Annotated in this window: 57 protein-coding genes and 1 pseudogene (2 of these 58 only partly in view); 24 read left to right on the top strand and 34 right to left on the bottom strand. The window is 67.0% G+C overall.

The features are described from left to right. Positions 1-318, bottom strand: the 5' portion of a protein-coding gene (locus JWS14_RS02240) for a GntR family transcriptional regulator (protein ID WP_095864325.1). 306 nt of this gene lie to the left of the window's left edge; only the first 318 of its 624 coding nucleotides appear in the window; it begins with the start codon at positions 316-318; the stop codon falls past the left edge of the window. A 222-nt stretch (positions 319-540) separates the two neighbouring features. On the opposite strand from JWS14_RS02240, the gene JWS14_RS02235 reads away from it, so the two are divergent. Genes JWS14_RS02235 through JWS14_RS02215 form a run of 5 tightly spaced genes read left to right on the top strand, consistent with a single transcriptional unit; the run spans position 541 to position 5,133 of the window. Next, positions 541-1,401: an ABC transporter permease subunit gene (locus tag JWS14_RS02235; RefSeq protein ID WP_095864056.1), complete on the top strand. Its 861-nt coding sequence runs from the start codon at positions 541-543 to the stop codon at positions 1,399-1,401. After that, the gene (locus JWS14_RS02230) at positions 1,401-2,132 is read left to right on the top strand and encodes an ABC transporter ATP-binding protein (protein WP_206012388.1); all 732 of its coding nucleotides are present in this window, start codon (positions 1,401-1,403) and stop codon (positions 2,130-2,132) included. Before JWS14_RS02235 ends, JWS14_RS02230 begins: the two co-directional genes overlap by 1 nt. Before the next feature lie 32 nt (positions 2,133-2,164). Further along, positions 2,165-3,250, top strand: coding sequence for an NrtA/SsuA/CpmA family ABC transporter substrate-binding protein (locus JWS14_RS02225; RefSeq protein ID WP_072943334.1), 1,086 nt, complete (start codon positions 2,165-2,167; stop codon positions 3,248-3,250). A 12-nt stretch (positions 3,251-3,262) separates the two neighbouring features. Next, positions 3,263-4,627 (top strand): LLM class flavin-dependent oxidoreductase, encoded by a 1,365-nt coding sequence (locus JWS14_RS02220; RefSeq protein WP_072943336.1) that lies wholly within the window; start codon positions 3,263-3,265, stop codon positions 4,625-4,627. Next, complete coding sequence (locus JWS14_RS02215) at positions 4,624-5,133, top strand: OsmC family protein (protein ID WP_241031225.1); 510 nt, start codon at positions 4,624-4,626, stop codon at positions 5,131-5,133. Before JWS14_RS02220 ends, JWS14_RS02215 begins: the two co-directional genes overlap by 4 nt. Here the strand turns inward: JWS14_RS02215 and JWS14_RS02210 are convergent. The 4 genes from JWS14_RS02210 to JWS14_RS02195 all read right to left on the bottom strand — a co-directional run bounded on the left by JWS14_RS02210 (position 5,125) and on the right by JWS14_RS02195 (position 6,991). After that, on the bottom strand, positions 5,125-5,379 hold the full coding sequence (locus JWS14_RS02210; protein WP_072943337.1) for a hypothetical protein: 255 nt from the start codon (positions 5,377-5,379) through the stop codon (positions 5,125-5,127). The two genes, JWS14_RS02215 and JWS14_RS02210, sit on opposite strands and share 9 nt — an antisense overlap. Before the next feature lie 5 nt (positions 5,380-5,384). Beyond that, the gene (locus JWS14_RS02205; protein ID WP_043824059.1) at positions 5,385-5,579 is read right to left on the bottom strand and encodes a hypothetical protein; all 195 of its coding nucleotides are present in this window, start codon (positions 5,577-5,579) and stop codon (positions 5,385-5,387) included. Between the two features lie 97 nt (positions 5,580-5,676). Beyond that, a complete protein-coding gene (locus tag JWS14_RS02200) occupies positions 5,677-6,006 on the bottom strand; it encodes a hypothetical protein (RefSeq protein WP_072943339.1) in 330 nt (109 codons plus the stop codon). A 229-nt stretch (positions 6,007-6,235) separates the two neighbouring features. Then, a complete protein-coding gene (locus JWS14_RS02195) occupies positions 6,236-6,991 on the bottom strand; it encodes a GntR family transcriptional regulator (protein WP_206012387.1) in 756 nt (251 codons plus the stop codon). A 205-nt stretch (positions 6,992-7,196) separates the two neighbouring features. Here JWS14_RS02195 and JWS14_RS02190 point away from each other — a divergent pair, with 205 nt between their 5' ends. Then, positions 7,197-7,907 (top strand): tyrosine-protein phosphatase, encoded by a 711-nt coding sequence (locus JWS14_RS02190; RefSeq protein WP_095864057.1) that lies wholly within the window; start codon positions 7,197-7,199, stop codon positions 7,905-7,907. Between the two features lie 37 nt (positions 7,908-7,944). Here JWS14_RS02190 and JWS14_RS02185 read toward each other — a convergent pair whose 3' ends face one another. Beyond that, complete coding sequence (locus JWS14_RS02185; RefSeq protein ID WP_074933972.1) at positions 7,945-8,427, bottom strand: DUF1707 SHOCT-like domain-containing protein; 483 nt, start codon at positions 8,425-8,427, stop codon at positions 7,945-7,947. Between the two features lie 103 nt (positions 8,428-8,530). Here JWS14_RS02185 and JWS14_RS02180 point away from each other — a divergent pair, with 103 nt between their 5' ends. Further along, entirely contained in the window at positions 8,531-9,049 is a 519-nt protein-coding gene (locus tag JWS14_RS02180) for a PadR family transcriptional regulator (RefSeq protein ID WP_095864326.1), read from the top strand. 39 nt (positions 9,050-9,088) lie between these two features. Here JWS14_RS02180 and JWS14_RS02175 read toward each other — a convergent pair whose 3' ends face one another. The 3 genes from JWS14_RS02175 to JWS14_RS02165 all read right to left on the bottom strand — a co-directional run bounded on the left by JWS14_RS02175 (position 9,089) and on the right by JWS14_RS02165 (position 11,440). After that, positions 9,089-9,619 carry a hypothetical protein gene (locus tag JWS14_RS02175; protein ID WP_072943368.1) on the bottom strand — a complete coding sequence of 177 codons (531 nt, stop codon included), beginning with the start codon at positions 9,617-9,619 and terminating at the stop codon, positions 9,089-9,091. A 78-nt stretch (positions 9,620-9,697) separates the two neighbouring features. Next, positions 9,698-10,795 carry a calcium:cation antiporter gene (locus JWS14_RS02170; protein ID WP_095864058.1) on the bottom strand — a complete coding sequence of 366 codons (1,098 nt, stop codon included), beginning with the start codon at positions 10,793-10,795 and terminating at the stop codon, positions 9,698-9,700. Positions 10,796-10,840: 45 nt separating this feature from the next. After that, the gene (locus JWS14_RS02165) at positions 10,841-11,440 is read right to left on the bottom strand and encodes a TetR/AcrR family transcriptional regulator (RefSeq protein WP_206012386.1); all 600 of its coding nucleotides are present in this window, start codon (positions 11,438-11,440) and stop codon (positions 10,841-10,843) included. A gap of 107 nt (positions 11,441-11,547) precedes the next feature. On the opposite strand from JWS14_RS02165, the gene JWS14_RS02160 reads away from it, so the two are divergent. Further along, entirely contained in the window at positions 11,548-11,928 is a 381-nt protein-coding gene (locus JWS14_RS02160) for a putative antibiotic biosynthesis monooxygenase (protein WP_095864060.1), read from the top strand. Between the two features lie 148 nt (positions 11,929-12,076). Here JWS14_RS02160 and JWS14_RS02155 read toward each other — a convergent pair whose 3' ends face one another. After that, positions 12,077-13,462, bottom strand: coding sequence for a DUF2252 domain-containing protein (locus tag JWS14_RS02155; RefSeq protein ID WP_095864327.1), 1,386 nt, complete (start codon positions 13,460-13,462; stop codon positions 12,077-12,079). 175 nt (positions 13,463-13,637) lie between these two features. Between JWS14_RS02155 and JWS14_RS02150 the strand changes: the two genes are divergently transcribed. The 3 genes from JWS14_RS02150 to upp are packed head-to-tail and all read left to right on the top strand — an operon-like array spanning position 13,638 to position 16,821. Then, positions 13,638-14,909 (top strand): GTP cyclohydrolase II, encoded by a 1,272-nt coding sequence (locus tag JWS14_RS02150; RefSeq protein ID WP_072943375.1) that lies wholly within the window; start codon positions 13,638-13,640, stop codon positions 14,907-14,909. Continuing rightward, the gene (locus JWS14_RS02145; RefSeq protein WP_072943377.1) at positions 14,906-16,171 is read left to right on the top strand and encodes a URC4/urg3 family protein; all 1,266 of its coding nucleotides are present in this window, start codon (positions 14,906-14,908) and stop codon (positions 16,169-16,171) included. The genes JWS14_RS02150 and JWS14_RS02145 overlap by 4 nt, the downstream gene beginning before the upstream one ends. A gap of 20 nt (positions 16,172-16,191) precedes the next feature. Further along, complete coding sequence (gene upp / locus JWS14_RS02140) at positions 16,192-16,821, top strand: uracil phosphoribosyltransferase (protein ID WP_072943378.1); 630 nt, start codon at positions 16,192-16,194, stop codon at positions 16,819-16,821. A 22-nt stretch (positions 16,822-16,843) separates the two neighbouring features. Here the strand turns inward: upp and JWS14_RS02135 are convergent, their stop codons facing one another. From JWS14_RS02135 to JWS14_RS02115, 5 genes are all read right to left on the bottom strand, one after another. Then, positions 16,844-17,143: an HNH endonuclease gene (locus JWS14_RS02135; protein WP_083395875.1), complete on the bottom strand. Its 300-nt coding sequence runs from the start codon at positions 17,141-17,143 to the stop codon at positions 16,844-16,846. A gap of 31 nt (positions 17,144-17,174) precedes the next feature. Further along, a complete protein-coding gene (locus JWS14_RS02130; protein ID WP_206012385.1) occupies positions 17,175-18,569 on the bottom strand; it encodes an FAD-binding oxidoreductase in 1,395 nt (464 codons plus the stop codon). A gap of 7 nt (positions 18,570-18,576) precedes the next feature. Next, positions 18,577-20,046, bottom strand: coding sequence for an APC family permease (locus JWS14_RS02125; RefSeq protein ID WP_072943490.1), 1,470 nt, complete (start codon positions 20,044-20,046; stop codon positions 18,577-18,579). Between the two features lie 277 nt (positions 20,047-20,323). Then, positions 20,324-20,722, bottom strand: a complete 399-nt coding sequence (locus tag JWS14_RS02120) for a hypothetical protein (RefSeq protein WP_072943381.1) — start codon at positions 20,720-20,722, stop codon at positions 20,324-20,326. Positions 20,723-20,910: 188 nt separating this feature from the next. Next, positions 20,911-21,393 (bottom strand): DUF1931 family protein, encoded by a 483-nt coding sequence (locus JWS14_RS02115; RefSeq protein ID WP_072943382.1) that lies wholly within the window; start codon positions 21,391-21,393, stop codon positions 20,911-20,913. A gap of 172 nt (positions 21,394-21,565) precedes the next feature. Between JWS14_RS02115 and JWS14_RS02110 the strand changes: the two genes are divergently transcribed. The 3 genes from JWS14_RS02110 to JWS14_RS02100 all read left to right on the top strand — a co-directional run bounded on the left by JWS14_RS02110 (position 21,566) and on the right by JWS14_RS02100 (position 27,357). Next, positions 21,566-23,101, top strand: a complete 1,536-nt coding sequence (locus JWS14_RS02110) for a hypothetical protein (protein WP_206012384.1) — start codon at positions 21,566-21,568, stop codon at positions 23,099-23,101. A gap of 278 nt (positions 23,102-23,379) precedes the next feature. Further along, positions 23,380-24,510 (top strand): hypothetical protein, encoded by a 1,131-nt coding sequence (locus tag JWS14_RS02105; RefSeq protein WP_241031224.1) that lies wholly within the window; start codon positions 23,380-23,382, stop codon positions 24,508-24,510. Between the two features lie 15 nt (positions 24,511-24,525). Beyond that, positions 24,526-27,357 carry an FtsW/RodA/SpoVE family cell cycle protein gene (locus tag JWS14_RS02100; RefSeq protein ID WP_206012383.1) on the top strand — a complete coding sequence of 944 codons (2,832 nt, stop codon included), beginning with the start codon at positions 24,526-24,528 and terminating at the stop codon, positions 27,355-27,357. Here the strand turns inward: JWS14_RS02100 and mreB are convergent, their stop codons facing one another. From mreB to JWS14_RS02085, 3 genes are all read right to left on the bottom strand, one after another. After that, entirely contained in the window at positions 27,358-28,347 is a 990-nt protein-coding gene (gene mreB / locus JWS14_RS02095) for a rod shape-determining protein (protein ID WP_072943386.1), read from the bottom strand. A gap of 111 nt (positions 28,348-28,458) precedes the next feature. Next, positions 28,459-29,805, bottom strand: coding sequence for a permease prefix domain 1-containing protein (locus JWS14_RS02090; RefSeq protein WP_206012382.1), 1,347 nt, complete (start codon positions 29,803-29,805; stop codon positions 28,459-28,461). Beyond that, positions 29,805-30,167, bottom strand: coding sequence for a PadR family transcriptional regulator (locus tag JWS14_RS02085; protein WP_072943389.1), 363 nt, complete (start codon positions 30,165-30,167; stop codon positions 29,805-29,807). The genes JWS14_RS02090 and JWS14_RS02085 overlap by 1 nt, the downstream gene beginning before the upstream one ends. 141 nt (positions 30,168-30,308) lie before the next feature. Between JWS14_RS02085 and JWS14_RS02080 the strand changes: the two genes are divergently transcribed. Beyond that, positions 30,309-31,052, top strand: a complete 744-nt coding sequence (locus tag JWS14_RS02080) for a Clp protease N-terminal domain-containing protein (protein WP_206012381.1) — start codon at positions 30,309-30,311, stop codon at positions 31,050-31,052. 84 nt (positions 31,053-31,136) lie between these two features. On the opposite strand, the gene JWS14_RS02075 is transcribed toward JWS14_RS02080, so the two are convergent. Beyond that, positions 31,137-32,060: an AraC family transcriptional regulator gene (locus JWS14_RS02075; protein ID WP_095864068.1), complete on the bottom strand. Its 924-nt coding sequence runs from the start codon at positions 32,058-32,060 to the stop codon at positions 31,137-31,139. Between the two features lie 155 nt (positions 32,061-32,215). On the opposite strand from JWS14_RS02075, the gene JWS14_RS02070 reads away from it, so the two are divergent. After that, a complete protein-coding gene (locus JWS14_RS02070; protein ID WP_206012380.1) occupies positions 32,216-33,298 on the top strand; it encodes an aldo/keto reductase in 1,083 nt (360 codons plus the stop codon). 3 nt (positions 33,299-33,301) lie between these two features. Here JWS14_RS02070 and JWS14_RS02065 read toward each other — a convergent pair whose 3' ends face one another. Next, on the bottom strand, positions 33,302-34,174 hold the full coding sequence (locus tag JWS14_RS02065) for a hypothetical protein (RefSeq protein WP_072943393.1): 873 nt from the start codon (positions 34,172-34,174) through the stop codon (positions 33,302-33,304). A gap of 197 nt (positions 34,175-34,371) precedes the next feature. Between JWS14_RS02065 and JWS14_RS02060 the strand changes: the two genes are divergently transcribed. Next, positions 34,372-34,797: a hypothetical protein gene (locus JWS14_RS02060; protein ID WP_072943395.1), complete on the top strand. Its 426-nt coding sequence runs from the start codon at positions 34,372-34,374 to the stop codon at positions 34,795-34,797. A gap of 82 nt (positions 34,798-34,879) precedes the next feature. Here the strand turns inward: JWS14_RS02060 and JWS14_RS02055 are convergent. Next, a pseudogene (locus JWS14_RS02055) lies at positions 34,880-35,242 on the bottom strand (type 1 periplasmic-binding domain-containing protein); the annotation flags it as partial. 328 nt (positions 35,243-35,570) lie between these two features. Here JWS14_RS02055 and JWS14_RS02050 point away from each other — a divergent pair. From JWS14_RS02050 to JWS14_RS02035, 4 genes are all read left to right on the top strand, one after another. Beyond that, the gene (locus JWS14_RS02050) at positions 35,571-36,911 is read left to right on the top strand and encodes a hypothetical protein (RefSeq protein ID WP_206012379.1); all 1,341 of its coding nucleotides are present in this window, start codon (positions 35,571-35,573) and stop codon (positions 36,909-36,911) included. Continuing rightward, positions 36,911-37,933, top strand: coding sequence for a glutamate ABC transporter substrate-binding protein (locus tag JWS14_RS02045; RefSeq protein ID WP_206012378.1), 1,023 nt, complete (start codon positions 36,911-36,913; stop codon positions 37,931-37,933). The genes JWS14_RS02050 and JWS14_RS02045 overlap by 1 nt, the downstream gene beginning before the upstream one ends. Positions 37,934-38,071: 138 nt before the next feature. After that, the gene (locus JWS14_RS02040) at positions 38,072-39,193 is read left to right on the top strand and encodes an agmatine deiminase family protein (RefSeq protein ID WP_206012377.1); all 1,122 of its coding nucleotides are present in this window, start codon (positions 38,072-38,074) and stop codon (positions 39,191-39,193) included. Positions 39,194-39,260: 67 nt separating this feature from the next. After that, positions 39,261-39,836 (top strand): TetR/AcrR family transcriptional regulator, encoded by a 576-nt coding sequence (locus JWS14_RS02035; protein ID WP_095864072.1) that lies wholly within the window; start codon positions 39,261-39,263, stop codon positions 39,834-39,836. 16 nt (positions 39,837-39,852) lie between these two features. Here the strand turns inward: JWS14_RS02035 and JWS14_RS02030 are convergent, their stop codons facing one another. From JWS14_RS02030 to JWS14_RS02000, 7 genes are all read right to left on the bottom strand, one after another. Further along, positions 39,853-40,680 carry an ABC transporter ATP-binding protein gene (locus tag JWS14_RS02030; protein WP_206012376.1) on the bottom strand — a complete coding sequence of 276 codons (828 nt, stop codon included), beginning with the start codon at positions 40,678-40,680 and terminating at the stop codon, positions 39,853-39,855. Further along, entirely contained in the window at positions 40,673-41,725 is a 1,053-nt protein-coding gene (locus tag JWS14_RS02025) for an ABC transporter ATP-binding protein (protein ID WP_206012375.1), read from the bottom strand. The genes JWS14_RS02030 and JWS14_RS02025 overlap by 8 nt, the downstream gene beginning before the upstream one ends. Next, positions 41,722-42,600 (bottom strand): ABC transporter permease, encoded by an 879-nt coding sequence (locus JWS14_RS02020; protein ID WP_206012374.1) that lies wholly within the window; start codon positions 42,598-42,600, stop codon positions 41,722-41,724. Before JWS14_RS02020 ends, JWS14_RS02025 begins: the two co-directional genes overlap by 4 nt. After that, positions 42,600-43,547: an ABC transporter permease gene (locus tag JWS14_RS02015; protein ID WP_095864076.1), complete on the bottom strand. Its 948-nt coding sequence runs from the start codon at positions 43,545-43,547 to the stop codon at positions 42,600-42,602. Before JWS14_RS02015 ends, JWS14_RS02020 begins: the two co-directional genes overlap by 1 nt. 1 nt (position 43,548) lies before the next feature. After that, the gene (locus tag JWS14_RS02010) at positions 43,549-45,189 is read right to left on the bottom strand and encodes an ABC transporter substrate-binding protein (RefSeq protein WP_206012373.1); all 1,641 of its coding nucleotides are present in this window, start codon (positions 45,187-45,189) and stop codon (positions 43,549-43,551) included. A 71-nt stretch (positions 45,190-45,260) separates the two neighbouring features. Then, positions 45,261-46,256, bottom strand: coding sequence for a nitrilase-related carbon-nitrogen hydrolase (locus JWS14_RS02005; RefSeq protein WP_206012372.1), 996 nt, complete (start codon positions 46,254-46,256; stop codon positions 45,261-45,263). Further along, positions 46,253-47,326 (bottom strand): agmatine deiminase family protein, encoded by a 1,074-nt coding sequence (locus tag JWS14_RS02000; protein ID WP_206012371.1) that lies wholly within the window; start codon positions 47,324-47,326, stop codon positions 46,253-46,255. Before JWS14_RS02000 ends, JWS14_RS02005 begins: the two co-directional genes overlap by 4 nt. A 428-nt stretch (positions 47,327-47,754) precedes the next feature. Between JWS14_RS02000 and JWS14_RS01995 the strand changes: the two genes are divergently transcribed. Further along, complete coding sequence (locus JWS14_RS01995; RefSeq protein ID WP_206012370.1) at positions 47,755-49,785, top strand: TerD family protein; 2,031 nt, start codon at positions 47,755-47,757, stop codon at positions 49,783-49,785. Positions 49,786-49,817: 32 nt separating this feature from the next. Here JWS14_RS01995 and JWS14_RS01990 read toward each other — a convergent pair whose 3' ends face one another. The 3 genes from JWS14_RS01990 to JWS14_RS01980 all read right to left on the bottom strand — a co-directional run bounded on the left by JWS14_RS01990 (position 49,818) and on the right by JWS14_RS01980 (position 51,803). Next, positions 49,818-50,522: a hypothetical protein gene (locus JWS14_RS01990; protein ID WP_206012369.1), complete on the bottom strand. Its 705-nt coding sequence runs from the start codon at positions 50,520-50,522 to the stop codon at positions 49,818-49,820. A gap of 135 nt (positions 50,523-50,657) precedes the next feature. After that, positions 50,658-51,089, bottom strand: coding sequence for a hypothetical protein (locus tag JWS14_RS01985; protein WP_206012368.1), 432 nt, complete (start codon positions 51,087-51,089; stop codon positions 50,658-50,660). A 117-nt stretch (positions 51,090-51,206) separates the two neighbouring features. Beyond that, on the bottom strand, positions 51,207-51,803 hold the full coding sequence (locus tag JWS14_RS01980; RefSeq protein ID WP_206012367.1) for an FHA domain-containing protein: 597 nt from the start codon (positions 51,801-51,803) through the stop codon (positions 51,207-51,209). 328 nt (positions 51,804-52,131) lie between these two features. On the opposite strand from JWS14_RS01980, the gene JWS14_RS01975 reads away from it, so the two are divergent. After that, entirely contained in the window at positions 52,132-53,364 is a 1,233-nt protein-coding gene (locus JWS14_RS01975) for a DUF6745 domain-containing protein (RefSeq protein WP_206012366.1), read from the top strand. Positions 53,365-53,397: 33 nt separating this feature from the next. Next, on the top strand, positions 53,398-53,853 hold the full coding sequence (locus JWS14_RS01970) for a hypothetical protein (RefSeq protein ID WP_206012365.1): 456 nt from the start codon (positions 53,398-53,400) through the stop codon (positions 53,851-53,853). A 56-nt stretch (positions 53,854-53,909) separates the two neighbouring features. On the opposite strand, the gene JWS14_RS01965 is transcribed toward JWS14_RS01970, so the two are convergent. The 3 genes in view from JWS14_RS01965 to JWS14_RS01955 are tightly spaced (at most 41 nt apart) and all read right to left on the bottom strand, a layout consistent with a single transcriptional unit that may run on beyond the window. Next, on the bottom strand, positions 53,910-54,068 hold the full coding sequence (locus tag JWS14_RS01965) for a hypothetical protein (protein ID WP_206012364.1): 159 nt from the start codon (positions 54,066-54,068) through the stop codon (positions 53,910-53,912). Beyond that, positions 54,065-54,370 (bottom strand): NADPH-dependent FMN reductase, encoded by a 306-nt coding sequence (locus JWS14_RS01960; RefSeq protein ID WP_206012363.1) that lies wholly within the window; start codon positions 54,368-54,370, stop codon positions 54,065-54,067. The genes JWS14_RS01965 and JWS14_RS01960 overlap by 4 nt, the downstream gene beginning before the upstream one ends. 41 nt (positions 54,371-54,411) lie before the next feature. Further along, positions 54,412-54,892 carry the final stretch of an acyl-CoA dehydrogenase family protein gene (locus JWS14_RS01955; protein WP_072943409.1) on the bottom strand. It continues 728 nt past the right edge of the window, so only the last 481 of its 1,209 coding nucleotides appear in the window; the start codon falls outside the window, past its right edge; the stop codon is at positions 54,412-54,414.

Here is a 54,892-nt window from a genome sequence, read left to right as displayed (position 1 = left end):
GAACAGTCGGGTCAACCGTGCAAGGTCCAATTCGGTGTGACGGGTCGCGGCGGAGTAGGCGATCGCGGACTCGAGTGCGATCCGTGCCTCGCAGATCTCGAGAACCTCTTCGGCGGTGCGTTCACGTACGCGGTATCCGCGCGGTGCCTGAACAACCAGCCCCTCGTATTCGAGCCGTTGCAGCGCTTCCCGCACCGGTGTGCGGGACAGTCCCAGCTCCGCGCCGATCGTCGCCGGTATCAGCATCGTCCCGGGCCGATCGGCGCCACCCGTTATCCGCTCACGTAGCTGCTTGTACACCGATGATTCTCTCTCCACCGAGTTCCCCTGTCCGGGCACGAACGCCGTGCCGTGAAGCAAGCCTTACCAGAGGCGGACAACCGAAGTAAAGAGTTTGAATCCATGTGTATACAGATGCAGACAACGTTGTGCAGATGTTCGTAGGCTCCTCGGCGTCAGCACAAGGAGAAGCCATGAATATCCACTCAGCGCGAGTTCGTATCCGAAAATCAGCACAACCCGGATCAGGTGTCGCCGGGAATGTCTGAGACACAACTTGCTGCACCGCGAGCCGCCCGGGCCGAGCCGACGGAGGATCCCCGCCGGCCGCGACGTTCCGTTCCTCGCTACCGACTTCAACCGTTGTCGTTGCTGCCGTGGGTGGTGCCCGTCCTCGTGATTCTCGGCTGGCAATGGGCGTCCTCGACCGGGGCGATCTCACCCTCGATCCTGCCTCCACCCAGCAAGGTCCTGGCCACTGCAGACCAATTGTGGGCCGCGGGAGAGCTGCAGCGGCACCTGACGGTCAGCCTGCGGCGGATCCTGATCGGGTTCGCCCTCGGAGCATCGATCGGACTCGCGCTCGGCTTCGTCGTCGGACTGTCGAAGATCGCCGAGGGGTTGGTGGACCGCACCCTGCAGATGCTGCGTGCCCTTCCGCACCTCGCCCTGGTCCCGCTGCTGATCGCGGCGTTCGGCATCGGTGAACTCCCGAAGGTCGTGCTCGTGACCTTGGGTGTGATCTTTCCCGTGTACCTCAACACCGTCGCGGGAATTCGCACCGTCGATCCGAAACTCGTTCAGCTGGGCGAGTCCTACGGACTGGGCCGGGGCGCTCGCATACGGGACATCATCATTCCCGGGGCCATGCCGATGATTCTCACGGGCATCCGGTATGCGCTGGGAGTCGCCTGGCTGACGCTGGTGATCGCCGAGACGATCGCCACCAGCGAGGGCATCGGGTTCCTGGCCCAGAACGGCCGGGACATGCTGCGCAACGACCGGATCGTTCTCGCGATCCTGCTGTACGCAGTCGCAGGACTACTCGCCGACCAGATCACCAGGCTGATCGAAGCCCGGGTTCTGCGGTGGAATCCCCACTACCAGGGAGGGAATCGCTGATGCCGCCCACCGACCTCGTCGGCCTCGAATTGTCCGGAATCGGCCACCGCTACCGGGACAAGACCGTTCTCCACGATATCGACCTGAGTGTCGCGCCCGGCGAGTTCGTCTCGTTCCTCGGACCCAGCGGGGTCGGCAAGTCCACGCTTCTGCGCATCATCGCCGGCCTCGAACAACCGACGCGCGGCGCGGTCGAATCCACCGGCGACAGGTCGGGCGGCCCGATGTCGCGGATGATGTTCCAGGAGGATCGACTGCTGCCGTGGCGGAATGTCCTGGACAACGTGCAGCTCGGAACCCGGCACCAACGCGAACGCGCAGTGGAGCTGCTGAACGAAGTAGGTTTGTCCGGGCGTGAGACCGACTGGCCGTCAGAACTTTCGGGCGGACAACGTCAACGGGTGGCGCTCGCCCGAGCGTTGCTGCACCGGCCTCACGTCCTCCTCCTCGACGAGCCCTTCGGCGCTCTGGACGCGATCACTCGCGTGGCCGTGCAGCAACTCCTCGAACGCGTCCTGGCCGAGCAACCGAGAACGGTCCTGCTCGTGACCCACGATGTGGAGGAGGCACTCGTGCTGTCCGACCGTGTGCTCCTCCTGACCGAACAGGGCATCACCCGCGATCTGCGGATCGGGCAGGCCAGGCCACGGCACCGTGGAGACGCCCAACTCGCCGCCTGGAAGGAGGAGTTGCTCGACGGACTCCTCCAGGCAGAGAACGCACTCGCCTGATCCCCAGTCTCACCGAAAGGTCTTCACCCCTCATGTCACCCCGCGTCCCTTCACAATTGCGCGCCCTCGATCGGCGAGGATTCCTCAAGGCGGCAGGCGCCGGAGTCCTCGGCCTCTCCGCTCTCTCGCTGACTGGTTGCGGCGCATCGGCTTCCGGCTCCGCCGGCGGTCCCTTGACCGAGGTGCGATACGCATTGATCGGCGACGGGAAGGCAGAGCCCGGCACCATCCTGCGCAACAATCTCGGCGGATTCGACCTCGCCAAGGATCTTGGAGTCCCTGTCCAGTGGCCGTCGGGATTCCCGGCCTCCCTTCCGGTCATGGAAGCCGTCAAGTCCGGAAGTGTCGACTTCTCCTTCGCCACCGCCACTGCGGTGATCTACGCGATCGGTGGTGGCGTACCGATCGTTCCGCTGGTCGCGTATCCACTTCCGGCCAACGAGGTGGACATCCTCGTTCCGCAGGGATCGGACATCAAGTCGGGTGCAGATCTGCGAGGACGCAAGGTCGCGGATCATCGCGGCACCACCGGGACGTACAGCTTGGTGAAGTACCTGGAATCGGTGGGCCTCACACTCGAAGACGTCGAATACGTCAATCTTCCCGCTGCGGACGCGGAAGCGGCCTTCGCGGAGGGCAAGGTCGACGCGTGGATCAGTTGGCAGCCCACCATCGAGTTGGCCAAGCGCAAACACAACGCGGTCGCGCTGCCTGACGTGAAGACCTACGACTACGCCTTCTTCGTCGCAAGTGAGGACTTCGCATTCAATCACCCGGATACCGCCGCCACACTGGTCCGGAACGTGCGTGATGCGCAGCGCTGGATCGACGGCAATCCCGAGGTCGCGGTAGCCGCATTTGCCGAGCTGGGTGGTTTCGGGAACAGTGATCTCGAGGAGAAGGTGTATCTCGACCTGGTGAAGGCGAAGCGCCTGTCCTACTCCGGCGCCGGAGAATTCACTGCCGTCGATGCGGCGGCGATCAACGGAACCCAGGACCTGGCGGACAACTTTCACGAACTCGGCGTGTATCCGGAGCGCGTCGACGTCACAACCTGGTTGCAGGATTCGCGGTTCGACTCGATCAAGTCCGTCATCACTCAGGCTCTTGCAAAGTAGGTATCACCACACATGTCTCCCTCTCTCATGCATCTGGCCGCTTTCGTCACCGCCGGCCCCGGCAGGCCCGGCGGTTGGCGGTTCCCGGGGTCGGTTCCCGGCTGGCTCAGCGCCGGCTACTACCAGAACATCGCTCGTACGCTCGAAGATGCTCGTTTCGACCTTGCATTCTTCGCTGACATCCTGTCGGTGCCCGACCGGTTCGGCGGCAGCCCCGACTCCCAGTTGCGTAACGGTGCCCTCGGTTCGATGCGACTGGACCCGCTGCACGTCCTGTCTTCGATGGGTGCGGTCACCTCGCACCTCGGCCTCGCCGCCACGGTTTCCACCACGTATGCGCAGCCGTTCACGGTCGCGCGGTCCTTCGCCACACTGGACCATCTGACGGAGGGACGCGCCGCCTGGAACGTGGTGACCTCGTTCCAGGAGTCGGAGGCGCGAAACTTCAACCGGGACGAGCAGTTTCCCCGTGATCAGCGCTACGAGCGCGCGGACGAGTTCCTCGAGGTCGCGGGCAAGCTCTGGGACAGCTGGGAGGACGACGCTCTCGTCCTCGACACCGAACAGCCGTTGTTCGCGGATCCGGATCGTGTGCACCCGATTCGCCACAAGGGCGACTGGTTCACGGTGCAGGGACCGCTGAACGTACCCCGGCCACCGCAGGGCTACCCCGTGGTGATCCAGGCCGGTGCGTCCGCCAAGGGCAAGGACTTCGCAGCACGCTGGTCCGATGTGATCTTCTGCAGCCACGCGTCACTCGAGTCCGCCCGGGACTTCTACACGGAGATCAAGGAACGGGCGGCGACGCACGGTCGCAACCCGGATGGCGTGAAGATCCTCCCGTCCGTCGCGCCCGTCGTCGGGGCGACGTCCGCGATCGCGCAGCAGACGTTCGAGGAACTCTTCGACCTCGTACCGCCCCTCGGGGGTCTGTCCACGCTCGCATACCACTTGGATGTGGACCTCTCGACCTTCCCGCTCGACGAGCGGCTTCCCGACGTCGAGGTTCCCGGCGTCGAGGGCCACTACCAGGAGGTCAAGGAGATGACCGAGCGCGAAGGGCTGACGCTGCGCGAACTCGGAAAGCGTTACGGGGGCCGTGTCGAAGGTGGGTTCATCGGCACCGCGACAGAAGTCGCCGACGGGCTCGAGGAATGGTTCCGGCAGGGAGCGTGCGACGGCTTCATGGTGCAGGCGCCGTATCAACCCGGCGGATTCGAGGACTTCACCCGGCAGGTCGTTCCCGAGTTGCAGAAACGAGGACTGTTCCGCAGCGAGTACGAGGGGAGCACGCTCCGCGAGAATCTCGGGCTCCCTCGTGTGCAGAGTGGGGAGTGGGCCAACCGGGTACGTCGAGCGACCGAGGCCTCACGGTGACTGCGGACGTCGCGGTGACTTCGGACGTCGCGGTGACTTCGGACGTCGCGCAGGTGTTCGGGCATACCGTCGCCGGGACGCCGGGGCGCTTCATCCTCGATGCACGTGAGAACCACCTCGTCTCGGATTCGAGGTTCGGCCCGGCCGAGGCCATTCAGGCAGGCGAACTGCTCCTGGCCGCCGTCACGTCGTGCGCGATGGCGAACATCCAGTCGAACGCGGAGGCCGACGACATCCCCGTCACCCACATCGAGGTGCACGCGTCCCATCGACGGGGTTCCGCCGACCCGACTCGATACGAGTTCACGGAAGTGCGCATCGATATTCGCGGCGTCGACCAGTCGACGGCGGACGCTTTGGCTGCGAAGTTCGCGGCCTCCTGCCCGATCTACAACACCATCAGGCGGGGGAGCGGCATCGAGTTGATCGTCACCGCCCAACCCGGGCCCCATGAATCGAATGGGTGCGCCCGGCAGCGCGCTTCTGGCTCGGCCGATTCAGAGTGACGGGCGCGGGCGGGAGATCGCGGAATCGATCATGGCGACGATGTCGCGCTGTGAAATCGTGTCACCCAGGCCGTTCGTTTGAGCGGCCTCGATGAGGTCGTCGGTGAGGCTGTCGAACAGCAATGCCGTGCGGGGGTCGGCCCGCAGGGGTCCCTGGGTTTCGAGGGCGGCCAGCGCATCGACCGCGTCGCGGTAGTCGGCGAGGCCGTCGCGCGGCGGGAGCAACTGCATCGCGTGCACGTTCATCGTGCTCAGCTCCGAACCAGGCTGTCCGACAGTCGCGCTTCCTGCAGCGCTCGACTGGTGGGATCGCAGCGGAACTGCCCGGTCGTGGTGTGCCGGTAGCCCGGGCCGTCCTTCGCGACGGCGTGCCCGCAGTAGCGGCATTCGTGGCCGTACTGCCCGATGCGGATGGTTTCGATGGTGGGATAAGTGTTGGTGCTCATGGTCTCGTTCGTCGGTGTGGGTGGTGTGGTCGGTGCAGCGGTGGGGTCGGGCCCGGCCGGGGTGGACTTCGCGGTGACATTGCCGCCGGCGGGCGGGTCATGCGTATTCGACGACGGCGTCGGCCGACCCGGCGTGAGCGCTTCGTTCCAGGGCTTCCCAGACGAGGTCGTAGCGCTTGAGAGTGATTTCGTCCGCGTTGGCGAGCAGGGCGCTGAGGAGCGAGTGCGGGTCGTCCTGCCAGGAGTCCAGGGCGTCCGCGACTGTTCCGTTGCTGAACAGGCCCGATTGGGCGAGGGCGTGTGTCCACTCGTCGAACAGCCCGCGGTGGATGCGCTCGACAGTGTCGTGGTCGAACCCGTCGGCGACGAAGTCGCGGGCGAAGGTGGCCGTGACGTAGTCACCGCAGGTCATCGGTTGTGCGTTCATCGGTGCGGGCATCCTCCGTCAGTGGCGGCGTCGGACCATCGGGCGACTCCGTGCTTATGAGTGAGACAGCTCACATCGTCGCCTATGCGGGGTGTGGGACACATCGGCCGAATCACCGGGGGGTATACCTATTTCTGGTCCGCGCCGCCCCTGCCCGGTCGGCGCCCGGGAATGTTTGGCCTGGTCACAGCGTCGAGGTTTGGCCGACCCGCGCTCCGGATATACCCGGTCAGTCTTGCGCGGCGTAGTTCGCGACGAACCGCACCCGGTCGCTGCGACACGCGCGGTGGATGTACACGGTGGGGGCTTCGTCCTCGTCGAGATTCAGGCCGTCGCGAAAAAGGACCGCCGCACCCGGCGGTACCCCGAGCAGTGCTGCTACCTGCGGAGACGCAGCGCCCGCGGCGAATGAACGCCACGCGGCCTTCAGTCGGACGCCGTAGACGTCACGCCACACGGTGTACAGCGGGACGCCGTCACGCAGGTGCCCGTCGATGTCGGCGAACCGGCGGTCGTCCATCCAGACCGAGTTCGCGAACCACGGCTCACCGTCGACCGCGAGCACCGTGTCGACGCGGCGCAACCGGCATCCCGGCAGATACTCCTCTACTCGCGGTGCACTGCCGCCGAGGACGATCTCGCTCGAGACGAGTGACTCGGTCAGTTCTCGGCCCACCGACCTGAACGCCTCGCTGAGACCGTCGGCATCGTTGATGAAACGGGCGGCGAGTTCGATGGGGAAGTGCCGGGGCGGCGGGGCGACGAACGTGCCGGACCCCTGCTTGGCGACCAGCAGCCCGGCCCGGGTCAGTTCGCCGATCGCCTGCCGCACCGTGAGCCGGTTGACGCGGAGTTCGGCCGCAAGGTCGGTCTCGGGCGGCAACCGGTCTCCCGGCTGCAACGTGCCACCGTCGAGTCGCTGCAACAAGACGTCCTGCACCTGCCGGTAGAGCGGCACCCGACCAGTCGGCGTTTTGCTCGGCATTCCGTAAGTCTAGAGGACCCATCGATGGCAAGTCTCGCGAGTGATGCCCGTCTTTGCAGGCCAGATGCATTCACCAGCCGGTTGTCCGGCATCGTGGTTTAGGCTAGTTGTATAGATGAATATTCGGCACCAGCTCCGTCGACATCGTTGTGGAACCGACCCGGCGACTCGACCGCAGCGCCTCCTCCATCGGAAAGAAGCTCATATGACAGTGACCGACCTCGACGTACTCCCCAACCTGCGTGACCTCGGCGGACTTCCCGTTGCCGAGGGCGGTCGGACGCGGACCGGAGTGCTGTATCGCAGCGCACTGCCCGCGCCGGGCGACGCCCGCCCCACCGCGGTCGACGAATGGCCTGTCCGCACCGTCGTCGACCTCCGCAGCCCCCGCGAGTTCGCGACCCGGGAGCACCCGCTGCGGTCGGCCGAGACGGTGGTGCACCAGATCTCCCTGCTGTCAGACGCCGAGGTCGCCGCGCCGAATCAGGGGGCGAGGCTCGCCGACATCTACCAGGGCATCCTCGCGAATGCGGCGGAGCGACTCGTGGACGTCCTGCAAGTGGCGGCCACCGCGCCCGGCCCGGTGCTGCTGCACTGCGCGGCCGGCAAGGATCGCACCGGGGTCGCGGTTGCCTTGCTGTTGCGCACCGCCGGAGTCGAACCCGAGCGCATCGTTGCCGACTACGAATCGACCAACGAACACATGGCTGCCGTCCTGGCGCGCATTACCCGTTTCGCCCCTGAACTCGGTCAGGCGCATCCCAACGACCGCGATCTGCGCGGTGCCGTCCCCGAGGCGATCGAGGGTGTCCTCGACCGCTGGGATGCGCACCCGGGCGGTGTGCACGGGTGGCTGAGGGAGCGCGGTGCCGCCGATGAGACGATCCGACTCTGGACCACGCGTTTCACCGGGTGACGCAGTTCGGCTGAGCGGGACGGGTGCGGGCAGCGGCTCACCGACTCGCGACGGCTCTCATCCGGTCGTCGCGCAGAGCGTCGGTCAATTTGCTGCACCCGCTCTCGCGGCCGAGCAGGGTCCGGCCCAGTAGCACCAACCCCCATGGGCCTATCACCCACACCGGCCAGAAGTAGATCATCATCCCGGTAGCGAGCGAGATGATGCCCCAGATCGCGAAATTGATTCCGCCCGCGACGGCCCAGGCGAGCCACTCGATCTGCTGGTGACCCGGGATGCGGCGACGCGCGGGACGGTTGGGTGGTGTCGCGACCGGGGCAGTGGCAACTGCTGAGGCTGCGGACGGTAGATCGCGCAACACCTGATGCGCCTGCTGCCGGGTGGTCGATCGATAGACCTCTGCCACCCGCTGGTCGAACTCCACGATGGTCAGCCGCCCGGCGGTGAGGTGCCGCCCGAGTTCACCGACGACCTGGTCACGTTCGGAATCGGATATCCGGATGTTGTCCGCGTACTGCATCGGACCCTCCTTGGCGATGACGTTCCACTGTGGAATGTCGCTGATAACCATGATCGATATGACACAGTGGAATGTCAACCCCGATCGAGCGAAGGACCGCGAGATGGACGAACGCCCCCTCAACGCCACTGCGGCGTCGCTCCTCGGGTTCCTGCACGAGGGTTCCAAGACCGGATGGGATCTGGTGGTGACCGCGCAGGAACGCATCGGCAAGTTCTGGTCGATCACGACCAGCCAGGTCTATCGAGAACTCGCGGCAATGGAGCGTGCCGGTTTGATCGAGGCGGGGGAGCGCGGTGCCCGCGAACGCAAGCCCTACACGCTCACCGACGAGGGTCGCCGGGCGTTCGCGGAATGGATCGAGCGAGAACCCGGCCAGGAGAACATTCGCTACCCGTTGCTTCTCACCGTCGCGTTCGGCGCGCACCTTCCGCCCGAGCGATTGGCCGCGATGCTGGACTCGCACCGCGCGGCCCACGAGAGTCAGCTCGCCGAGTACGAGCGTGACGCCGCCGTGCACGGATCCAACCGATTTGCGCTGGCGACACTCGACTTCGGGATCGTGTACGAGCGCGCAGTGCTCGACTGGTTCGACCTGGTCGAGGACCGGCTGGGGCAGTGAACGTTCGATCGCGCCTCGCCGGGTGCTGGTGTCGGGCAGTCAGCCGATCACGCCGTCCTCGGTGACGACGGCCGTCGGCAGGTCCAGTCGTCGCGGAGTCCCGGCCTCGTCGTGAATCACGGTGACAAAGGCCGGAAACACGATTCGCCACGAGCCGGCGACGGGAGACAGCGCGCTCGCGGAGAAATCGGCCCACTCCTTCGGCAGCAGCGTCACCGCGACTTCGTCCAGCCACTGCGGCGTCGGGACCCGCCGATTCTGCTCCTCGGCGGGATCGACGACGAATCGCACGTTGGTGGCGATTCCCGTTCCGACGTTGCGGAGCCGGAATCGGTCGACGGGTCCACGGATGCGCTGGACGTCGAACTCGACTTCCAGCGGCCGTGGGAGCGCTTGCTGCGCGGCTTCGGCGATCCGGGTCATCGCTTCGAGTTGCTCGAGCGCCGCATCCAGTGCGACCTCCGCTTCGCGCCTGGCCTGATCGGCAAGACTCGCTTTCCTCCACGCTGCGGCAGCGGTGGCGCCGAGCAACACCGCAGTCGCCGCGCTGACCCACGATGCGGTTCTCATGCGCGGAAACTTACCCGAACGCGAATCCGGCGGGCGCGCTGGTGACGTCTCCACGGGCGGCGAGGTAGCGGACCGCGCTCAAGGGTTGACGGAGAGAAACACGTACGCGGCCAACAGCACCAGGTGGACGCCGCCCTGGAGTCGGGTGGCGCGGCCGGGTACCACCGTCAGCATGCCCACCACCACGGTGATCGCGAGCAGCACGACCTGGGTCGGACCGAGGCCGAGCAGAAGCGGCCCGTCCAGCCAGATGGACGCGACGGCGATGGCGGGGATGGTCAAGCCGATGCTGGCCATCGCGGATCCGAAGGCCAGGTTCAAGCTGATCTGGATCCGGTTTCGCTGCGCCGCCCGCACCGCGGCGAGGGTTTCCGGCAGAAGCACGAGCAGCGCGATGACCACACCGACGATGGATTGTGGCAATCCGGCATCCTCGACCGCATCCTCGATCGCGGGTGATTCCACTTTCGCCAATCCCACGACTGCGCACAGCGCCACCACCAGCAGGGCGAGGCTCATCCCGGCCATCCGGCCGGTCGGGGGCGCGGAGTTCCGGTCGCCGGTTTCCGGTTCATCGGCGATGACCGGCAGGAAGAAGTGCCGGTGCGGGCCGGTCTGAGTGAGGACGAACATCCCGTACAGCACCAGCGAGGCCACCGCCGCGAATACCAATTGGGCCGAGGAGAATTCGGGACCCGGCCGGCTCGTCGTGAAGGTCGGGAGCACCAGACTCAACGTCGCGAGTGATGCCACCGTCGCCAGTGCTGCGCCGGTGCCCTCCGCATTGAACAGCGCGACTCCGTACCTTCGCGAGCCGACGAGCAGCGACAACCCGGCGATGCCGTTGACGGTGATCATCACCGCCGCGAACACGGTGTCGCGGGCCAGCGACGCCGTCGCCGGACCACCCGAGATCATCAACGTCACGATCAGTCCGACCTCGATGACGGTGACGGCGACCGCGAGAATCAGCGATCCGAACGGCTCACCGACCTTGTGCGCAACCACCTCGGCGTGATGAACCGCCGCGAGCACCGCACCGACCAGGACCACCGCGACGGCGAGCACCAGGACTGTGCCGATGTGGCGGCCCCACGTCATGCCCAGCACCGCAACCGCGACGGGTGGTATCACCAGCGGCCACTCCGCAGCGACCGACCGCCACCCGAATGCCATGACTAGACCTTGCCAGCTCGATCCGCTCCGGTGCACCGCAATGGGTCAGGTCCGATCGGTCCGGGCGATCGCTGCGTGGGTGGCGGCTTCGACGGTCATCACGATGAATTCGCGTCTTCGTGAATCCCGGTCGTCGCGGCGAGAACGAGGTGGCGAGAACAGTCGGTCCGCGGTCTGGAGCGTGACCCAACCGTCGACCAGTGTGATCACCGTGATGAGGAGTTCCTGGGCGTCGGCCACGGAAAGGTCGGTGGCTTTCCGTGCTCCCGCAACCAGCGCCTGCGCGTGCTTCCGACGGGTTTCCTCGGCTACCGGTTCCTCGAGTTCGAGGCCTTCCCAGAACAGCAGGCGGGTGAAGGCCGGGTGCGTGCGCTGGTAGTCGAATCGACGGCCGGCGTAGTCGGCGACGGCGGACACTCCGTCTCCGGACAGTTCGACGGCGGCGAGTGACGCCGTCAGTTCACTCTCGACGACGGCGCTGAAGAACGCCTCCTTCTTACCGAAGTACTGGTAGATGCGCTCTTTGTTCACGCCTGCCTTCGCGGCGATCCGATCGACTCGGCCGCCGGCCAGGCCGAACGCACTGAACTCCTCGGCGCCGGCCTCGAGGAGGAGTCTCCTGGTTCGTTCGGTATCCCACGCCACCGGTGAATCCTACGACAAACTCCAACTGTTTGGTTGCAAGTTGCTTCGCCACGCTTTACGCTCCAAGTGCAACTGAATAGTTGGAGTTTCGAAAGGTCTGCCTCAGGATGGAATCTCTCGCTCTCGCATCCGCAGTGGTCGAGCAACTCGCCCCGGCGGTGACAAAGCCGCGCCGCAAGCGTGCGGGCCGGCCTGTCCGGGACGTCGTGTCGGTGCCGTCCATCCACCTGCGGGTCGCCGTCACCTGGGTCTCGATCTTCCCGCTCGTCACACTGGGCATGACCGTCATGACGCTGTCGGGCCCGATCACTGCCGCCTGGCCGACCTGGCTTCGAGCCTTGTCGCTGACCGGGGTCGTCGTTCCCACCGCGGTCTATTTCGTCGTGCCGCGAGTGCTTGCCTTGTCCCTCCGGTGGTTCAGCTGGCGGCGACGGCGGTCCGCCGCTGCAGAGTCCGGCCGGGAGATTCGTGTCGGAGGGGCGAGGTAGGTTTCTGATTGCGACGAAACAGGTCGCCACTCACACTCACGAATCCGAGGCATTCCGGCTCGGGTGGATACGAGGCGCAACCGCGCGTCGTATCTCGGGGGAGTGGCGATCTGTCTCGGCCCACGACGATCGAGCTGGTCGTGCCGGATCAAACCGGTTCGGCGGCGATCCGCCCCGATTTCACGGCGGCCACCAGCACTGCGTGGTCGGCTTCGGTCTGATCGGCGTAGCGGACGGCATACCGCCCGATCGCCTCGTCCAGTTCCGTGTCGCCGGCGAAGTATCCGGCGAGCGCCCGCGGATCGAGGGAGCGGGTATGCGCACGCGCGAGCAGGGCGCCCGCCAGGCGGCCGTAGTCATCGAGATGATCCTGCTCGAGACCGGTTGGATCGATGTCGCCTTTGAGGTTTCGGAACTGCCGCACGATGTAGGGGAGGCCGTCGATGGTCGTCCAGCCCAGGAGGATGTCCGATTCCGCTTGCACCAGCCGGGCGCCGTGCACGATCCGCTTGCCCTCGTGCTTCGGTTCGTCGACCGGCAGGTACGCCGCCAGTGCGGACGGCCGGGCCTGTTTCAGTTGAAGTACGAGCACCTCGTCCCGATTGCCGTGCAGCAGGGCGATATAGCTGCGCAGACCCACGCTGCCGGTTCCGACGATCCGGAACGCGACGTCGGACACGGCGAATCGGGTGATCAGGTTCCGTCGCGACTCCCGAAGCGACTCGACATAGCGTTCCAGCCCGTCGGTCACCGCATCGGCGGTCGCCTGATCCACATGGGTGAGGATCGGCGGATCGTCGATGAACCGTCGCCTGCGGATCCCGGTCTCGTGGTTCTCGATGTGGGCGGTCCATTTCGCCGCCACCTTCTCGCTCGTGTTGCGTCGCGCTTTCTGCGCGGCCTTGTCGAAGTCGTCGAGCAGAGCGTCGGCCTTCGCCCGCGCAAGCACCGACTTGTCCGGCAGCGCATTCCAGGACTGGAGGAACGGAAGTTCGGCGAGATCGCGGATGGTGCGCCGATACGACTTGACGGCGTCTTCGGCGGCCTCGGCGCACGCGCTCTCGGTCACACCGCCTTCGCGTCCGGCGAGTACCAGGCTGGCGGCGAGGCGCTTGAGATCCCATTCCCACGGACCGGGGAGCGTCTCGTCGAAGTCATTGATGTCCATGACAATGTGACCGTCCGGCGTCCCGTACAGGCCGAAGTTAGCCGCATGCGCGTCACCGCACAGCTGCGCCGTCAATCCGGTGACCGGAGAGGCGGCGAGGTCGGCCGCCATCAGACCGGCGGCGCCGCGGAAGAAGGCGAACGGCGAGGCGATCATCCGCCCGATCCGCAGCGGGACGAGATTCGCCAGCCTGCCCTCGTTGTCGGCCTCGACGAAGTCGAGCACATCCGGCCGGCCGGCGCCGGCCGCGGCGTGATCGTGTGCACGCGACGGCCCGGTTGCCTGCAACGCGCCTCCACGCGCGAAGACGTCGTCCGCCTCGTCCTGGGTTCGCAGGTCCACGGCGCGCGCTCGATTCTTCGTCACCACGGCGACACTATCGGAGGCATTTGCGCGGCCTGAACGCTCGGCGCATTCGCCGCACGACATTGTGGCTGAAGAGTGGTTATGCTTCGGTTTCCGGTCGCAGGCAGCATCCGGCGCCGGAGACACGTTCCGGAGGCATGCCGTGCCGCCGGGCCTTCCTTGACGGAGGAATGTCATGTCCGCTGAACCCGTTGCCGCGACGCCCGAAAACCCCGCCGGCCACATCCGATTGACGTCCCACAGTGGTGGCGTCGGGGCTATTCCGGTCAACTGGGGCGCACCCACGGCGTCCGAGCGCGGTCCGGTGGTCGGCACCACCACCAATCGCGCCCACCGCAACGTGATCGGGACGCACAGCGGCTCGTACAGCATCTACCGGGCTCTGGCGGTCGCGTCGGGTGCACTGTCGCGCCACCACAAGGCCGACCTCACCAACACCGCGCCCACCAACGCCATCGGCCCGTATCCGCAGTGGAGCGAGCCCGGCAAGATCGTGAGCCTGGACCCGTGGGGTGCCACGGTCGCCGAGGTCTTCGCGGCCGAGTTGGCGGCGGGGCACGACATCCGGCCCAGCATCGCCGTGACGAAGGCACACGTGATCCTGCCGGAGATCATGGAGGCGATCCAGAAAGGTCGGCTGCACCCGGACGGCCGTTTCCTGCTGCCCAGCGGTGCTGCGCTGGTCACCAAGGCGGCGATCGAGCCCGTCTGGCATCTGCCGGGTGTGGCGGAGCGCTTCCACTGCAGCGAGACGGATCTGCGGCGCGTGCTGTTCGAGGAGACCGGCGGCATGTACCCGGAGCTCGTGACGCGTTCGGATCTCGAGGTGTTCCTACCTCCGATCGGCGGGCAGACCGTGTACATCTTCGGTGACGCGCGAGACCTGGCCGATCCCGCGGTGGAACTGACCGCGCGGGTGCACGACGAGTGCAACGGCTCGGACGTGTTCGGCTCCGACATCTGTACGTGCCGTCCGTACCTCACACATGCGATCGAGGAATGTATCCAGGGTGCGCAGCGTGGCGGTGTCGGCCTGGTGGCCTACTCGCGCAAGGAAGGCCGCGCGCTGGGCGAGGTGACCAAATTCCTGGTCTACAACGCCCGTAAGCGCCAGGTGGGCGGCGACACTGCCGACCAGTACTTCGCCCGCACCGAATGCGTGGCAGGCGTGCAGGACATGCGCTTCCAGGAAATGATGCCCGACGTGCTGCACTGGCTCGGCGTCCGAAAGATCCACCGCCTGGTCTCCATGAGCAACATGAAGTACGACGCCATCACCGGGTCTGGGATCGAGGTCGGGGAGCGGGTGGACCTCCCCGCCGACCTGATTCCGGCCGACGCGCGCGTGGAGATCGACGCGAAGATGGCGGCCGGCTACTTCACCCCGGGCGCGGTGCCGGACGCCGAAGAGTTGGCGAAGGTCAAGGGGCGGGAGTTGGACGAATGAGCGTGACCGGCGTCGGTCCCGCACTGGACGTCGGGCGGGCCGAGGGTGCGGCCGCGGCCCTGCGCACCACGTCCGCCGTGCGGGAACGCGCGCAACTGCTGCTGCGTCGCGCGCGCGAGGACGGTTCACGCTGGTTCGGCGTGGACGACGGCGCGCTGCATACGGCCGCGGGCGAGGTCGTGGACGTCACGCGTGCCCGCTATCCGGACCTGAAGATTCCCTACCACAGCCGGTGGCGCCATTTCGAGGCCGGCGGAGTGGAGCGAAAGGCCGGGCTGGACGCGCGCCTGGCTGCGCTGGACGCGCCGGGCCGCGCCCGCGCCATGATCGACCTCGCCGTTGTCAGCGTGCTGCTCGATGCCGGCGCCGGTCCCGACTGGCGATACCGCGAGGCGGCGAGCGGACAGCACTTCGCCCGTTCCGAGGGTCTGGGCGTCGCGAGTTGGCACGCCTTCTTGGGCGGACTGTTCTCGAGCGACGTGACGCGGCCGCTGCAGGTCGACGCGGCCGGACTTCGTGGCCTGGACGCGGACCGGCTGGCCGAGGCGTTCCAGGTGGGTCCGTCGAATCCGTTGGTGGGACTCGACGGTCGCGTGCTGTTGCTGCGCCGACTGGGCGAGGCGCTCGCCGCGCAACCCGACGTGTTCGGTCCGCACGGCCGGCCGGGTGGACTGTTCGACCTACTGGTTGCGCCGCAGGGGCCGGCCGCGTCGACGGTGGCGGCCCACGACATCCTGTCGCAGCTGCTGACGTCGCTGTCGGGCATCTGGCCGGCGGGCAACGCCATCGGCGCCGAACCGTTGGGCGACTGCTGGCCTCACGAGGCAGTGGACGGTGCGGGTCTGACCCGGGGCTGGGTGCCGTTCCACAAACTGTCGCAGTGGCTGACCTATTCGTTGCTCGAGCCTTTCCAGTGGGCCGGTGTGCAGGTGGTGGGGCTGGACGCGTTGACGGGCCTGCCCGAATACCGCAACGGCGGCCTGCTGCTGGACACCGGCGCGCTGCGCCTGCGCGACCCCGACTGGGCTGTGTGCAGCTGGGCGGCGGGCGACGAACTGGTCGTCGAGTGGCGCGCATTGACGGTCGCGCTGCTGGACGAACTGGCCCCGCTGGTGCGCGCACGCCTGGGTCTGGATGCCCGGGAGATGCCGCTGGCCTGCGTCCTCGAGGGCGGCACCTGGGCGGCGGGCCGTGCGCTGGCACAGCGCACGCGAGGCGGGCTGCCTCCGCTCTCCGTCGTCAGCGACGGCACGGTCTTCTAGAACGAAACGAGGACGGACACATGGGGACAGTACACCTGATCGACCACCCTCTGGTGCAGCACAAGCTCACGATGATGCGCCGTAAGGATGCCTCCACCAACAGCTTTCGGCGCCTGGCGAACGAGATCTCCGCGCTGATGACGTATGAGGTGCTGCGCGACATTCCGATGCAGGAGGTCGAGATCGAGACGCCGCTCGAGGTCACGACCGGCAGGGTCATCGACGGGAAGAAGTTGGTCTTCGTCTCCATTCTGCGCGCGGGTACCGGCATCCTGGACGGCATGCTGACGATCGTGCCGGGTGCGCGGGTGGGGCATATCGGTCTGTACCGCGATCCGAAGACCCTCGTGGCGGTCGAGTACTACTTCAAGATGCCCGGCGACCTGCACGAGCGCGACGTGGTAGTGGTCGATCCGCTGCTGGCCACCGGCAATTCAGCGGTGGCGGCGGTGGAGCGGCTGAAGGAGTGCGGTCCCAAATCCATCAAATTCGTGTGCCTGCTGACCTGTCCGGAAGGCGTTGCCGCGCTGGACAAGGCGCATCCCGATGTGCCGATCTACACCGCCGCCGTCGACCGCCAACTCGACGAGCACGGCTACATCCTGCCCGGCATCGGCGACGCAGGCGACCGCATCTTCGGCACCAAATAGCAGCTGCGGTCGTTGCCGGTGGTTACGCGGGGAACCGCAACGCGAGTGCTGTCTTGATCTCGATGTGACGCAGCAGGAAGGCGCGCTCGTCGAGCCGCTTGCGCCGCAGCCAGCCGGTGACCTCGTCGTTGCATTTGCTGGCGTTGCAGGAGCCGCAGGCCGGGGCGATGTTGTCGAGGGTGTACCGCCCGCCGCGCGACAGTGCCTGTACGCAGTCGCGTTGCAGCGGCTTGTCGGTCGCACCGCAATACGCGCAGCCGCCCCACGCCTCGGTGAGCGCACTCCACTGCTCGTCGGTGAGGTCGTGCTCGACACTGTCCATCCGACGCTTGCGTTTACGGGCTCCCCTGGCCTTACGACTTCGGTTGACCGCCATCGCCACAGCGTAGGGCTCGCGACGGGTCAGACGGCAACGGGGGCACGCTCTGCTCGAAGGTGAACACGTTCTCCGGGTCGTAGGTGGCCTTGACCTCGCGCAACCGCTCGCGGTGGGAGCCGTAGTACTCGCGCTCCCAGTCCGACGCCGACGCGTTCGGCACGTTGACATACGCGCCGTCGCCGTAGGGGCGCAGCGCGCGCCAGAAGTCGGAGGCCCAGCCCAGCGCCACCGAGTTCAGGGCGGGGTCGTTCCACGCCGCGCCCGGCTCGCAGTAGAACAGCGCGTCGCGGTGCGGGAACGCGGATCCCCCTGGCGGCGCGTGCCGCACGGCCCCGCCGAAGCTCGAGCAGAAGAAGTTGCTCGTCGGGCTGGGTGTGTTGTCCATGAAGCGGACGATCAGGTCGATCGCCTCATCGGGGAACGGGCGGGTGACGAACTGGGAGTAGAACTTCCAGAGGGCGACATCGTTCGGACCCCTGTCCACGTCGCCGTACACGGTTGGCCAGGCACCCTCCGTCACCGTCACCTCGGGACTGCCGATCGTCAACAGCGAGCGCAGTTGGTCCTCTAGTTCTTGCCGCGAACCGCCGTGCAGCAGTGCAGACAGCTCGACCGCGGTGGAATCTGCCTCGAGTGCGCTCGTCAGCCGCTCGTCGGCGACCGGCGCCTCGCGCTGCCATGCTCGAAGTAGGTCACCCAGGTCGCCGTGACCAGTCCACCTCGCGACCAGGAATGTGACGTCAGACAGCTCGTGCAGTTTCAACGTGTAGGACGTCGCGATCCCGAAGTTGCCGCCGCCCCCACCACGGCACGCCCACAGCAGATCGAGGTTGCTGTGCTCGGAGGCCTCCACGACCTTCGCCGAGCGCGCACCGTCGGCGACCACGACCTCTGCGGCGAGCAGGTTGTCGCAGGCCATGCCCATAGTGCGGGTCAGAAGTCCGAAGCCACCCCCGAGAATCACGCCACCGAGTCCGACACCGCCCTCCGAGCCGGTCGGAACGACGAAGCCGTGTTGCCCGAGCGCCGCGACCGTCTCCATCTGCGTCAGACCAGTTCCCACCGTCGCCGTACCCGCCGATTCGTCGATCACGATGTTCTTCATCCGGCTGACGTCGATCACGAGGCCGCCATCGAGTGATGACCACCCCTCGAGGCTGTGGCGTCCGCTGCGGGCACGGAGGGCGATGCCTTCTTCTCGGGCCCAGCAGACCGCGTTGACCACGTCCTGCGTGTCGCAGCAGAACACGATGGCCTCGGGGTAGCGGGAATACAGGCGGTTCCAGCCGACCCGCGCCTGCTCGTACCCGGAATCGCCCGGACGCACCACGTCACCGGTGAGCACGGTGGCGGCGGTCAGAGGCGTCATACCTCGGTCAGTGCGCGAAGACATCGGCGTCTCCGGGCTCGGTGTCCAGTACCTCGCGTTTGAATATCAACAGATAGGCGAAATACACCCCGCCGGCGAGGAGCAACCCGATCGCAATCAGTATGGAGGTCAACGCACTCGAGGGCGACACGATCACGAACACCACGAAGGCCGACCACACCAGTGCACCGATTGCGATCGGCAGTTCGAAGCGCCCGAGATCGAACGCGCCCGCCCTACGATCCAATCGTTTGCGGACCGCGAGATACAGGACGATTATCCCGCCGTAGAGGACCGCCGAGATGACCGTTCCCACCGTGAGCAACTCCAGCAGTGCGCCGCCAGGCAGCGCGGCCATCAGGACGACCCCCACGACGACGATCAAGATGGTCGCCGGAATGGGTGTCTGCGTGCGCGGATTGACCCGGCGCATCAGCCGGTGAGCGGGGAAACGCGCGTCGCGCGACATCGCGAACACCATCCGCGAGCAGGTCGCCAAGGTCACCATTCCCGCGCCGAAGAAGGCGAACGCGATCGCGACCAGCAGTGTCCTCTCCATCACCGGACCCAGCTGATCGCGCAGGATCGCCGCCACCGGCGTGTCACTGTCGCTGATCCGGGGAACATCTTTGATCGCGATCGTGAGCGCGATCAGAAACACCAGTCCCAGCACCGCCGCCGCCACGACCGATCCCACGATCGCGCGTGGGACGCTGCGAAACGGATCCTTGGCCTCCTCAGCCATGTTCGCCGCGGAGTCGAAGCCGACGAGGGTGGCAAGCCCCATGATCGTCGCAGCCATCAATCCGCCGCCGACGGCGAAATAGTTGGGGGCGCCCTCGGTGACACCGCGGGAGGTGAGATTGCCGACCGAGCCTTCGCCCGTGAGCGCCACGGCGACGAAGAGCCCGATCGCCAGCACCACGACGATCACCAGTTCGAGCCCTACCGCGCCCGACGTGATCAAGCCGACGAGGCGCGTGGAAAACACGACGAGCACCGCTTGGACAAGCACCACGGCGAGCGTGATCATGCGCGCCGTGCCCTCGTCGGGCTCCATGCCGAACAGCGGCATGAGGGCGGAGCTTGCCATCGCATTGTCGACCGTCACCACGCCGAGGGCCAGGTAACAGAAGGTCAGCCATCCGAACAACCAGCCGACCTTCGGGTTGGCGAGCCGTGACGCCCATTGGTATGAGGAGCCGCTGAGTGGGATGCGGGCCGCGAATTGGGCGATCACCAGCGCCACCAGGGTCTGCCCCAACGCCACGACGATCCAGAGCCAGATCCCCACCGGCCCGGCGTCGCGAAGTACGTCGTCGTAGGTGCCGAAGATCCCGACCGCCACCGAGATGAACGCGAACGAGACAGCGAACACCTGAAAGGAGCCCAGAGTTCGCTTCAGCTCCGGTTCGTAGCCGCAGTCCTGACATTCTTGATCGGCGGTCTGCGAGCCCAACACGTTTTCTGCCGTCATCTCGGCCGCCTCACGTTCGATCGGGAACTGCGGAGAGGGTGAATCGTTTCGAAAAGATCGCGACAACGCGACTCGTTCCACGATCGGAGCGAGACCGGTCTGTTTCATCGTCCTCCTCGCGGGGACGGATGTCAGTGATGGTTCGTCTTTCTAAATACTCCGGCTGCGCACGGCACGCGTCGTCGCACACACCTCGGCCGCCGGTGCCATTGGCTCCGGCGGCCGAGAATCTGCAGACCCATCAATCCAGAGTCGTCTACTCCAGGTCGTCGTCACATCACATCCAGGGCATGTCGGGATCGAGCGGGTGGGAGATCACGCCGTCGTCGGGCTCGAGGGGGTAATTGACCTGATGGATGGTCGCGGATGCGGGTCCGAAGAGGGACGTGCCACCGGGCTCGACCAGGGTGGTGCCCGGCTCGACGAGGGTGACCTGCGGGGGCACGTCCTCGTCGGGGGCGTCGCATGCGACCATGGGCCATGCATTGGCGCAACCGATACGGTCCCTGACCTCGACCTTGTACGGAGAGAGCCCGGAGTCCGGGGAGACGACCTGAGGCGACGTCGACTGCGCGGGTGCGGCGACGGCAGTGGCGCTCTGGCCCAGGAACATTCCGAGTCCGAGGGCGGCGCCTGTTGCGGCGGCTGCGGCGATGCGTGTCTTGGTCGAATTCATTGCGTTTCTCCTGAGTGTGGTGGGGGTGGGTTTCCGTGTCCCTTGTGGACTGACACCAGTCTTCGCCGTTACAGGGCCCCGCCAACTCCCCCCAGAGGGGTGGTCGGCCGTCCATCCGGGGGTGGATGTTTGCACCCCCAGGGGTGTTCCCACAGCTGTGAACGGACAGTGGCCCGCCGCCGGTGACGTCAGAGATAAAGGTCGACGAGGGTGCTGACCAGCGACCAGTGCGTGGTCCGGGCCCGCAGGGTCCTCAGCTCGGGGTAGACGATGCGGAAGGTGCGCGCGAGGGCGACGCCCAGTCCGCCGGTGATGTCGGGGAGCCCTGATCGGGTGTCGACCGCGAGGACGCCGTCGAGCGGCGGGTAGGCGGCCAGTCGCGCGAGGATCGGGTCGACCCGAAGGTGCGGGCCGAGTTCCCGGAACAACCCGATGTTCTCCTGCAGGCCTCTGGTGATCGGCAGGTCGGTGAGTTCGATGACGTGCCGGTGCTGGGCCGCTGCATCCGACTGGGCGACCAGCAGCAGGTCGTACAGTTTCCCGGTGACGACGTCGTCGAATCGGTGAAAGTCGTCCCTCACGACGCCGATACTGGCGGCCACCCGGAAGATGTCCTCGAACTGGTCGAACGTCATGAGCGACCCGTGGCTTCCGACCTCCGCACCGTCCATCAGGTGATCATCCTCCCCGATACGCCCCGGCTATGTCATGTTCATTCTTCCGCCCGATGTCATGCCGAGGTCACGGATGTCGCGCTCTGGAATCGCGTTGTCCGGCACGAAGTCCTGCGTGGCCGGCCGACCGGGTTGTGCACGACCACCGACTGCGAGTACAGCGAAGGGTATGGCCCGGTGGGTGCGGCGCGGGGCGCGGTGGTGGCCGTTGGCGGCCGCCGCGGTGCTGGTCGTCGTGTTGGCGCTGTGCGGGGTGGTCCCCGTGTGGCCGGGACTGTTGCACCTCGTCGCGCTGCCGCCGCTGGATCAGTTCGCGGACCTGCGACTTCTGCTGGTACGCACCGACTCGTGGTCGCAGTGCATCGTGCTGCTGGGCGTCGTGTCGGCCGTGCGGATCATGCTGATGGCCTGGCTGCTCGGTGGACTCGACACGAGGCGTATCCGCTTCGCCGTGGCGTTCTACGCGACTGCGTTCGGTCCCGTCCTGCTGGCGTCGTGCGCCGATGCGACCGCCTACGCGATGCTGTACTCGCGGGCGTTCTGGCCGGCGGTAGCGCTCGTCGCGGTGCTGGTGTCGATACTCGGGCCGGTGCCGTGGCAGGGCGGCGCCGGCCTGCGCGCGGCCATGGGGCGGGCGTGGCGCCGGGGCCTGCGAATCGAGGTGATGGTGCCGTATTGCGCGGCGATCCTCGCACTGGGCGCCCTGGCCGACCGCGTGCCTGCCCTCACCGTGCTGCTCGTGCCGGTATCGGCAGCGGCAACGGGACTGACGGTGTGGGCGATGGGCCGTGCGCCGCTGAGGCGGCCCGTCGCGGCGCTCGCCGCGGTGCTCGTCGCGTCGACGATCGTGTCGGTGATCTTCGTTCGGACCCGCGTCTACGACGATCCGGAACCCGGACCACGACAGGCTGGTTCGCTGCTCGTCATGTCCGGCATCGACTCGCGTTCGGGGGAGGGGACGATCCACCGGGCCGACGTGCAGCGGCTGGGGTATGAATGCGAACAGGTGTACTACTTTTCCTACGCCGGAACCGGGGGTGGGCAGCCCCGACGCGACGCCACCTGCCCGATCCGAACGGGCGCCCCCTACGAACCGGCCGACACCCATCGACCCGTCGAGGAACAGGTCGCCGTGTTCACCGAGCAGGCGGCGAACCTGCAGCGGCCGTTGACCGTTGCCGCGCATTCGCACGCCGGCTGGATCGCGTGGGAAGCGGTCGCCACAGGTCGGGCACAGGTGGACGTGCTGATCCTGGTGGGTGTGTTCCCGGAGACCCCGCTCGGATTTCCGCCGCCGGAAGTCGACCGACCGGGCAGGGTGTTCGGCGACCTGTTGCGGTGGGCGGTGCCCGCGATCGACTTCGTCTTCTTTCAGTTCGACCCGGACACACCCGCCGCGCGCCAACTGCTCGGTACCGCGGGTACCGCACAGGCCGTTTTCGGTGAGGTACTGCCCGAGGACGTGCGCGTGCTGAGTATCGCGTCGGCCGCCGATCTTCCGCTGATGCCGCACGGCTGGCGCCTGGACGTCGAACGCAACGGTTGCCCGGTTCGCGCCGCGCACTCGTCTCTACCGACCTCCGCTGCCTTCAACGATGAGGTGATCCGGTTCCTGAACCACCGGGATCCTGTGCCCTGCCCGGTATGGCGGGACTGGGGTGCGGTCGTGATGCAGGCCTTCGGTGTGCCCCCGAGTGCACGCTGACGAGAATGTGCGGAAGCGGACGGGACGATTTCGCGGACGCCGGAGCATCGGCCGGAGTTAAATGGAATGACGCAGGCGTAAAGGATTTCGGCACAGGGTAAGCCCAACTCAAGGTCCGTCGCCGTCCGCTCCGGTCTCGTTCCCACGGCGCGGGAGGCCGAGCGTCGGGGTGCGCGATGATCGAAGCAGTGACAGGGCTCCTCACGAGGAGAAACGAACCCGCCGATGCTCGATCCGAACCGCCCGAACAACCCGATCACGCCGCCCCTGTCAGTGGTGTGGCACTCGGAAGGCTCCTCGCGGCGGCGATACTGTCACCGGCACAGGCGTCGCTGCTCGTTGCCGATGCGCTCGATCAGCTCGAACCGGCGCGCAGCGAGGGGCAGGACCGCATCCGTCTCCGGAACGTGACGGTGTCCGACAGCGGGCATCTCACGATCGAGTACGCGCGCGGTGCGGTGTCCGGCCACGACGTGACCGAGGAGGTTACCGGGCTGTTCCGAAGCATCGCGACGAACTGTCGCGGTTCGGCACTGCCCGGCCGGTTGCACGAATCGCTGCTCGAAACAACAGATCTCGACGTGCTGCTGCAGCGAGTTCGTCTGGCTGTCGAACCCGACGTCGATGCCGCCGAGGAGAGTCGGAAACGCTGCCAGCTCGCCCGGCTGGTCGCGGCGACCAGGGGGCGGCCGCGCCCGGACGACCGGACAGTGGAGGAGCGGACGGCCGGTGAGAAGCCGCCGCCGGTGGACACCGGTTCCACCCTTGCATCGCCGGGCTGGTTCCCGCCGGCCCGGAATCCGTGGCATCGCAGGAAGAGACGGCCCTCGCGGAGGCAGGGAGCCCTCGGGCTCGTCGCGATCCTGATACTTTTCGCCGCAGTGTGGATGGCTCCGCGGGCGTGGTCGGACCTGCGGCGAGGTTGGGACGCCGTCCTGAATCCGGTGAATCCCGAGGAGCAGAATCAGATTCGACCCGTGTCGCCGCCACCGGAACCCCCGGCCGAACAGCCCACGCCGGCTACGACCGATGCCGGACGAGTGCCGCCACCCGTCGACGTCGGTGCTCCCGGCAGCGCCGGGCCGATCACGCTCGTCACGGCCACGCGCGCCAACGGGGAGTGCGGGCCCGGGCAGGCGTGCGAGATCCGGATCGACGTCCACCTCGATCCGGCGGCGACTGTCGATGCCGTGACCTGGAGGGTGAACGTGTACGACCGCTGTTCGGGCGAGGTGCGGGCGGGCGGCGACGTGTCGGAGCGCGTTCAGCCCGGGTCGCAGCAGGTGTACGGCATCGTCCGGACCGATCTGCCGCCCGGGGCCGCGCTCGCCGTCGCGGCGATCACGAGCGCCCCGGCAACAGCCGCGTCCGAGCCGCTGCTGATGCCCGCCGAAAACGCACGCTGCTGAGTGCCGGGGGCAGCCATGCAGGACGGCAAGCGTGAATCCGACCCGTGGATAGTCGGGGCGGCGATCGTCCTCGTCGTGCTCGGACTCCTGAATCTCACGGCGACCGGGATGACGGGGCACGCCGTTCGCCATCTCCTCTTCGCGGTGGCCGGACTCGCGATCATGTGGGTGGTGTCCCGCCTGCGGATCAGTGACCTCCGCGCCTTCGGCTGGGCGGTGTTCGCGGTGGCGACCCTGTTGCTTGCGGCCGTTCCCCTGGCGGGGGTTGCGACGAAGGGCGCGCAGCGCTGGCTGAACTTCGGCGTGTTCACCGTTCAGCCTTCCGAGTTGGCCAAGCTTGCCCTGATTCTGGTGCCCGCGGGCATGCTCGCGGGTGGGTTCACCCTCGCACGATTCGTCGCGACCCTGGCGATTGCAGCGGTGCCGGTAGCACTCGTCGCGGTCCAGCCCGACCTGTCGACGGCCGTCGTGCTCGTTGCGACGGCCGGGTTCATGCTCATCCTCGCGCGGGTCCCGCTGCTGCCGCTGGTCCCGTTGTTCGTGATGGGGATCGCGTCGCTGCCGCTCGCGGTGCTGTTCCTCCGGCCGTATCAGCTCGAACGGGTCCACGTGTTCCTGTCGAGCAACGCCGACCCGGCAGGCGCGGGGTGGGCTGAGTTGCAGGCGAACATCGCGATCGGCAGTGGCGGCCTGTGGGGTCTGGCGCGTGACCCGCTGTACGACGTGCGGGCACAGTTTCTCCCCGAATCGGAGCACGATCTGGCGTTCGCCAGCCTGGTGTACGGGTGGGGTCTGATCGCCGGCCTGGCCGTCGTGGTGGCGACGTCGGTGATCGTGTGGCGGGCCGCACTCGCCGCGCGCACGGCACGGACCCGGGAGGCTGCACTCGTCGCTGCCGGAATCGGTGGGTTGTTCGGAATCCACGCGCTGGTGTCGATCGGTCAGAGTCTGTCGCTGCTGCCCCACACCGGAATGCCGATTCCGCTCTTCAGCTACGGCGGGACGGCCGCGATCGTCGGATTCGCCGCCATCGGACTGGTACTCGCGGTGCGCCGAGACGGCGTCGCGCGACCGCTGTGGGCCCCCGACCCCCGGCGCCGGCGCCGCCCACGCGGAATGTCGGCGGGCACGATGACGATGATCGCCGCACTCGTCGCCATGTCGGTGTTCGCTTGGCAGGTGCAGCACGACCGGGGTGCGGAATATCGGGCGATGAGTGATGCACAGATGATGCGGTGCATCCGCCTGCCTGCCGAACGCGGACTGATCGTCGACCGCAACGGTGTCCCTCTCGTAGTGAACGTCGCCGAGTACGCCGTCGCGGTGGTCGCTCGGATGTTCGAGGACAGCGACGACGACGCCCGCAACCGGCTCGCCGCGTTGCTCGCGAAGTCACCCGACGAGTTGTCGGACCTGATCGACGCCGGCGGTGAGGGCGAAACCCAGGTGGCCGTGGGCACAGTCGCGCCCGACCAGGCTCGGCGCATCGTGGATGCGCACCTTCCCGGTGTCCTCGTCGTGCCGTCCGGTCGCAGGCAGTACCCGTACGGTGCCGTACTCGCGTCCATCCTCGGACACGTCGGGGTCGCCGACGCCGACGACATGGAACGCTGGCCTCACCTCGCACTCGGATCACGGGTCGGCAAAGCGGGACTCGAGAAGCAGTACGACGCTCTGCTCCGCGGCAGCGACGGCACACAGTGCATGTATGTCGATCCGTCCGGCAATCCGGTGGCCACCGGCGAGCGCGTCGACCCGGTGCGGGGCCACGATCTGCGCCTGCACCTCGACATCGGTGTGCAGACCCTGGCCACCGATGCGCTCGTGGAGGCGATGCGCACCAGTAAGGGCGACCTCGGCGCCGCCGTCGTGATGGATGCGCGGACCGGGGCCGTGCTGGCTCTCGCCAGCGTCCCGGGCGCCGACAACAATGTCTACGGACCCCCGGCCGACCTCGTCGCGCTCGCGGCGCAGAGCCAGACCCCGGGCCCGAGTGCGTTGGTCAACAACGCCACCCAGACCGCGGTCCCGCCCGGCTCGACATTCAAGATTGTCGTCGCGTCGACGGATATGCAGTATCCGGTGCTGTCGCCCGACGAGGTGATCGAGACCGGCGCTGCCTACACCTACGGTGGGCACACTTTCCGGAACTGGCAGCCGATGGGCCCGAACAATATGCTGCAGGCGATCCAATGGTCCGACAACGTGTACTTCTACAAGCTCGGTGAGCTCCTGGGCCCGGAGAAGATGGCGGACGTCGCGAGCCAACTCGGCGCGGGACGGCGGTCCGGGATCGACCTGCCCGGCGAGGCGGAGGGATTTCTCGGCACCCCGGAGAACGTCGGAAGCATCGGAGCCACGTGGTATCCCGGGTCGACGCTGTTGATGGGTATCGGGCAGGGCACGGTCAGCGCGACCCCTATCCAGGTCGCGCGATGGACGTCCGGGATCGCCACCGGCGCGATGGTGACCCCTCAGCTCGCCGCGGCGTACGGGCCGGAACTGATCCCCATCCCCACAGCGGCCCCACAGCGGCTCGCGTTCGCCGACCGTCTCGATCCTGTCCGGGCGGGAATGCGGGCGTCTGCGGCGGCCGGGACCGCCGGGCAACTCGCGGACCTCCCGGTACCGGCCGGCGCCAAGACGGGAACCGCGGAGGATCCGTCGGCGCCGGGGGAGGGACTGAACGCCTGGTTCTCCGCGGTGGCGCCATTCGATGCCCCCGAGATCGTGGTGACGGCGCTGGTCCGTGGTGGTGGTTTCGGGTCGGCGACTTCAGGCCCCGTGGTCAAGAAGATTCTCGAGCACTACTTCCCGCGACCACCTGCTCCGGCACCGACCCGGTGATCAGCTGCTGTAGGCGGCAACGACCTCGGGGTGCACGAGACAGGCGGTGGCGCCTTCGGCGACGCAGGTGAGGGGGCGTTCGGCCGTCTTCACCGGGAATCCGAACGCCTCCTCGAGCAGTTGCGACAGGCCACGCAGCATCGCCCCGCCGCCGATGACGAGCAGCCCTTCCGACATCACGTCGCCGATCGCCTGCGGCGGAAGGTCTTCGAGGCATTCGGTCAGGGTATGGACGATTCCGGCTGTGGTCGCCCGCAACGCATCCACGATCTCCTCGGTTTCGAGAGTGACGAACCGTGCCCGGCCGGTGGCGGCGTCGCGGCCCTCGACGACGAGCGACTGCCCTTCGTCGGTGTCCGGTGCGCCCAGCTTCGCGCGCTCGGCGGTGAGCTCGCCGACGACGATGTTGTGCTCCTCCCGCAGGTAGTGGTACAGCGCGTTGGTCAGTTCGTCGCCCGCAAGTCGGCAACTGCGGTGGGAGAGAATGCCACCGAAACAGATGGCGGTGATTTCCGAAGTGCCGCCACCGATGTCGACGACGAGGTGGGCGCGCGGTTCGAGCGGGTTGATTCCGCAGCCGAGGGCACCAGCGACCGGCTCGGGCACCAACCCCACTTTTCGCAGGCCGGCCTCGTGCCCGACCTCGAGCAGTGCCCTGCGCTCGAGCGGAGTGGCGCCGGCGGGCACCGAGATGACGGCCTTGGGCCGCACCCCGTATCGCCTGCCCGGCGACACCCGTTTGACGATCGCCGTCACGAAGGTCCGCGCCGACTCCAGGTCGACGATCACCCCGTCACGCAACGGCCGCACCGGAGTTATTCCGATAGGCGTACGGCCGACGAGACTTCGCGCCTCGGTGCCGATGGCGAGAGCACGGTTCGGTTCCTTCGTCCGAACCAACATGAAAGAAGGCTCGTTCAGTACGATGCCGTCGTCGGGAGTTCCGACGACAGTGTTGGCAGTTCCGAGATCGATACCAAGTCCACCCACGTCGGCCTCCAGAGGGATTCCAGCGAGATGTGCTTGATGTTACGCAGCGGCAGCGTCATTCGGAAGGTATCGCGCGCATTGGAAGAATCCCGGTAAGCGGTCACGACGTCGTCACGCGAAGTCGAACAGTGGTGGAAGCACGCCGCCCATCAACGCCGCCCACACACCGAACACTGGGAGGTAACGGGTCTGCCAGCGTTCGGTGGAGCCGAATTCGCGGCGGCCCCGCAGGAACCCGAGGATGAGAACGGCCGACCAGGTCAGGTTGACGAGGAGAACCAGGTTCATTCCGAGTGCGGCCACCTTGTTCGGTGTGAAGCCGAATTCCGCGATTCGAGTGAGCATGGCGAACAGCATCAGCAGGTCGACCGCGAGGGCGCTCGCAACGAGGACGAGTTGGAGGCGGTCGAACAGGTCGGGCGGCAGGTAGGGGTCGCGGGCGGAAATCGCGTACAGCAGCAGGCCCAGGACGACGACCAGGATGAGGTCCATCAGGATCAGCAGGTTCCGGTCGACGTCGACCACGCTGCCGGTCGTCGCGAATGCGACGAGCAGCACCAGCAGCATGAGAGTCGTCAGTGGTGTGAACACACGCGTGAGGACGGGGGCGATGTTCTCCACGACGTTCTGTTTCGCCTCCACGAGCCATGCGGCGACGATGACCGCACCGGCCGCTCCGAACGGCAGCACCCAGTCCTCGACGACCCACTCGACGCTCAGGCCGAGGGCGTCGAAAGCATTGACGGTCAGGCCGATGAGCACGCCGCCACCAAGGGCGAGGAGGGTCAGGTAGACCACCCATTCGCCGGTGAATCGAATGAAATCCATCCGCCGCCGGTCCGACCGCCACTGGCCGCCGACGTACGCGACGCCGACCGCGAACCACAACGCGATCGGTGTGTGGATCGCCGCGATCACCTCGGTGGAGCCGTTCGAGACGAACGGGAAGACGTTCAACAGCACCGCCGCCAGGGCGAACGGCACCACCAGTGCCGCGGCCAGTCGGTGCGTCACCTTCCGTTTCCACGCGAAGTATCCGGTGAGGAAGGGAAGAACGAACAGGCTGACGTTGCGGGCGAGGTCCTGCTCGTCGAGTGTCGCCAAGCCTGCCTTGAGGACGAGTGCTGCGCCGACCGCGAACCCGAGAACGACGAACAGTTCACGGGTGGGGCGGGTGCGACCGCCGTCGGGCGCGGCGGGCAGCAGGACGAGTTGCTTCCACAGCCGATCGGAGTGCTCCCGCGCGAACTCGCGGGAGATGTCGTCCACGTTGCCCATCCGTTTGACCGCGACCAGGAACGCCTCGTCGGTCTTCAGGCCGGCGGCGGACAGATCCGAAATCTGATCGCGTAGATGGTCTTCCATCTCATCCGTGTCGGCGGACGATATCGCGTGACGGCGCTCGACGTACCCCCGCCACTGACCGATCTGAGATTCGAGTTCCTTGTCGGTATCCATCACGACCATCCTTCCGCGGGTGCCGGGGGCAGTTGGACGGAGCGCCACACCTGGCTCAGCGCGTCCGCGACCACGTCCCACTGAGCGCGCCGTTCCGCCAGCATTTCCCGGCCCGTATCGGTGATCGTGTAGTGCTTGCGCCGGCGCCCGCTGTCGGAGGCGCCCCACGACGCCGACACCAATCCCAGCCGTTCGAGCCGATGCAGCAGGGGGTACAACATGCCGTCGGTCCACTGGATCCGTCCGCCGGACAGGTCGTTGACTCGCTTCAGGATGGCGTACCCGTAGGACTCGCCCTCGGCGAGAATTCCGAGTACCAGGGGAGTGGCCGACGCGGCAACCAGGTCCTTCTCGATATGCATAGAACACCTATCCCTAGATCTGCTAGTCATCAACGTAGCAGACCGCCCGTCGCTCATTGCCCGCTCGGGGCGGATCGGCGTGAATGCGTCGATCGACAACCTGGGGTTGACGATTCGAGAGCGTCAACTTAGAGTTGACGCATGGAGAATTCAACGCCCGCCACCCCGCCCATCCGCCTCGACGACCTCATCGAGGCGATCAAGAAGGTGCACTCGGAGGCCCCGCTCGAGCAACTCACCGACGCGGTTCTCGCCGCCGAGCATCTGGGCGAACTCGCGGACCACCTCATCGGTCACTTCGTCGACCAGGCCCGCCGTTCGGGGGCGTCGTGGACCGAAATCGGCAAGAGCATGGGAGTCACCAAGCAGGCCGCACAGAAGCGGTTCGTCCCCAAGGACCCCGGGCAGGCCTCCGACCTCGATCCGAATCAGGGATTCAGCCGATTCACTCCCCGCGCACGGCAGGTCGTTGTCGTCGCGCAGAACGAGGCCAGGGCCGCGAACAACTCCGAGATCCTGCCCCAGCATCTCGTCCTCGGACTCCTGACCGACCCCGACGGACTCGGCGCCCGGGCGATCGCCGCACAGGGCGTGGATCTGGATACGGTCCGGCACGCCGCGACCGCGACGCTGCCGCCCGCCGCCGAGGAGGTACCCGCACTCATCCCCTTCGACGCCCAGTCGCGCAAAGCGCTCGAACTGACGTTCCGTGAAGCACTTCGTCTGGGGCACAACTACATCGGAACCGAGCACATTCTGCTCGCCCTACTCGAGGTCGAGGACGGGGTCGGTGTGCTCGCCGGCCTGGGCGTCGACAAAGCCGCCGTCGAGGAGAACGTTGCCGCCAACCTCGCCGCCATCGTCGCCGCCCGCACCAAGGAATGATCCCCCGACACAGCGTAGGCGGCGCCGCCCGCGGCCGGGGCAACCCGTCGATGCGCTGCATCGAGATGGGCAAGAGGCGACAGGTCAGGGCAGCGGTCCGGCGTGGGACAGTGCGGTCCTGGTGCGCAATCCCTGGGCGTCCTGCCCCGGGGAGGCACCGAACAGGCGGCGGTATTCACGGTTGAACTGTGAGGGGCTGTCGTAGCCGACGAGATGTCCGACACCGGCGACGTCACCGGGATGGGCAACCAGCATCGAGCGGGCCTGCTGCAGTCGGATTCGCTTCTGAAACTGCAAGGGGCTCAGTGCCGTAACGGCACGAAAGTGCCGGTGAAATGCGGATGTGCTCATGCTGGACAACCGCGCGAGATCGTCGATTCGCATCGGCTCGGCGTAATTATCGCGGATCCAGTGGATCGCCCGGCTGACATGCGACAGGTCGCTGTCGGCTACGCCGATCTGGCGGGTGGTGCTCCCGTGCGGGCCGGTGAGCAGTCGCCAGAGGATCTCCTGCTCGACGAGCGGAGCGAGCACGGGTGCATCGGCGGGATGATCGAGCAGCCGCAGCATCCGCGCCGCGGCGTCGAGTAGATCGTCGTCTGCGACGCCGGTTGCGATCGCCGGCAGGCCGCTCGTTCCACGGGACCACCGTTCGGTGGGGGCCTGCAGCACCAGCGCGGCGAGGGCGGCCGGGCGCAGCACCAGGCCCATGGCCAACGACGGCGCGCCGTCGTCGACGTCGATGTAGTTGCCGGTGACGGGCAAGTTGGCGGTGACGACCAGACACTGCCCGGCCCGGTACTCGAACACCCGGTCGCCGAGCAGCAGTCGCTTGCCGCCCTGGGCCATGATCACCAGCAGTGGCGCCGTCAACGAATACTCCGGCGCCGCCGAGTCCGTCGTCACTTTCGACAACAACAGCCCGGCGATCGGCGTCCGAAGATCGGGCCGGGCATGGGCCGCGATGCTGCTGCGGATTTCGTCCAGCAGGTCGGGTGAGGTGCGCACACTTCACGAAAACATCCGCGTCGCAGTCCGGCAACCCGATCGCGGCGATCTCGAGAGGATCGTGCAATCCCCGGCGTGGATCGATCTACCACCGTCACCGCAGTTCGCGTTTCGATGAACATGCACATTCCGACCGACACCCTATGGAGCAGATCATGCGACTCGATCACTACGTCACCCTCGGCCGCTCAGGGCTGAGGGTCAGCCCGTTCGCCCTCGGTGCCATGACTTTCGGCGAGGACGCCGGCGGCGCCGGCTGCAGCGTGGCGGAATCCGAGAAGATCCTCGCCACCTATCTCGATCTCGGCGGGAATTTCATCGACACCGCCAACTTCTACACCAACGGCCATTCGGAGAAGATTCTCGGCGACTTTTTCGCCGCCCACCGCGGACGCCGCGAGCGCGTGGTGCTGGCATCGAAGTTCTTCGCGAACCTGTTCCCCGGCGACCCGAACGGGGGCGGTGCAGGACGCGCCGCCGTCATCGCCCAGCTGCACGAGACACTCCGCCGCCTCCGCACTGACTACCTCGACGTGTACTGGCTACACAACTGGGACCGCCACACCCCGATCGAGGAAACCCTGCGCACCCTCGACGACCTGGTCCGTGCCGGCAAGATCCGCTATGTCGGGATCTCCAACAACCCGGCGTGGGTGACCGCGCAGGCCCAGGCCACAGCGCTGTTGCGCGGCTGGACGCCGTTGATCGCGATGCAGGTCGAGTACTCCTTGCTGGCACGGACTGTAGAAGGCGAACTCGCGCCCCTCGCGCTCGATCAGGGAATGGCACTGGTGCCGTGGAGCCCACTGAAGAACGGGTTCCTCTCCGGCAAGTATCGGCGCGGCACCGAGGTCACCGACTCCGCCCGCACCGCCTTCGTCGGCGGCCCGACCGATGCCGAGTTCGTCGTCATCGACGCCGTCGCCGCAATCGCCGACGAACTCGGGACCACCTCGGCTGCCGTCGCGTTGGCCTGGCTGCGAGGCCGATCCGGGACCGTCGTGCCGATCCTCGGCGCCAGGCGCGTCGAACACCTGACGGACAACATCGCCGGCCTCGAGGTGAGCCTCGGCCCCGAGCATCTCCGCGTGCTCGACGAGGTCTCGGCTCCCACGTTGAACTATCCGGCGCCGATGCACGGCGAACTGCGGGCGATGCTGCAGTTCGCCGGCAGCACCGTGGACGGGGAGCGGTCCACCGTGTACCCGCCGCTGCTGCAGAGCGACGTGCGGTACTGACAACTACCGGCGCGCCGGTACGAAGCGCCGGACCGCGCGGATCGTGGCGGCCGGTCGCGCCGGATGCCACACTTCGCGATCGGTGTACGACCAGGCATAGGTCGGGCTGCCGTCGCGAATGCAGTCGAGCAGCCGCGGTTCGTCGAGCTTGTCGGCCGACCATTCGTACAGGTCCTGCAGGCGCGGCCCGATCAGGCCGTAGTCCAGCAGCTCGCCGAGGTTGTGCTCGGCGGCGACGTACGTGGCGACGTCGTCACCGAGTGGATAGCGGTCGGGGAGAATCCGCGAAAGGGAGAGGAAGATCCCGGTCATCGACAGTCGCGGATCGCCGAGCAGGGGGCCTGCCGGCGCGAGCCGCCCGAGCGCCAGACGTGGAGCCGCGACCAAGGCGTGGGCGAAGAGAACGCGGAGCAGCACGACGTTGAGAAAGAAGCGCTCGGGACGGCTCTCGGTGTCGGCGAGGTCGCGATGGTCGAGGTAGGCGGAGACGATGCTCGCATTGTGGGCCCGGTACCAGGTGCGTGCGGTCGGATCGGCAACGAACAGCATCCACAGGTCGACCGCGTGCGATGACGGCGTCCCTCCCATTCCGCCGCTCCGGGCGACGGCCTCGCACCCGTCGCGCAGCAGTCGCTCGTTGACTGCCCGCCACCACGGACTCCCGGGGGGCGTCGCCTCGAGTGCGGCCAGCACGCCGCGGCCGACCTGCCAGCGCATGAACGACAGCGCCGCACGGCGAAACGGCAAATGCCGCGGTGCGTTGCCCACCGGACCGTGATACGTGCGGGCGCTCAGCTCGAGGCGGGCATCAGGGTCGTCACGCACGGCGTGGACCTGGCCGAGTGCCCAGTCTGCGGCGGAACCTCGCGAACTCACCGTCCCATTGTCGGACCCGACCGGTCCGGGAGGAAAGCTCGAAACGGATTCGACACTTCCGCGACAATGATCACCCGCCTGACTCTTTCGAGTGAGACTGGCTCACGCTAGACAGCTATACCGACAAACAATGTTGGCCTGCAGAGTTCCGAATCGCACCCGCTGCACGGGCGAGAGCAGGACGAAGGGAGGGGCAGATGACCGCAGCTCATGCAGTCTCGATCGCGGTGACGTTCACCTGGCTCGGGATGGTCTTCGCGATCTCGTTCCTCGAGGCGCCGCTGAAGTTCCGTGCACCCGGGGTGACGGTGCGGCTCGGGCTGGGGATCGGCCGTCTCGTATTCCGGGCGCTGAACGTCACCGAGATGGTGTGGGCAGCGTTGCTCGTCGCCGGACTCCTCATCGAGGGGCCACCGGTCCGGGTGGCGGTGGCAGGCGCGACCGCGGTCGCGGTGCTGGTGGTTCAGCTGGTCGGGGTTCGGCCCCGGTTGACACGTCGATCCGACCGCGTCCTCGCCGGCGAGGACGTCCCGCGGTCTCACGCGCACTACGTCTACATCGGTCTGGAAGTGGTGAAAGTCGTCGCTCTGCTCGCAACCGGGGTGCTGCTCCTCGGTGTATGACCGGGTGCACCGAAGGGCTCGATCACTGGGCGCGGGGTCTCGCGCTCAGCGTGTGCCGTCGGCGGCGTTTCGACATCACCCGCTGGATGACCTTGACGAGGTCGGCGTTGGTATCGCATGTGACGATGGTGGCATCGTTGCCGGCGGTCTCTTTGGACTGCACGGCAGTGAGGGCGATGGCGGCATCGAGCGCCACGACGTGGTCGATCGTAGGGTCCTGTTGGAGCTTGGCGGTGATGGACGCCTCGACGGATGTCATGTCTTGGCTGTTGACATTGAGAACCTCGCTGTTGCCCCCCGACAGGCCCTGCGCCACACCGGCGCAGCGGGCTTCGAGGGAGACGTTGCCCTGTTCGTGGTTGATGCAGAGCGTTCTGCGGGCGTCCTCGGCGGCGCGGACCGACGGGCCCATGGCGTCAGGTGTGGCCAGGGTGAGTGCGATCCCGCGGGAGAGGTCAGAGTGCGGGTGGTTTTCATCGTGCGGTCTCCGATTCGGCGGGATCAACGCTCGGCCTACGTCGAGATGGGCAAACTGCGCCGTGCAGAAGCTCGTCGCTCGCATCGAGGGACCGGAAAGCCGCGCGTACGGTCAGCTTGCTCGACCCGACCCTGCTACCCCGCAGGACCTCGGGTTCACCCGCACGCTCCGATTGAGCGCAACCGACGACCATCATGTCGGTCCGTCGACCACCACCTTCGGTGCACACTGGACTCAGCCACACTGCCCGGATCGGTGCTCAACCGAAATCGCGGCGGCGGTGCAGGAGGGCCGGATGTTCCACCGCGGCGACCACGTGGTCACCGAAACCCCGACGCTCGACGAGGATCTGCTCGTCGAGCCCGAGGGGCGCCGCCCGTGGGTCGAATTCCTCACGTCCACCCCCGGACGGCTGTCCGTGCTGGGGATCGCGCTCATCGCCGTGGTCATCGCCGCCGGCGTGATCACCTCGGCGGCGGTCGGTGCGCGGCAACAGCGAGTCGAGGTACTGCGCACCCACACCGAGCCCCTGGCGAACGCCGCCCAGGCCCTCTACAGCTCACTGTCGATCGCCGATGCCGCCGCGACGACCTCCTTCATCTCCGGTGGCGAGTCGGGTGCCGGCGCGGAGCAGTTCACGCAGGCGGTGGGGGACGCGTCGAATGCGCTGGTCACGGCGACCAATGGGGTGTCGTCTCAGGATGCCGAATCGCTGGCACTTTTGTCGGACGTCGTGCGCAACCTCGCCGAGTACTTCAACCTTGTCGCCACGGCTCAAGCGAACGATCGGGCCGGAAACCCCGTCGGGGTGGCCTATCTGTCCGATGCGTCCGCGCTCATGCAGCACACCATCCTCCCGTTGGCGGAGCAGCTCTACGTCCGTCAGGCCGAGGCGGTCGCCGAGACTCAGACGCACACGGCCCAACTGCCCGCGGCCGCGTTCACGGTGACCGCGGCCGCCGTCGTCGCGCTCGTTCTCGCCCAGCTGTACGTCGTGCGGAAGAGCAAGCGCCGGTTCAACCCCGGGCTCGCTGTCGGGACGCTGCTCATGGCGGGACTCCTGGTCTGGCTGATCGCCGGAAGCCTGGTGTCGACGTCGGCCAGCGAACACGCGAGAACCGAAGGAACACAACCCATCAACACTGTTGCGCGCGCTCGTATCCTGGCGCAGCAAGCCCGCGCCGACGAGACCCTCGCCCTCCTGCAGCGCGGGGCCGACACCCAATCGGAAGTCGACTACATGCGGCACTCCCAGGCGTTGTCCGACGAGCTCACCCGGCAGCTGGACAGCTCGCACGGCGACGTCGCCGCGGACGACCTCCGCGACGCCGTGGCGGCCCGCGACGGCTGGCTGGCCGCGCACCGGGACATCGAGATCGCCCTCGAGCGCGGTGACTACCCGACCGCCGCGGCGATCGCCGCCGGGTCCGGCTCCGGCACGTCGGCCGCGAAGTTCGCGGCCATGGACGCGGCCCTCCGAAAGGCGATCGACCGACTTCGCGACGACGAGGCAAGCGCCGTGACCGACGCCTATCGGTCGATGTCGTCCTTGGCGATCGGTAGCATGATTATTGGCGTGTCCTGCGGATTCGCCGTCGGCGGGGGTATCTGGCCGCGACTGAACGAGTACCACTGATGACGCAGGTGAGGATTTCGAGACCGGGGGCGACGCCGCGTGCTCGGCTCCTGGTCGGCATTGTCGCGGTCGCCGTCCTCGCCGGCTGCGCAACACCCGACCCACTCACCCCGACGGTCGCGGGCACGTACACCACACGACCGATGACAAACGGCGCACAGATCATCCCGCCCACGAACAACCCGCCGCCTGCAGGACCGTCCCCCAAGTCGTGCGGAGCCCTCGCGAGCCTGCGGCCCGGCCCGCAGCCCCCGCCCGGTCAGATGCCGCCCGGTGGGTCACTCGCCGAGATCGGGTCGCGCGGCCGGTTGATTGTCGGTGTGGACCAGAACACGAACCCGTTCAGCTTCCGCGACCCGACCACGGGCACCCTGCAGGGCTTCGACATCGACGTGGCGAAGGAGATCACCAAGGACATCTTCGGCGATCCGGCAAAAGTCGAATTCCGGCTGCTTACCTCGGCCGGCCGGTTCACAGCACTCGAGCACAACGATGTCGACGTCGTCGTTCACGCCACCGCGATCACGTGCGAACGCGCCCAACGCGTCGCCTTCTCCACCGAGTACTTCCGCGCCTTTCAACGAATCATGGTCCCGCGGGGTTCCGACATCTCGGGACCGGCGGACCTGGCCGGAAAGCGGGTCTGTACGTTCGTCGACACCACGTCGCTTCCCACCGTCCAACGGGTCGCGCCGGAGGCCACGATCGTCGCGGTCCCCGATTGGGACGACTGCCTCGTCACCATGCAGAAACGGCAGGCCGACGCGACCAGCACCTCCGACTCGCTCCTGGCCGGCCTGGTGTCCCAGGACCCGCATTTTCAGATCGTGGGGCCACCGATGGAGGACGAAGAGCACTGGGGAATCGGTGTCAACAAGTACAAGGACGACCTGGTGCGGTTCGTCAACGGCACCCTCGACCGCCTGCGCGCGGACGGCACGTGGATGCGCCTGTACGACCGGTGGCTCGCCGCTTCGCTCGGGCCGATCGCAGGCCCACCCCCGGCCACCTATCGAGATTGAAAGGACGGGGTCGCACCACGAGTGTTCATGCGTTCGCGCATCCCCTCTAACTAAAAAGTTAGTCAGTCTAGTATGGTCGCAATGGGTTATCGGCTGGACCGGAGTTGCGATGGAAGGAAAAAGGGGGAAAGCAGAGTGATGCTCAGACGGCGCTTCATCCAGTCGGGGCTGGGCGCTATCGGTGGGCTGCTGGTAGCAGCGTGTACCGACCCGGTGTCCTACCTCGAAGGTGGCAGCAGCGCCGATGAGGATGATCAGCGGATGTGGCGAATGCCCGAGGAGGGGGAACCGCACAAGCGGACCTGGATGGCGTTCGGTGCGAGTGAGGAGATCTGGGGAGCCGAGCTGCTTCCCGAGGTCCGCCGCAACCTCGCCGCCATCGCCCAGGCGATCGCGCAGTTCGAGCCCGTCTCGATGCTGGTACGCGAAGAGGAACTCGACTTGGCCCGCGGGCTCGTCGGCCCCGCCGTCGAACTGGTCGTGGCCCCGCTCGACGACCTCTGGATGCGTGACACCGGGCCGGTGTTCGTCAGGGGCAACGGGACCGGGGCCGCGGTTAACTTCAACTTCAACGGCTGGGGTGAGAAGCAGGACTTCGACCAGGATGCGGGAGTGGCGGACATCGTCACGGGCAGCGCCGGCGTCGAATCGTTGCCCACCGACCTCATCCTCGAGGGCGGCGGGATCGAGGTCGACGGCGAAGGAACCGCCATCATCACCGAAAGCTGCGTGCTCAACGACAACCGCAACCCCGGATGGTCCAAGGCGGACGTCGAGGCCGAACTGGGACCGCTGCTCGGGCTCGACAAGATCATCTGGCTGCCCGGGATCAAGGGCAAGGACATCACCGACGGCCACACCGACTTCTACGCCCGTTTCGCCCGTCCCGGCGTGGTCGTCGCCGGGTACGATCCGGATCCGGAATCGTTCGACCACGACGTGACCACCCGCCACCTCGAGATCCTCGAGGCGGCGGTGGATGCGCAAGGCCGCCCGCTCGAGGTCGTGGTACTCGAGGCGCCGGGTTCCGTTCGGCCCGAGTTCGAATCGGACGACTTCGCGGCCGGATACATCAACTTCTACGTCTGCAACGGCGCCGTGATCGCACCCGAGTTCGGTGACCCGGCCGCGGACGAGGCCGCCAGACAGGAACTCGAACAACTCTTCCCCGACCGTCGTGTGGTGCAGATCACCATCGACGCCATCGCCGCCGGCGGCGGCGGAATCCACTGCACCACCCAGCAAGAGCCCGCGGGCTGATCGCGCGCTGCGTCAACCGAGGTCTCCGCACCGGCCGCCCCGCCGCCTTCCCGTAAAGTGAGGTTCCGTGTCCGAACGTCAGACGTTGATTCTGGAAGCAGCCGTCCGTGTGATCGCGCAAAGTGGTGTGCGCGGGCTGCGGATCGAGAAGCTCGCCGCCGAGGCCGGGGTCTCGACCGCCCTGATCTATTACCACTTCCAGGACCGGGCAGGTGTGTTGCGCCGCGCCCTCGAGCACATCAACGAGAGGGCCGAGCGCTACACCACGGAGGCCCTTGCCTCGACGAACCCCCGGACCCAGCTCGAACAGACGCTCCTGCTCGAGATTCAGAACACCCCCTCCGTCCGTGAAAACAGCATCGCCTGGGGCGAACTCCGGGCCACCGCAATCTTCGACGAAGACCTCCGCGACCAACTCCGCGACGCGACCCGCGCCTGGGCAAAGGACGTCGAAACCCTCATCGTCGAGGCGCAGGCCGTCGAACTGGCCGACCCGGACGCCGACCCCGCCGACGCCTCCGAACGCCTCACCGCCCTCATCGAGGGGCTGAGCGAACGCTGGCTCAGCGGATCCATCACCCTCGAACGGGCCCAGCAGCTCGCCGCCGGAGCGATCACCGCAGAACTCGGACCCCGGCCCTGACGGTGCGCTCTCGCACCTACGTTCCGGGTGCGGTGGGCGTTCTGGAATCGTCGGGCCGCACCCGCCGCCGCTGTGGTCTCCATCCGGGGCGGGGAACGCTGTCGAGCAGCGTGCGGGTGTAGGGGTGCCGGGGATCGCGGAGCAGATCCTCCGTTCGACTGCTCTCGACGATTCGCCCGTTCTGCATCACGATGACGTGTTCGGTGACCTGCCGGACGACTGCGAGATCGTGGGTGATGAATACGTACGAGATCCCGGTCGCGTCGCGGATGTCGGCGAGCAGGTTCAGAATCTGAGCCTGGATGGACACGTCGAGAGCCGCGACGGCTTCATCGAGCACGAGCACGCGAGGTTCGGCTGCGAGGGCACGCGCGATCGCGACGCGCTGCCGCTGGCCACCCGACAGGTGGCCGGGCATGGAGGCCAGCAGCCGCGTATCGAGCGACACCAGGTCGGCGATCTCCTGCACACGATCGGACTGCGTTGCTCCCGAGTGGGTGTCGTACAGCCGCACCGCCTCGGTGAGCGTCTGCTGAATCGTCTTGTGCGGGTCGAGGCTCGTGTACGGATCCTGGAACACCATCTGCGCCTCGCGTGCCCGCGCGCGCCGGGCACGGGTCGCCCGGGACGGGAGGGAGCGGTCGATGCCGCAGCAGGTGATGGTGCCGGCGCTCGGCTGCTCCAGGCCGATGATCATGCGGGCGACGGTCGTCTTGCCGGAGCCCGATTCGCCCACGACGCCGAGCGAGGAGCCCGCGGCAAGTTCGAACGTGACACCGTCGACCGCCGTGAACGTGCCGAAGGTCTTGCTGAGACCGGTCACCGTCAGCACCGGGTCAGTCATTCGGAGTTCCTTCCTGAAGTGGATCGTGATTGTCGATGCGCAGACAGCGCACCGCGTGGTCGGATTCTCGGATTAGGGGGACCGGCCCCGACTCCGTGCAGAGTGTGAGCCTGCGGGGGCACCGGTCGGCGAATGCGCAGGTCTCTGCGGCCTCCCATGCTCCGATCGGGCGGCCGGGGACGGCGGCGAGCCTGGGCCGTGGATGGTCCAGATCCGGGCGGGCCGCGGCGAGTGCCGCCGTGTAGGGGTGTCGCGGATGATGGTGCAGTCCGGTGGAGGCCTGGGTCTCCACGATCTGGCCTGCGTACATGACCGAGGTCCGATCGCACACGGCGGCAGCCAGATCGAGGTCGTGAGTGATGAACAGCAGGGCGACACCCGCATCGTGACGCAGTTCGTCGAGAATGGCCATCACCTCCGACTGCGTGGTGACATCGAGGGCGGTGGTGGGCTCGTCGGCGAGGATCAGCTTCGGGTCGGACAGCAGGGCCGAGGCGATCATCACCCGCTGCAGCATCCCGCCGGACAGGTCGCCGGGGTACTGGCGCATCCGCCGGGCGGTGTCGGTGATGCCGACCTCCGACAGTATTCTCTGGGCACGGCGGGTCGCCTCGTGCCGGTCGACGCGGGCGACGATTCGGAGTTGTTCGGTGAGGAAGTCCCCGACGCGCCGGACCGGATTGATGTACGCCCGGGGGTCCTGGAATATCACCGAAATTCCGCTGCGGGCCCGGAGCAGCGATTCGCCCCGCAGACTCAGCATCTCGTGTCCCTCGAACCGGACGGTGCCCCTCGTGGTCGCCCGCTCCGGTAGCAGCCGGGCGATCGCCCGCAGGGTCATGGACTTGCCGGCACCGGATTCACCCACAAGCCCGAGGGCCTCGCCGCGCTGGATCGTCAGTGACACATCACGGAGAACCTGCCGCGTCTGGCCGGCGACATCGAGCGTCAGGTTCAGCCCCTCGACGGCGACGAGCGGGGCGGTCGGCGCCGGCGCCGCCGAAATGGGCGAACGAGATGCGAGGTGGGATATCGCTTCTGTCATGAGAGTTCCTTCGCCTGTCTGTCGTTGAGCCGCTCGCCGAGAATGTTGAACGCGACGATCACGAGCACCAGTGCTGTGCCTGCGGCCAGCGATTCGGCGGGGAATCCCTGCAACACACCGGTTTGTCCCTCCGAGACCATCACGCCCCAGTCGGCCTGTGGTGGCTGGACACCGAGGCCGAGGAAGGAGATCGCGGCCAGATCGAGTGCGGCCCAGCCGAAGAGGATGGTTCCCTGCGCGACGAGCATGGGTGCGATGTTGGGGACGATGTGCCGAACGCAGATGGCCCAGGCACCCCTTCCCTGAACCTCGAGTGCCTCGATATAGGGCAGCGATCGTTCCCGGATCGCCGCTCCTCGGACGATCCTCGCCACGTACGGGGTGTATGCGACCGCCAGTGACAGGGCCGCAGACCACTGGCTGGGACCGAACACCGCCGCGGCGAGCACCGCGAGCAACAGCCCGGGAAAGGCGAAGACCAGGTCCGAACCCGAGGAGGTGACGCTGTCGACCCAACCCCCTCGCCAGGCCGCGGTAACGGCGAGAACCGTCCCGGCGACCATTGCGAGAGCGATGACGACGAAGGCGCCGAGCATGGACGAGCGCGCACCGACCAGCAGACGCGACAGAATATCGCGGCCCTGGGAGTCGTATCCCAGCGGATGGGCGGGGCCGGCCCCGACGAACGCGTGGGCGAGATCGCTCTGATTCGGCGGGTACGGCGCGAGGAGTGGGCCGAACACCGCGATGACTGCGGCCAGCACGATGATCGCCGCGCTCGTGTAGCCCAGCCATCCCACCCGGCGCAGGCCTGGAACTCCGGGCCTGCGGGTGGTTGTGGCGGCTCCGATGACGGGGGAGTGCCCGGTGGCCATCACGCCGCCGCCGTTCCGAGACTCACGCGCGGGTCGAGCAGTGCGTAGAGGACGTCGACGATGCCGTTGACGATCACGAACGCCACCACCATGAGTAGCGAGACAGCTTGAACCACAGCGAAATCCTTGTTCTGTGCGGCGGTGACCAACGTCGACCCCAATCCGTTGAGGTTGAATGCCTGTTCCACGATCGACACCAGCACGATCAGCGTGGCGATGGTGAGGCCAGTGACGGTCGTGATCGGGATGGCGGCGTTGCGGAGAATGTGACGCCGCAACACGGCCCGGTACGGCAGTCCCCGACTGATCGCGGTGTGCACATGCTCACGCTTGGCCTCGTCACGGACCGACGCGCGGGTGATGCGTGCGACGAGCGCGAGGGAGGAGCAGGCCAGCGCGACGGCGGGGAGCGTGAGGTGGACGATCTGGTCGGCGAACCCCTCGCCTTCTCCCAACGCGGGGAACCAGTTCAGGTTGACCGCGAAGATGCTGATCAGGATGAGGGCGGCGACGAACGACGGGATCGCGGCGAGCACCGTGGTGACCAGCAGGGCCGCGGTGTCGACGAGACCGGGCTTCAGCGCACTGAGAACGCCGATGCCGATCCCGACGACGACGATGATGAGCGACGCGTAGGCCACCAGTTCGATCGTCGTGGGTGCACGCTGCGCGATCAGGGTCGACACGTCTTCCTTGCCGGCGAGCGAGTACCCGAAATCCCCCTGTAGCGCGGAGGTCAGCCAATACCAGTAGCGCACGGGCAGCGGGTCGTCGAGGTGGTATCGCGCCGTCAGCAGGGCCCGTGCTTCCGGCGTGACCTGCCGTCCGCCGGTCAGCACCGCGATCGGGTCACCCGGCGCCAGGTCCAGGGCGACGTAGATCGCAACACTGGCCACCGCCAAGGTCCCGAGCAGGAGGGCGCCGCGCCGGAAAATGAATCCACGCATGTCAGCTCCCGCCGCCGAGTTGGGCCAGCCACGGGGCCTGCATGTAGGCGAACGACGACGGGGCGCCGGTCAGCCGCTTGTCCAGAACCAGGAACGACGCGGGGTGGGACATCGGGATCCAGGGCAGGTCCTGCATGACCAGTCGGTCGGCCTCGATCGTCGCCTCGGCCCGGCGTGCGGGGTCCGGTTCGGTGCGGGCCCGGGCCAGCACCGCAGACAGGTCGGGGTTGGCGTAACCCGAGTAGTTCTGGACGCCGTTCGGCTCTACGTAGGAGGCGATCAACGCCGCAGGATCCGCGTAGTCGCCGTACGTCGTCGAACTGAATGCGTCGACGGCGGCGCGCGCGTCCGGATCGGTGAAGAAGTTGATGTAGTTCTGAGGCGAGACGTTGTGCAGGCTCGCGTCGAGCCCGATCGCCTCGGCCGCCTCCAGCCACGCGTTCGCGGCGGTGTTCACGGTGGCGAGCCCGGTGGATGTGCCGATGACCAGTGGCTTGCCGGCCGCGCCTGCCTCGTCGACGAGCTGTCTCGCCCTGGCCAGGTCTCGTGTCTGTTCGGGGGCGGCGTCCCAGGCCGCGGTGAACGTGTCCCTGGCGTATCCCCACGTTCCCGGGTTCGTCGACAGGCGCGGGCCGACCGCGTTGCCCTGATAAACGGCACCGTCGAAGCTCTGCCGATCGAACGCGAGCGACAACGCCTGTCGCACACGGCGGTCGCCGAGGACGCCGGTGAGATTGGCGGGGATGAAGAACTCGGTCTCGAACGACGGCCCGACGTGCACGGTGACGTTGCTCGTCCGCTGCAGCTGCGGCAGGGTGGAGGTGTCGGTGATCCACGTGCCGCTGATCTCGCCGGTCGCCAGACCCGTCGTCAGGGTCGCCGCGTCGGACACACCGCGGAACTCGATCTCGCGGGTCATCGGCTTCAGGGACGAGTCCCAGTAGTCGGGGTTCGCTTCGACCTTCAGCGTCTTCCCTGACGTCCACTCCGCCAACTGGTACGGGCCCGTGCACATGGCGCCGCCGCCGGGTGTCCCGTAATCACGGCCCCGGGCGCGGGCGAACCGTTCCTGGACGACGACCCCCGGCATCGCCGCGAGCTCACCCGGCAGCCAGTAGTCCGGGCTGCTCAGCACGAGCGTGACGGTGTCGGGGCCGTCGGCGCTGATCGACGTGATCCGATCGAGGACGGTGCCGTAGAAGCCACCGACCTCGGGATCCTTGTTCCTCTGCAAGCTGAACACCACATCGGCGGGAGTGAGGGGCTGTCCGTCCCAGAAGCGCACGCCGGAGCGCAGTTTCAGTACCAGTGTGGTCGGTGACGTGTAGTGGTATTCAATCGCCAGTCCGGGCGTGATGGCGCCGTCCGGTTGTTGCCGCAGAAGCGATTCGCACATGGTCGATATGACCGTGTTCTCCGGATAGTCGAATGCGGTGGCCGGATCGACGGTGGTGGGGTCGCGGTACAGCGCCCATGTCGCGCTGTCGGTGTGACCGGTGGCAGCATCCGTGGTCGGGGGGAGACTGAGGAAGGTCGTGTTGTTTCCGGTTGCGGGGACCAGCTCCGGCCGACCCCCGCAACCCGCCAGGACGACTACCGTGCACGCGGCGACCGCCACGATCCGTAACTTGTTGATGCGCATGTTCGATCCCTCGAAAGTGGTGAACCTGTGTTGTGTGCCGCGGAGCGAGCCGCGGGCACGGCAGTTGCCCGTCAGGGCGTGGTTGCATGCGACTCGTCGACGAGATCGCGGTAGCTGGCGGGCCGGCGGGTGTCGAACAAGCCGAACGTGAGCCAGTCACGGCGCTGATCCAGATCGAGATCCGCGACGAGGACACTGTCGCGGTGACGGGGCGCCTGAACGATCGTGCGCCCATAGGGATCCGAGATGAACGACGATCCGTAGAAGGTGATCCCGTCCTCGTCGCCGATTCGATTGACGGCAACCATGAAGGTGGCGTTGGCCAGGCCGTTCCCCGAGATCATCTGATGCCACATCGGTTGGGTGTCGAAATCTTTCAGCTCGGGGTCGCTCCCGATCGCCGTGGGATAGACGAGGATCTCGGCGCCCCGCATCGAATACGCTCGCGCCAATTCGGGGAACCACTGGTCCCAGCAGGTGGGGAACCCGAATTGGCCACCCGCAGCCGGGATCACCGGAAATCCGCTGTCACCCGAGTCGAAGTAGCGGTCCTCGTGGTAGCCGGGGAAGGCGGGAATGTGGAGTTTGCGGGTCCGCGCGAGCACCGCGCCGTCCGGGGCGACGAGGATCGCGGTGTTGAACCCGCGTCCGGTGTCGCTGTGCTCGTAGAGCGAGGCGTGGACGAAGATGTCGTGCCGGGCCGCGAGTTCCCGCGCGAACGAGGTCGTGGGGCCGTCCGGGATCGACTCGCTGTGATTCGCGGCGTCGGTGTTGTCGGGGACGGTCGCGAAGTACGGGCTGAGGGTCAGCTCCTGCAGGCATACGACCTGTGCACCCAAGTCGGCGGCCCGCCGCACCCCGCTCGCCAGGACGGCCCGATGTTCTACGGGGCCCGGGTGCCAGGAGGTCTGCACCGCGCCGACGCGGACCGGCATCCTTGTCGACGGCCGGTCGCGGGCCGGCGAGGGCAGCACGGTCTCGACCGCACTCACGACGACGAAGGCGCCGGCGTCCACGACATTCTGACCGATCACCCCCGCAAGGGCGCCGTTGTCACGAGGGTTCATCGCGCCGTCTCCCGAGCGGAGTGGGCCGCGGGGATCTGCTGGGTGATGCAGTGCACGCCGCCGCCGCCGTACGCGACGATGTTGCCCGGCACACCGACTACCTCGCGGTCGGGAAAAGCGAGGCGCAGCGTCGCCAGCGCCTGCTCGTCGAGGTCGTGCCCGGCGATCGGAACGACCACTCCGCCGTTGGCGACGTAGAAGTTGGCGTACGCCACCATCGTCGCGGTGCCGTCCGGCAGTGTCTGTACCGGGAACTGGGGCAACTCGAGGATCTCGAGCTGCCGTCCCGCGGCATCCGTCGACTCGCGTAGGACCTGCAGGTTCGCGGCCATGCGCTCGAAATCGGGCAGCTCGGGATCTTCACACGTCTGGGCGATCACGACTCCCGGCCGCACATATGTGCACACGCCGTCGACGTGCCCGTCGGTGTGGGCGTCGTCGAAGTGACCGTAGGGGAGCCAGATCACTGTCGACACACCCAGACGCGTCTTCAATTCGTTCTCGATCTCCGCCCGCGACATCGACGGATTGCGGTTCTCGTTGAGCAGGCACTGCTCGGTCGTGATCAGGGTGCCTTCGCCGTCGATGGTGATCGATCCGCCTTCGAGGACCATGCCCGACGGTATGCGGTCGATCCCGAGGGCAGCGAGCACTCGCCGGCTGATGGTGGCGTCCTTGTCGTATGGCTGGAAACGCTCGCCCCACGAGTTGAAGCCGAAGTCGACGGCGGAACGTTGCCCCGTCCGGTCGAGTACGACCAACGGACCCGAATCCCGGATCCAGGAATCGTCGATCGCCAATTCCACGACGTCCACCCGGCTGCTGCACGCGGCGCGGGCTTCGCCGGCCTGGCCGGGGTTGGCGATCATGAGTACGGGTTCGAATTCGCCGATCGCGTTCGCGGTCGCAGCGTATTCGGATTTTGCCTCTTCGAAGTACGGACCCCAGAGGCTTTCTCGGGTGGGCCATGCCATGAGGCACCGTTCGTGCGGCGCCCATTCGGCGGGCATCTGCCAGATCGTCGAGGTGGTACTTCCGGTGGTCTTCTGCAGTTGTGGCGTGTTGGTCATGGCGAAATCATCACACTGACTAAAAAATTAGTCAATGGTCATTTTCGTGGTGCGCTACGGCCTCCGGCGGCCTGCTCGTGAACCTCCGCCGGCGCGGTCACGGGGATAGCTGCACAGGGTGAGCCTCGTCGGCGGGGCATGGTCGCGCGGCTGCGAATGCTGAAACCTGCTGGTGTTCGGCAGTCGTCGATCCGTGCTCATTTCGTCTGTTCGGCAGTGTCATTCACGCAGCCGACACAGAACCGGGGGTGTTGTCGACCCGCTGACGGCGTGAATGCCCGCGGCGACACGATGTTTGCCGGGTGGTGTCCGTGAGCGAAACGAACCGATTAGTATGCGCAGTTGATGCGACGGACGTCGGTTGTCGGCACAGGCCCTGTCCGGCGGCACAGGTCGTTGCGGTACCGGGTCGAACAAAGGTGGTTCTGGTGGAGTTTCCGATGCTGTCCAAGGGGCAGAACCTGTCCCTGCCCGCTGACGTGGAGCAGATCGACGTGGTGCTCGGGTGGACCGAGTCGGACGTCGAGGTCGACGCGTCGGCATTGCTGCTGAACGCGGACCGGAAGGTGCGCTCCGATGCCGATTTCGTGTTCTACAACCAGCCGGAGTCGACCGACGGATCGATTCGGTTCCTAGGCGCGAGCGGCACCGAGGAAGGGGCGCAGGCGAGGATCGCGATCGATCTGTCCGCCGTGCCGGACGATGTGCACACCGTTGCCCTCGGCGGCAGTGTCGCTGCCGGCGGGTTCGGTGACCTCGGCAAACTCGCCCTCCGGGTCGTCGACGGTGCCGGGCACACGTTGGCGGAGTACGTCACTGCCGATGCCACCACCGAGTCGGCATTCGTATTCGGCGAGGTGTACCGCCGCAATGGCGACTGGAAGGTTCGGGCGGTCGGGCAGGGCTGGGAGTCCGGGCTGGCGGGGTTGGCCACGGATTTCGGAGTCGACATCGACGACGACCAGGACCCCGAACTCACCGCGACCGCCGACACCCCATCCGACAGTGAGGAATCCGCCGTGGTGGCGCCGCCCGGCTCCACCGGCGACGCCCCGCAATTGGTGCCCGAACTGCCCACGACACCGGCCGCACCACGGAAAGCGACGACCCGGGGTGTCCGCACTGCCAAGCGGGCGGTGAAGAAGTCGAAGCCACTCGTGTTCGGCCTCGCCGAACAGGACACCTGGCAGCCGGCGCGGTTGTTCTCGGTCATCGGCGTCGGCGCGGGTGAGGAGCAGGAGCGGCGTGCCACGTCCGCACTGATCGCGACGATGCAGGCGGTGCGTCCGTTCGCACGCGCGGTGTGTGCCCGGGTGGGGGCTCCCGCGGGCACCTTCGAGGGGTACGTGGAGGTGGCGTACGAGCGGGGCGAGACGAAGGTGATTCCGGATGCCGTGTTGAAGGTCGCCCGCGGCAGCAGGGTGTGGACCGGTCTGCTCGAGGTCAAGACCGGCAGCGGCAAGCTGAAGAAGGAGCAGCTCGAGAACTATCTCGACGTAGCTCGGAAGAAGAAGTACGACGTCGTGGTCAGCTTGTCGAACGACGTCCCGGCCAGCGCGGGGGAGCTGCCGGTGGAGGTCGATCGGCGCAAGCTCGCCAAGGTCGCTCTACGGCATTTGTCGTGGGCGGAGGTGGCGCACGAGGCGCGGATGCTGCTGTCCCACGGCGGAATCGACGACGATCTGCAGGCGTGGGTCCTTGCCGAGTTCGTGCGGTACCTGGACCATCCGCGTTCCGGGGCGGTCGAGTTCGTCGACATGGGAAGGCACTGGGTCACGGTCCGCGACGCGGTCACCGCCGGCACCCTGCGCGCCGGCGACCAGAAAGCCGCCTCCGTGGCCGACACCTGGGTGTCCCTGTCCCGGCATCTCGCACTGCGACTGACGGCCGAGTTGGGGGTCACCGTCAAACACGTCCTGCCGCGCAGGCACAGCACCGATCCGGTGGCCCGCAATGCGGCGGTTGCCGAGCGGTTGTCGGCCGACGGCGTGTTCGAGGCGGTCCTGCGGATCCCGGAGACTGCGGGCGATCTGGTGGTGATCGCGGATGTGCGGACCAACAAGATCCGGTGCCGCACCACCGTAGACGCACCGAACGAGGGAACCTCCGGTCGCCGGCTGTCGTGGCTGCTCAAGCAACTCAAGGATGTCCCCGGCGATGTGCAGGTGGAGGCGGTGTTTTCCGAGCGGGGAAACGAGGCCTGCGAGCACATCGCGGCGGTGCGGGCCGATCCGAAAGTGCTCACCGCCGGCCGGTCCGGGGACATAGTGTCCTTCTGCCTCGAGCAGTCATTCCCGATGGGCGGTCGAAGGTCGGGAACGGCGGCGAGTTTCATCAGCAGCGTGACGTCCTCGGCGGACGCGTTCTACGGGACGGTGGTGCAGCAACTACGGGAATGGGTGCCGGCTGCACCCAAGCAGACCGAGCAGCCGAGGACTGCAGAACCCGAAGGCGAGTAGAACTCGGTTGACATGCGCGGCTTGCCGCGACCTCACAGCGTCGGCCGGTCCAGCGGCCGTGGGAGCGGTGCGAGTGCGCCCGCGTCCCGCAGCTGCTCGTACACGCTGACCACCGTGTCGATCTCGCCCGACGCTGCGATCTGAAGAAGCACGCCGCCGTCCGGAACGGCCCGACGGCTCGCCTCCAGGCCGTCGGGTATCAGGACTGCGCGGGCCGAGCACAGGTAGCCGGACCGGCCGACCACAGGATCGCCGACGACGAATCCGGCGTCGTCCTCGAGGGCATCGAGAGTGTCGTCGTCGGTCACGTCGCCGAAGTCCGGTTCCCACGTCGACGCAAGCATCGTGAGCAGTTCAGATTCGGGGACGACGGCACCGTGGGGCGCGTCGACACTCATCACCATTGACTGCAACAGAAACTGCGGGGTACCTCCGGCCACGCCGGAGAGTTCGACCGCCCACCCGGCCTCACCGGTACAGAGCAACCGCAACCCGGTGCCCGTCAAATCCGACCACGCCTCCGCCTCCTGCGCGACGAGGAGAACGGCTGTCAGCTCATCCGGCGCACAAGCGGTATCCGGTCCCGACGCGTGCACCTGCCGCCAGTTGCCTTCCACCGGTGACGCGACTTCCGGCAGCAGCTGCGAGACCTGTTCCACAGTCTGCCGCCACCGCCCCGCCAGCGCTTCGACCGGCTCCGGCCGCGGCCCCCAGAAGGCCCGCACGACGCGTCGCATTCGAATGCGTCCTCCTTGTCTCGCGAGTATCGGGCTCCGCCGAGATCGGCGAGCGTACCTGCGGGCACAGTCTATTCGCGCTCGTCCTATTCGCGCGCGTCGCCGTACGACCGAATGTCGAATGCGAGTGTCTACTCAACGAGGACCGGAATTAGTTGTTCCAGTTGGTCCTGCGGTGATAGCCGCGATTAGAGCATCCGCCCGCTTCACCTGGCGATGCATCCCGAACACCGCGGCAAGTAACGTGGCGGCCAACCATACGAACACCCACGTCAGGAAGGAGTCACCCTCGTCGGCGAAGTTGGCGAGCGCGACGAATGACATGAGGACACCGGCGGCGAGCATCGCCCAGCTGCCGCGGGCGACCGACTGTCGGTTCTCGACCACTCGCGTTCGCCATGACCAGATGTCTGCGTTCGGTGGCAGCGCGCCGTTGTCGATCGCCGTGGACACCTCACGTTTCGCGGCGAGCCGCGGACTGCGGCCGCTTCGAATCAGCCAGAGCGGCACGACATATGCGGCGACGGCGCCCACCACACCACCGAGAATCACGATGATCGGATCCATGCATTCCTCGCTTGATAGATTTTGTTGGCAACAACAGGATCCGCCGGACCTCCCGCGCATCGAAACGCATCTTAGGGTTGGAAATCGACCCCCTTCGGCTTGGAACCGATCAGAACCCTAGTTGAGGATGCCGTTGTTGAGGGCGAGAGTGACGAGTCGGGAGCGTTTCTGATTCTGAGGGAGGTCCTCTATCTGGAATGTGCTGAAGAGGGCACGGAGATGGGTCTTGACGGTTTCGGTGCTCAGGTGCAGGGCGTCGGCAATCTGTCGGTTCGAGGCCGGGATGGGGTGGTCGGTGCCGTCGTGGAATGGCCGGCACAGTTCGGTGAGGACGGTGCGTTGCGCGGGTGTGAGAACGATGTCGGCGTCGACGGTGCCCCCGATGTGGGTGACGCCGCAGTCGGTGCCAGGCTCCCCATGGTAGGTGAGCATGCTCTCGCCGACTTGGATGACGTCTCCGGGGTGCAGTGTCTGGCGTCCTTGCACGCGGGTGCCGTTGACGAAGGTGCCGTTGCGGGAGAGGCCGTCGTCGGTGATGGTCCAGTGGATGCCGATGCGTTCGATGGTCGCGTGCAGGCGTGAGATGTCGGGGTCGGTGGGCAGCGACAGGTCGGCGTACGAGGAGCGGCCGATGACGATCGGGGAGTGGTCCGGGACGAGAGTCATCTCGTCGGTACGCCCACGGTCGGTGTACGAGAGAACAGAGTCCGTCACTGGGAGTTCCCCTTTCGGAGTGCGCCCGTTGAGGTAGTGTGTTGCCGGGCTCCGTCGGTCGGCGGGTCGCCGTAGTTGGTCGACGTCATGGTGTGCTTTCTGGCGGTCGGGGCGGGTGTTGTCGATTCCGGTTCCTCCATCGTGGCGCGCAGGGGCGGGTCGTGTTAGACCCCCTGGGGGTGGTGTCTGGCCACCCCTCTGGACCGAGTCGGCGAGGGATGCGGCCCTCGACAGATCGCGGGGGTCAGCCGGAGGTCTTGCGTTCGAGGCATTCGCGTGCCACGCTCGTACGCATGACTATGGGAAAGGCGGACTCCGCCACAGTCGCGTGAGCGCCGCACCGTTTCGCTCGGCGACTCGACACCGAGCGACATTCACCGGTAACACTGATCACTCCGCCGAATACATGTTCGGTGTCGAAGCTGCGCGTGACGCATGGCTCGCGCACGGGTTGTGTGCACGCCCATCCGATCGCACCACGGCGGAATCGGCTGTCGAAACATTTTATCGTCGAGCCGGATTCAGCCGGCCGGAGTTCGTCTGGGTGCCGTCACCTCCAGCGGGATCGGACCTGATCGCCGCCGAGGGGTTGGCGACGACGCTGTCGTTTGCCGGCGACGGAGTTCAGTGCGTCTCCGCCCGAATAGCAACCATGCTTTCGAAATCGCGCAGACGCATGGACGCATTGATCGCCCGAGGGCGATCCGACTGGCCGCACGAACGCCGGGCGATCGAGACCGCGCGAGCCCAGTCGCCCGACAACTCTGCCCGCGTCGGCATCAGCCCCAATGCAATCATTCGAGCCGCCGTGTGGGATTCGTTGCGCACGAGCCTTTTCGATGGGGCCGCGGCTGCGATACGGACACTGATGCCCGCCGTCGTCGGCGGCGTGAGCTGGTATGGACAGCAAGAGGCCCATCGGGTCGCGTACTACGACGCGTACCGTCGGTTTGGGCTCGCCAGGTTCCGCTCCGACGATGTCGAGCTACTCGACGTCCATACCGCCCTGACCGGCGCGACCGGGTGGTGGTGGGCGTTCGACAATGTGTGCGTCGTTGCCGAACGGCCCACCGCCCTGCATGCTGAGCCCATACCGGGCCGTGTTCACAACGAGCACCGGTTGCATCACCCGGATGCGCCTGCGCTGGAATTCGAAGATGGTCGGGCGCTTTTCGTGCAGCACGGGACTGTCGTCCCCGACTGGGTCGTCCTCGAGCCGACGGTCGAACGTATCGCCCGCGAACGTAATGTCGAGGTCCGCCGATGCGCGATCGAGCGCATCGGATGGGACACCTACATCGACGCGGCCGGACTCGCGCTGATCGACCGAGCCGACGATCCCGGCAATGTCGGTCACACGCTGCAGCTTTACGTGATATCGGACGGCTGGGGCCGCAGCGATCACATCCTGCTCGCCGTCAACGGTTCCCCCGAACGCGACGGCCGTCGGCGACGATACGGGATCTATGTGCCGACACGAATTTCGTCGGCGTTGGATGCCGCAGCCTGGACCTACGGCATCAATGGCGCCGACTACGCCCGGCTCGTTCGTCGAACCTGAAACCCGAAAACCCGAACTCCGAAGGTGATTCGCATGAATTCGATCATGACCTTGTCCGATCTCACGGCCCTCACGGGCCTCGATGTGTTCGACTATCTCGATCAGGAGGTATCCGTACCCGTCATCGACGGTATGCAGGCTCAGGGCGACCTCATCGTAGTCCCGTATTCGCTTGTCGCCGACGTCGTCACGCCCGGTCCATGGACGCGGTCGGAGAACGTCCCGCTGTCGGGAGTGGAGTTGCTGCGGAGCGCGGCGGGCGGAAACCCGCACAGCCTCGTCGCCGACGAAGGCATGTGCATATGGTCGACACCGGTGAACGACCCCCGGCGCCTCGCGCTCGGCATCCTCGACACCCGCGTTACCGCCTACCTCATCCACCCCGAGCACGGAGCCACCGGCATGGCCCCCGGTCGGTATGTCATCGGACGACAGCGGGAACGGGGCGTCGGGCGGTTCTTCGAGCGGACGCACTTCGTCGTCGATTGACGTCCGGGATCCGTCCGATTCGGCTCTACGTGCCGCGCGGGGGACGCAGGGCCGGCTCACCCGGACAAGCTCGTCGAACATTGCCTGGGCCGATGCGGACACGGCGGGGTCGGGACGAAGTTGCGCTTCTCGTCGAGGAACTGGGCGACGAACGGTATCGCGACCGCCTCCGCCACCGGGGTCATGTTCACTGTCGTGACAACCTGCTTGATCATCTGTGCGGCGCTCGTGTCCCGGCTGAGATGCCGCCGCAGCTGACCAGGCCGACCGGCTCGTAGACGAACGCATCCGTCTCGGCGACCGTGGCGGTCCAGTCGATGGTGTGCTGATGCGTGTTCTGGCTCAGTCGTCGATGGTGGGGTTCGTCCATGAACGGCAGGTTCACCTCTCGGAGGTCGACGAGTTCGACCTCCGAGAATCCCCCGTGAACATCGGCATCCGATGCTACCCACTGTCCTACCTGCAAACCGATTCTGCCTGGACGGGTGCTGGCGACGATGATGTCGAGCTTGGGCAACGCTGTTCCTCCTTCGAGTGACGGGTCCGAGGGTCGCGCGGTCACACCATCCGGCGGTTCTCGTCGGTCTGGAGGCCGAGGATGAATTCTGCGTGGCTTTCGAAACCGGCCTCACCCATCACCCCATGAGCGGAGATGGTGTTGAGGTCGCGGAGGAGTTTGGACAGGAGACTGTCGTCGAGGATCGCGGCGGCACCCGCATGCCGGAACGCGCGGGTGACCACTTCCACCGAGGTCTTCGCGGCGAGCGAGGCGGCGGTCTGCATCTGGTCGAGCAGTGGGAGCTGAACACGGTCTCCTGCGTCGATCACATCGTTGACCTGGTGGAGGGTATCGATGCAGAGGCTGCGCGCGGCGCGGACGCGGGCGTCGAGTTCGCCGAGTTCGCGTTGGAACCAGGTGAGTTCGGTCAGGGCAGGAGGCTGATGCAGGTTGATCCGCCCACCGCGCCGGATCTTCGGCGCGGCGCCGACAATTTCGTCCAGAGCCCGGCGGGCCGCGCCGAGGACCATGCCGGGGTGC

Source organism: Rhodococcus koreensis (genome assembly GCF_017068375.1).
In the GTDB taxonomy this organism is placed as follows: Bacteria; Actinomycetota; Actinomycetes; order Mycobacteriales; family Mycobacteriaceae; genus Rhodococcus_F; species Rhodococcus_F koreensis.
Note: the sequence above shows the minus strand (reverse complement) of the source record. Positions and strands in the feature narration are given on the sequence as shown.

Excerpts from the sequence above, each read along its gene's own strand:
- JWS14_RS02010 (WP_206012373.1), bottom strand. The coding sequence starts at position 45,189 with ATGCGCATCAACAAGTTACGGATCGTGGCGGTCGCCGCGTGCACGGTA.
- JWS14_RS02195 (WP_206012387.1), bottom strand. The coding sequence starts at position 6,991 with ATGCCGAGCAAAACGCCGACTGGTCGGGTGCCGCTCTACCGGCAGGTG.
- JWS14_RS02080 (WP_206012381.1), top strand. The coding sequence starts at position 30,309 with ATGGAGAATTCAACGCCCGCCACCCCGCCCATCCGCCTCGACGACCTC.
- JWS14_RS02200 (WP_072943339.1), bottom strand. The coding sequence starts at position 6,006 with ATGAACGCACAACCGATGACCTGCGGTGACTACGTCACGGCCACCTTC.
- JWS14_RS02135 (WP_083395875.1), bottom strand. The coding sequence starts at position 17,143 with ATGGACAGTGTCGAGCACGACCTCACCGACGAGCAGTGGAGTGCGCTC.
- JWS14_RS02025 (WP_206012375.1), bottom strand. The coding sequence starts at position 41,725 with ATGACAGAAGCGATATCCCACCTCGCATCTCGTTCGCCCATTTCGGCG.
- JWS14_RS02185 (WP_074933972.1), bottom strand. The coding sequence starts at position 8,427 with ATGCAGTACGCGGACAACATCCGGATATCCGATTCCGAACGTGACCAG.
- JWS14_RS02235 (WP_095864056.1), top strand. The coding sequence starts at position 541 with ATGTCTGAGACACAACTTGCTGCACCGCGAGCCGCCCGGGCCGAGCCG.
- JWS14_RS02100 (WP_206012383.1), top strand. The coding sequence starts at position 24,526 with ATGCAGGACGGCAAGCGTGAATCCGACCCGTGGATAGTCGGGGCGGCG.
- JWS14_RS02190 (WP_095864057.1), top strand. The coding sequence starts at position 7,197 with ATGACAGTGACCGACCTCGACGTACTCCCCAACCTGCGTGACCTCGGC.
- JWS14_RS01965 (WP_206012364.1), bottom strand. The coding sequence starts at position 54,068 with ATGATCAAGCAGGTTGTCACGACAGTGAACATGACCCCGGTGGCGGAG.
- JWS14_RS01970 (WP_206012365.1), top strand. The coding sequence starts at position 53,398 with ATGAATTCGATCATGACCTTGTCCGATCTCACGGCCCTCACGGGCCTC.
- JWS14_RS02040 (WP_206012377.1), top strand. The coding sequence starts at position 38,072 with ATGCTCAGACGGCGCTTCATCCAGTCGGGGCTGGGCGCTATCGGTGGG.
- JWS14_RS02180 (WP_095864326.1), top strand. The coding sequence starts at position 8,531 with ATGGACGAACGCCCCCTCAACGCCACTGCGGCGTCGCTCCTCGGGTTC.
- JWS14_RS02230 (WP_206012388.1), top strand. The coding sequence starts at position 1,401 with ATGCCGCCCACCGACCTCGTCGGCCTCGAATTGTCCGGAATCGGCCAC.
- JWS14_RS02110 (WP_206012384.1), top strand. The coding sequence starts at position 21,566 with ATGGCCCGGTGGGTGCGGCGCGGGGCGCGGTGGTGGCCGTTGGCGGCC.
- JWS14_RS02205 (WP_043824059.1), bottom strand. The coding sequence starts at position 5,579 with ATGAGCACCAACACTTATCCCACCATCGAAACCATCCGCATCGGGCAG.
- JWS14_RS02090 (WP_206012382.1), bottom strand. The coding sequence starts at position 29,805 with ATGGATACCGACAAGGAACTCGAATCTCAGATCGGTCAGTGGCGGGGG.
- JWS14_RS02000 (WP_206012371.1), bottom strand. The coding sequence starts at position 47,326 with ATGACCAACACGCCACAACTGCAGAAGACCACCGGAAGTACCACCTCG.
- JWS14_RS02030 (WP_206012376.1), bottom strand. The coding sequence starts at position 40,680 with ATGACTGACCCGGTGCTGACGGTGACCGGTCTCAGCAAGACCTTCGGC.
- JWS14_RS02175 (WP_072943368.1), bottom strand. The coding sequence starts at position 9,619 with ATGAGAACCGCATCGTGGGTCAGCGCGGCGACTGCGGTGTTGCTCGGC.
- JWS14_RS02225 (WP_072943334.1), top strand. The coding sequence starts at position 2,165 with ATGTCACCCCGCGTCCCTTCACAATTGCGCGCCCTCGATCGGCGAGGA.
- JWS14_RS02150 (WP_072943375.1), top strand. The coding sequence starts at position 13,638 with ATGTCCGCTGAACCCGTTGCCGCGACGCCCGAAAACCCCGCCGGCCAC.
- JWS14_RS02120 (WP_072943381.1), bottom strand. The coding sequence starts at position 20,722 with ATGAATTCGACCAAGACACGCATCGCCGCAGCCGCCGCAACAGGCGCC.
- JWS14_RS02060 (WP_072943395.1), top strand. The coding sequence starts at position 34,372 with ATGACCGCAGCTCATGCAGTCTCGATCGCGGTGACGTTCACCTGGCTC.
- JWS14_RS02130 (WP_206012385.1), bottom strand. The coding sequence starts at position 18,569 with ATGACGCCTCTGACCGCCGCCACCGTGCTCACCGGTGACGTGGTGCGT.
- JWS14_RS01990 (WP_206012369.1), bottom strand. The coding sequence starts at position 50,522 with ATGCGACGCGTCGTGCGGGCCTTCTGGGGGCCGCGGCCGGAGCCGGTC.
- JWS14_RS02070 (WP_206012380.1), top strand. The coding sequence starts at position 32,216 with ATGCGACTCGATCACTACGTCACCCTCGGCCGCTCAGGGCTGAGGGTC.
- JWS14_RS02170 (WP_095864058.1), bottom strand. The coding sequence starts at position 10,795 with ATGGCATTCGGGTGGCGGTCGGTCGCTGCGGAGTGGCCGCTGGTGATA.
- JWS14_RS02005 (WP_206012372.1), bottom strand. The coding sequence starts at position 46,256 with ATGAACCCTCGTGACAACGGCGCCCTTGCGGGGGTGATCGGTCAGAAT.
- JWS14_RS02045 (WP_206012378.1), top strand. The coding sequence starts at position 36,911 with ATGACGCAGGTGAGGATTTCGAGACCGGGGGCGACGCCGCGTGCTCGG.
- JWS14_RS02220 (WP_072943336.1), top strand. The coding sequence starts at position 3,263 with ATGTCTCCCTCTCTCATGCATCTGGCCGCTTTCGTCACCGCCGGCCCC.
- JWS14_RS02020 (WP_206012374.1), bottom strand. The coding sequence starts at position 42,600 with ATGGCCACCGGGCACTCCCCCGTCATCGGAGCCGCCACAACCACCCGC.
- JWS14_RS02050 (WP_206012379.1), top strand. The coding sequence starts at position 35,571 with ATGTTCCACCGCGGCGACCACGTGGTCACCGAAACCCCGACGCTCGAC.
- JWS14_RS02115 (WP_072943382.1), bottom strand. The coding sequence starts at position 21,393 with ATGGACGGTGCGGAGGTCGGAAGCCACGGGTCGCTCATGACGTTCGAC.
- JWS14_RS02085 (WP_072943389.1), bottom strand. The coding sequence starts at position 30,167 with ATGCATATCGAGAAGGACCTGGTTGCCGCGTCGGCCACTCCCCTGGTA.
- JWS14_RS02145 (WP_072943377.1), top strand. The coding sequence starts at position 14,906 with ATGAGCGTGACCGGCGTCGGTCCCGCACTGGACGTCGGGCGGGCCGAG.
- JWS14_RS01985 (WP_206012368.1), bottom strand. The coding sequence starts at position 51,089 with ATGGATCCGATCATCGTGATTCTCGGTGGTGTGGTGGGCGCCGTCGCC.
- JWS14_RS02160 (WP_095864060.1), top strand. The coding sequence starts at position 11,548 with ATGGAATCTCTCGCTCTCGCATCCGCAGTGGTCGAGCAACTCGCCCCG.
- upp (WP_072943378.1), top strand. The coding sequence starts at position 16,192 with ATGGGGACAGTACACCTGATCGACCACCCTCTGGTGCAGCACAAGCTC.
- JWS14_RS02015 (WP_095864076.1), bottom strand. The coding sequence starts at position 43,547 with ATGCGTGGATTCATTTTCCGGCGCGGCGCCCTCCTGCTCGGGACCTTG.
- JWS14_RS02125 (WP_072943490.1), bottom strand. The coding sequence starts at position 20,046 with ATGACGGCAGAAAACGTGTTGGGCTCGCAGACCGCCGATCAAGAATGT.
- JWS14_RS02210 (WP_072943337.1), bottom strand. The coding sequence starts at position 5,379 with ATGAACGTGCACGCGATGCAGTTGCTCCCGCCGCGCGACGGCCTCGCC.